At 61.0% G+C, this 57,671-nt stretch carries 47 protein-coding genes and 1 pseudogene (1 of these 48 cut by a window edge); 41 read left to right on the top strand and 7 right to left on the bottom strand.

Annotation, left to right across the window (positions count from 1 at the left end; genetic code table 11):
• The first annotated feature begins 715 nt into the window (after positions 1-715).
• Positions 716-1,768, top strand: a complete 1,053-nt coding sequence (locus ACSOSP_RS32730) for an ABC transporter substrate-binding protein (protein WP_455314813.1) — start codon at positions 716-718, stop codon at positions 1,766-1,768.
• A gap of 102 nt (positions 1,769-1,870) precedes the next feature.
• Here the strand turns inward: ACSOSP_RS32730 and ACSOSP_RS32725 are convergent, their stop codons facing one another.
• The 4 genes from ACSOSP_RS32725 to argH form a co-directional block, all read right to left on the bottom strand.
• The gene (locus tag ACSOSP_RS32725; protein ID WP_455314812.1) at positions 1,871-2,707 is read right to left on the bottom strand and encodes an ABC transporter substrate-binding protein; all 837 of its coding nucleotides are present in this window, start codon (positions 2,705-2,707) and stop codon (positions 1,871-1,873) included.
• 63 nt (positions 2,708-2,770) lie between these two features.
• On the bottom strand, positions 2,771-3,535 hold the full coding sequence (locus ACSOSP_RS32720) for an amino acid ABC transporter ATP-binding protein (RefSeq protein ID WP_455314811.1): 765 nt from the start codon (positions 3,533-3,535) through the stop codon (positions 2,771-2,773).
• A 28-nt stretch (positions 3,536-3,563) separates the two neighbouring features.
• Positions 3,564-4,448, bottom strand: coding sequence for an amino acid ABC transporter permease (locus ACSOSP_RS32715; protein ID WP_455314810.1), 885 nt, complete (start codon positions 4,446-4,448; stop codon positions 3,564-3,566).
• Complete coding sequence (gene argH / locus ACSOSP_RS32710; protein ID WP_455314809.1) at positions 4,442-5,875, bottom strand: argininosuccinate lyase; 1,434 nt, start codon at positions 5,873-5,875, stop codon at positions 4,442-4,444. The genes ACSOSP_RS32715 and argH overlap by 7 nt, the downstream gene beginning before the upstream one ends.
• 149 nt (positions 5,876-6,024) lie before the next feature.
• Here argH and ACSOSP_RS32705 point away from each other — a divergent pair, with 149 nt between their 5' ends.
• The 20 genes and pseudogenes from ACSOSP_RS32705 (at position 6,025) to ACSOSP_RS32610 (ending at position 32,848) form a co-directional block, all read left to right on the top strand.
• Positions 6,025-6,903 carry a LysR substrate-binding domain-containing protein gene (locus ACSOSP_RS32705; RefSeq protein ID WP_455314808.1) on the top strand — a complete coding sequence of 293 codons (879 nt, stop codon included), beginning with the start codon at positions 6,025-6,027 and terminating at the stop codon, positions 6,901-6,903.
• Between the two features lie 348 nt (positions 6,904-7,251).
• Complete coding sequence (locus ACSOSP_RS32700) at positions 7,252-10,482, top strand: efflux RND transporter permease subunit (protein ID WP_455314807.1); 3,231 nt, start codon at positions 7,252-7,254, stop codon at positions 10,480-10,482.
• Between the two features lie 15 nt (positions 10,483-10,497).
• A complete protein-coding gene (locus ACSOSP_RS32695; RefSeq protein WP_455314806.1) occupies positions 10,498-11,721 on the top strand; it encodes an efflux RND transporter periplasmic adaptor subunit in 1,224 nt (407 codons plus the stop codon).
• 65 nt (positions 11,722-11,786) lie between these two features.
• Positions 11,787-13,229, top strand: coding sequence for an efflux transporter outer membrane subunit (locus ACSOSP_RS32690; RefSeq protein WP_455315399.1), 1,443 nt, complete (start codon positions 11,787-11,789; stop codon positions 13,227-13,229).
• 115 nt (positions 13,230-13,344) lie between these two features.
• A complete protein-coding gene (locus ACSOSP_RS32685) occupies positions 13,345-14,031 on the top strand; it encodes a heavy metal response regulator transcription factor (RefSeq protein WP_031363551.1) in 687 nt (228 codons plus the stop codon).
• On the top strand, positions 14,028-15,512 hold the full coding sequence (locus ACSOSP_RS32680) for a heavy metal sensor histidine kinase (RefSeq protein WP_455314805.1): 1,485 nt from the start codon (positions 14,028-14,030) through the stop codon (positions 15,510-15,512). Before ACSOSP_RS32685 ends, ACSOSP_RS32680 begins: the two co-directional genes overlap by 4 nt.
• A 556-nt stretch (positions 15,513-16,068) precedes the next feature.
• Positions 16,069-17,181: an extracellular solute-binding protein gene (locus ACSOSP_RS32675; protein WP_455315398.1), complete on the top strand. Its 1,113-nt coding sequence runs from the start codon at positions 16,069-16,071 to the stop codon at positions 17,179-17,181.
• Positions 17,182-17,285: 104 nt separating this feature from the next.
• On the top strand, positions 17,286-18,365 hold the full coding sequence (locus ACSOSP_RS32670; protein ID WP_455314804.1) for an ABC transporter ATP-binding protein: 1,080 nt from the start codon (positions 17,286-17,288) through the stop codon (positions 18,363-18,365).
• Positions 18,362-19,252 (top strand): ABC transporter permease, encoded by an 891-nt coding sequence (locus ACSOSP_RS32665; protein WP_455314803.1) that lies wholly within the window; start codon positions 18,362-18,364, stop codon positions 19,250-19,252. The genes ACSOSP_RS32670 and ACSOSP_RS32665 overlap by 4 nt, the downstream gene beginning before the upstream one ends.
• On the top strand, positions 19,252-20,187 hold the full coding sequence (locus tag ACSOSP_RS32660) for an ABC transporter permease (RefSeq protein ID WP_455314802.1): 936 nt from the start codon (positions 19,252-19,254) through the stop codon (positions 20,185-20,187). The genes ACSOSP_RS32665 and ACSOSP_RS32660 overlap by 1 nt, the downstream gene beginning before the upstream one ends.
• Positions 20,188-20,229: 42 nt before the next feature.
• Positions 20,230-21,783 (top strand): galactarate dehydratase, encoded by a 1,554-nt coding sequence (gene garD / locus ACSOSP_RS32655; RefSeq protein WP_455314801.1) that lies wholly within the window; start codon positions 20,230-20,232, stop codon positions 21,781-21,783.
• A 295-nt stretch (positions 21,784-22,078) separates the two neighbouring features.
• Positions 22,079-23,443 carry an amidase gene (locus tag ACSOSP_RS32650; RefSeq protein ID WP_455314800.1) on the top strand — a complete coding sequence of 455 codons (1,365 nt, stop codon included), beginning with the start codon at positions 22,079-22,081 and terminating at the stop codon, positions 23,441-23,443.
• A 32-nt stretch (positions 23,444-23,475) separates the two neighbouring features.
• Positions 23,476-24,939, top strand: coding sequence for a mechanosensitive ion channel domain-containing protein (locus ACSOSP_RS32645; RefSeq protein WP_455314799.1), 1,464 nt, complete (start codon positions 23,476-23,478; stop codon positions 24,937-24,939).
• A gap of 235 nt (positions 24,940-25,174) precedes the next feature.
• Positions 25,175-26,572, top strand: a pseudogene (locus ACSOSP_RS32640) (ATP-binding protein); the annotation flags it as partial.
• A 206-nt stretch (positions 26,573-26,778) separates the two neighbouring features.
• A complete protein-coding gene (locus tag ACSOSP_RS32635) occupies positions 26,779-27,417 on the top strand; it encodes a hydrolase (protein WP_455314798.1) in 639 nt (212 codons plus the stop codon).
• A 115-nt stretch (positions 27,418-27,532) separates the two neighbouring features.
• Positions 27,533-29,410, top strand: coding sequence for an amidohydrolase (locus ACSOSP_RS32630; RefSeq protein WP_455314797.1), 1,878 nt, complete (start codon positions 27,533-27,535; stop codon positions 29,408-29,410).
• Between the two features lie 85 nt (positions 29,411-29,495).
• Positions 29,496-30,137 carry an HD domain-containing protein gene (locus ACSOSP_RS32625; protein ID WP_455314796.1) on the top strand — a complete coding sequence of 214 codons (642 nt, stop codon included), beginning with the start codon at positions 29,496-29,498 and terminating at the stop codon, positions 30,135-30,137.
• A gap of 25 nt (positions 30,138-30,162) precedes the next feature.
• Complete coding sequence (locus ACSOSP_RS32620; RefSeq protein ID WP_455314795.1) at positions 30,163-30,405, top strand: DUF1427 family protein; 243 nt, start codon at positions 30,163-30,165, stop codon at positions 30,403-30,405.
• Positions 30,406-30,461: 56 nt separating this feature from the next.
• Positions 30,462-31,397: a glyoxalase gene (locus ACSOSP_RS32615; protein WP_455314794.1), complete on the top strand. Its 936-nt coding sequence runs from the start codon at positions 30,462-30,464 to the stop codon at positions 31,395-31,397.
• Complete coding sequence (locus ACSOSP_RS32610) at positions 31,394-32,848, top strand: alginate export family protein (protein WP_455314793.1); 1,455 nt, start codon at positions 31,394-31,396, stop codon at positions 32,846-32,848. The genes ACSOSP_RS32615 and ACSOSP_RS32610 overlap by 4 nt, the downstream gene beginning before the upstream one ends.
• A 1,095-nt stretch (positions 32,849-33,943) precedes the next feature.
• Here ACSOSP_RS32610 and ACSOSP_RS32605 read toward each other — a convergent pair.
• Entirely contained in the window at positions 33,944-34,849 is a 906-nt protein-coding gene (locus tag ACSOSP_RS32605) for a LysR family transcriptional regulator (RefSeq protein WP_455314792.1), read from the bottom strand.
• 288 nt (positions 34,850-35,137) lie between these two features.
• Between ACSOSP_RS32605 and ACSOSP_RS32600 the strand changes: the two genes are divergently transcribed.
• From ACSOSP_RS32600 to ACSOSP_RS32550, 11 genes are all read left to right on the top strand, one after another.
• Positions 35,138-36,103 (top strand): LysR family transcriptional regulator, encoded by a 966-nt coding sequence (locus ACSOSP_RS32600; protein WP_455314791.1) that lies wholly within the window; start codon positions 35,138-35,140, stop codon positions 36,101-36,103.
• A 175-nt stretch (positions 36,104-36,278) separates the two neighbouring features.
• On the top strand, positions 36,279-36,770 hold the full coding sequence (locus ACSOSP_RS32595) for a hydroxyquinol 1,2-dioxygenase (RefSeq protein ID WP_455314790.1): 492 nt from the start codon (positions 36,279-36,281) through the stop codon (positions 36,768-36,770).
• 65 nt (positions 36,771-36,835) lie between these two features.
• Complete coding sequence (locus tag ACSOSP_RS32590; RefSeq protein ID WP_455314789.1) at positions 36,836-37,831, top strand: hydroxyquinol 1,2-dioxygenase; 996 nt, start codon at positions 36,836-36,838, stop codon at positions 37,829-37,831.
• A 108-nt stretch (positions 37,832-37,939) separates the two neighbouring features.
• On the top strand, positions 37,940-39,409 hold the full coding sequence (locus ACSOSP_RS32585) for an aldehyde dehydrogenase family protein (protein ID WP_455314788.1): 1,470 nt from the start codon (positions 37,940-37,942) through the stop codon (positions 39,407-39,409).
• Positions 39,406-40,464 (top strand): maleylacetate reductase, encoded by a 1,059-nt coding sequence (locus ACSOSP_RS32580; RefSeq protein WP_455314787.1) that lies wholly within the window; start codon positions 39,406-39,408, stop codon positions 40,462-40,464. Before ACSOSP_RS32585 ends, ACSOSP_RS32580 begins: the two co-directional genes overlap by 4 nt.
• 63 nt (positions 40,465-40,527) lie before the next feature.
• The gene (locus tag ACSOSP_RS32575) at positions 40,528-41,817 is read left to right on the top strand and encodes an ABC transporter substrate-binding protein (protein WP_455314786.1); all 1,290 of its coding nucleotides are present in this window, start codon (positions 40,528-40,530) and stop codon (positions 41,815-41,817) included.
• Between the two features lie 13 nt (positions 41,818-41,830).
• Positions 41,831-42,553, top strand: a complete 723-nt coding sequence (locus ACSOSP_RS32570; RefSeq protein WP_455314785.1) for an ABC transporter ATP-binding protein — start codon at positions 41,831-41,833, stop codon at positions 42,551-42,553.
• A gap of 2 nt (positions 42,554-42,555) precedes the next feature.
• Entirely contained in the window at positions 42,556-43,263 is a 708-nt protein-coding gene (locus ACSOSP_RS32565; protein WP_455314784.1) for an ABC transporter ATP-binding protein, read from the top strand.
• Positions 43,260-44,126, top strand: a complete 867-nt coding sequence (locus ACSOSP_RS32560; protein WP_455314783.1) for a branched-chain amino acid ABC transporter permease — start codon at positions 43,260-43,262, stop codon at positions 44,124-44,126. The genes ACSOSP_RS32565 and ACSOSP_RS32560 overlap by 4 nt, the downstream gene beginning before the upstream one ends.
• A 22-nt stretch (positions 44,127-44,148) precedes the next feature.
• The gene (locus ACSOSP_RS32555; protein ID WP_455314782.1) at positions 44,149-45,225 is read left to right on the top strand and encodes a branched-chain amino acid ABC transporter permease; all 1,077 of its coding nucleotides are present in this window, start codon (positions 44,149-44,151) and stop codon (positions 45,223-45,225) included.
• A gap of 9 nt (positions 45,226-45,234) precedes the next feature.
• The gene (locus ACSOSP_RS32550; protein WP_455314781.1) at positions 45,235-45,564 is read left to right on the top strand and encodes a Rieske (2Fe-2S) protein; all 330 of its coding nucleotides are present in this window, start codon (positions 45,235-45,237) and stop codon (positions 45,562-45,564) included.
• A 12-nt stretch (positions 45,565-45,576) separates the two neighbouring features.
• Here ACSOSP_RS32550 and ACSOSP_RS32545 read toward each other — a convergent pair whose 3' ends face one another.
• Positions 45,577-46,986 (bottom strand): LLM class flavin-dependent oxidoreductase, encoded by a 1,410-nt coding sequence (locus ACSOSP_RS32545; protein WP_455314780.1) that lies wholly within the window; start codon positions 46,984-46,986, stop codon positions 45,577-45,579.
• 254 nt (positions 46,987-47,240) lie between these two features.
• Here ACSOSP_RS32545 and ACSOSP_RS32540 point away from each other — a divergent pair, with 254 nt between their 5' ends.
• From ACSOSP_RS32540 to ACSOSP_RS32520, 5 genes are all read left to right on the top strand, one after another.
• Complete coding sequence (locus ACSOSP_RS32540) at positions 47,241-47,366, top strand: hypothetical protein (RefSeq protein ID WP_455314779.1); 126 nt, start codon at positions 47,241-47,243, stop codon at positions 47,364-47,366.
• Complete coding sequence (locus tag ACSOSP_RS32535; protein ID WP_455314778.1) at positions 47,360-48,835, top strand: sugar ABC transporter ATP-binding protein; 1,476 nt, start codon at positions 47,360-47,362, stop codon at positions 48,833-48,835. Before ACSOSP_RS32540 ends, ACSOSP_RS32535 begins: the two co-directional genes overlap by 7 nt.
• 3 nt (positions 48,836-48,838) lie before the next feature.
• Entirely contained in the window at positions 48,839-49,873 is a 1,035-nt protein-coding gene (locus tag ACSOSP_RS32530; protein ID WP_455314777.1) for an ABC transporter permease, read from the top strand.
• Between the two features lie 1,147 nt (positions 49,874-51,020).
• Entirely contained in the window at positions 51,021-52,280 is a 1,260-nt protein-coding gene (locus ACSOSP_RS32525) for an SfnB family sulfur acquisition oxidoreductase (RefSeq protein WP_455314776.1), read from the top strand.
• A 128-nt stretch (positions 52,281-52,408) separates the two neighbouring features.
• A complete protein-coding gene (locus tag ACSOSP_RS32520) occupies positions 52,409-53,452 on the top strand; it encodes a substrate-binding domain-containing protein (protein ID WP_455314775.1) in 1,044 nt (347 codons plus the stop codon).
• A gap of 181 nt (positions 53,453-53,633) precedes the next feature.
• On the opposite strand, the gene ACSOSP_RS32515 is transcribed toward ACSOSP_RS32520, so the two are convergent.
• Entirely contained in the window at positions 53,634-53,903 is a 270-nt protein-coding gene (locus ACSOSP_RS32515; RefSeq protein ID WP_455314774.1) for a GlsB/YeaQ/YmgE family stress response membrane protein, read from the bottom strand.
• A 402-nt stretch (positions 53,904-54,305) separates the two neighbouring features.
• Between ACSOSP_RS32515 and ACSOSP_RS32510 the strand changes: the two genes are divergently transcribed.
• From ACSOSP_RS32510 to ACSOSP_RS32495, 4 genes are all read left to right on the top strand, one after another.
• Positions 54,306-55,058 (top strand): SDR family NAD(P)-dependent oxidoreductase, encoded by a 753-nt coding sequence (locus ACSOSP_RS32510; RefSeq protein ID WP_455314773.1) that lies wholly within the window; start codon positions 54,306-54,308, stop codon positions 55,056-55,058.
• Positions 55,059-55,126: 68 nt separating this feature from the next.
• Positions 55,127-56,446, top strand: coding sequence for an MFS transporter (locus tag ACSOSP_RS32505; protein ID WP_455314772.1), 1,320 nt, complete (start codon positions 55,127-55,129; stop codon positions 56,444-56,446).
• A gap of 27 nt (positions 56,447-56,473) precedes the next feature.
• Entirely contained in the window at positions 56,474-57,652 is a 1,179-nt protein-coding gene (rhmD, locus tag ACSOSP_RS32500; RefSeq protein WP_455314771.1) for an L-rhamnonate dehydratase, read from the top strand.
• Positions 57,653-57,668: 16 nt separating this feature from the next.
• Positions 57,669-57,671, top strand: partial view of an SDR family NAD(P)-dependent oxidoreductase gene (locus tag ACSOSP_RS32495; protein ID WP_455314770.1) — the 5' end (the start) only. The gene runs 780 nt beyond the window's last position; 3 of the gene's 783 nt are visible here — the first part of the coding sequence; its start codon is at positions 57,669-57,671; its stop codon lies beyond the right edge, outside the window.

The following is a 57,671-nucleotide window of genomic DNA, read 5'->3' as shown; positions in this document are numbered from 1 at the left end:
GCCGCTTGGTCTGCGTGATTGTCGGGGTTACATTCGTTGGGTACGGCCTCGCATCTTCGCGGCCTCGTTTCGAGGAGGGTTGGCGACGTGGTTCGGCATGCGTACAAGTTCGAAGGATGGTTGTTCGCGGATAGCGCGGGGTGCCCCTTTTGCAGGTTCAGTCACTGGTGGCGAAGCGTGTGGGTATCGGTGTTCGGAGAAGGAGGGTTTCACACATCCGTCGCTCTGGCGAGCACCGTGCTTTTGGGGTGCCAAAAACGTGGAAACTGCACGCTAGGTCAACTTATGAGCCCTCGTTTTGAAAGCGCTTTCTTTGCTTCGTTTCTTTGTCGCTTTGGACAAAGAAATGACGCGCCGCCACGCGCAGTGGCTAATAGTGATAAAGAAATGAGCCAACGCAAGCAGACCACTAACCCTGAAAGCAGCAACCCGGCAATGAATCCGACCGCTAACGCAGGAACCTGGCAACCCGGCACCGACCCCGACCGCTAACGCAGGAACCTAGCAACCCGGCAATGACCCCGACCGCTAACGCAGGAACCTAGCAACCCGGCACCGACCCCGACCGCTAACGCAGGAACCTGGCACCCCGGCACTGACCCCGACCGCTAACCCTAAAACCCAACACCCCCGGCAAAAACCCCCGAGCCACATCGACCAGAAAATATTTCAAAGAAGTACGAACGAAACCACCCTGTCTGAAGGAGATCATTAAATGAAAGCGTTTCATACAGTAGCCATCGTGGGCATGGCCGCCCTGTGCGCCGCAGCCCTCTCCACGCCCGCGCAAGCCGAAGACAAAACCATCTACATCGGCATGAACGGCGGCGCGATGGAAAAGGCCTACACGAGCGAAGTCCTGCCTGAATTCGAAAAGGCCAACAACGTCAAAGTGGTCGTAGTCCCCGGCACATCCTCCGACATCCTCGCAAAACTCCTGGCGAACAAAGCCAAACCACAAATCCACGTAGTATTCCTCGACGATGGCGTGATGGCGCGCGCAGTCAGCATGGGCGTCTGCCAAAAACTCGACGATAGCCCCGAACTCAAGCAACTCTACCCGTTCGCGCGCATGAAGGACGACATCGGCGCGGGCGTACAGCTCGGCATGACCGGCATCGCCTACAACACGAAACTCTTCACGGCAAACGGTTGGGCGCCACCAACATCATGGCTCGATTTCGCCGATCCGAAATACAAGGACAAAGTCGTATTCCAGTCGGCATCGAGCAGCACGTTCGGCCTGCACGGCTTCCTCATGATCAACCGGCTCGAAGGCGGCTCGGAAAAGAACGTCGAACCGGGCTTCACGAAATGGCAAAGCACCGTGGGCCGCAACGTGATCGAATACATCCCCAACTCGGCCAAGATCTCGGAGATGGTGCAAACCGGCCAAGCCGGCCTGTTCCCGCTCACGCCGACAGCAGTGGGTGACCTGCAGGCGAAGGGCATTCCCGTGGCCTACGTGAACCCGAAGGAAGGGCCGGTGCTGTTGCTCGTCGATGAATGCGTGGTGGCGAACAACCCCGATCCGGCGCTTGCGCAAAAACTCGCGCAGTTCATGATATCGGCGTCGGCACAAAGCAAGGCAGCGAGCGCCGGCCGCCAGATCCCGACGAACCGCCAGGCGACAATGCCCGACTCGATGCAAAAGCAACTGGGTAACCTCGACGACCTCGTGAAGAAGGTCAACGTGGTGGACTGGGACGTGATCAACGCAAACCGCCCGCAATGGGACGCGCGCTGGAATCGTCAGGTCGAACGGTAATCAGAAGCTGAATTGAAAAACGGGCGTTGTCGGGGAGTACCCCGACAACGCCCGTTTCCGTTTGCGAGCGAAGCGCCAATCAATCGAATAACGTTCGCCTTCTCACTCCTGCGAATTGATGATGACCTTCGACACCGCATGATCCTGCAAGCCCCATTTCTTCAGGATGTTTGCATAGGTGCCATCGGCGATCAGCTTGCCGAATGCCTGGCTTATTGCATCGTTCAAAGCCGGGCTGTTCTTCGACATGCCAATAGCCGAGTATTGCGACAGGAACGGCTGGCCGATCGGCGCGTAGGCGTCTTTCTCAAGGGTGTTCTGATACGGCAGCGTTTCGCCGCCTTGCACGGCGGCGTCGATGCGGCCCTGACGCAACTGCAGGCGGGCATCGGCTGAACCATCCGTACCCACGACTTGCACAGCCGGTTTCCCCGCCTTCACGCAGTGCTCGTCGCTCCACGTCTTGATGTCGTCGGGCCACGACGTGCGACGGCTCGCGCCCACGTGCTTGCCGCACACGGCTTCGATCGACTTGAAATCGCCGGCATGTGCCTTTAGCGTATAAAACTGCGGCCCGGACTTGATGTAGTCGAGAAAGTTGATCGCCTCGCGGCGCGTCGGCAAGTCCGTCATGCCCGACAGGATCACATCCACGCGATGCGTGGTCAGCGCGTTCATCATCTGGTCGAAGTTGGTCTCTTCCCACTTCAGTTTCACGCCCATCTTCGCGGCCAGCGCGACGCCGAGGTCGACGTCGAAGCCGGTCAGTTCATCGGTTGCCGGGTCCTTGTATTCGAACGGCGGATAGTTCGGCACGATAGCGGCCGTGAGCGTGCCGTTGCCCGCGACGGGCGTCTGCGCATGCGCCAACGGCGAGGCAATCGAAACAGCGCTGAACGCGAGGGTAACAAGGGTTCGCCGGAACAAGGAATCGATCATGAAAGTCGCCTGAACGTGAGGTTGACGGAAGGTTGAAAAGCCAATGTGAAAGCCGTTACCACGCTAGGAAAGCACGGCCGAAATGAATTCTTGGGTACGCGGTTGTTGCGGTCGCGACAGCACCTGGTCAGGCGTGCCGCTTTCGACCACCTGCCCCTGATCCATGAAGACCACGCGGTTCGCCACTTCGCGCGCGAAGCCGAGCTCGTGCGTGACGACGATCATCGTCATGCCGCTCTTGGCGAGGTCGCGCATCACGCTCAATACTTCGCCGACCAGCTCCGGGTCGAGGGCGGAGGTGGGTTCGTCGAAGAGCATGAGCTGAGGATGCATGGCAAGCGCGCGCGCAATGGCGACGCGTTGCTGCTGGCCGCCCGACAACTCGACCGGAAACGCGTCGCACTTGTGACCGAGCCCGACACGCGTCAGCAGCGCTCGCGCTTCTTCAACTGCCTCAGCCTTTTTCTTCTTCAATACCTGGACCGGCCCTTCGATCACATTTTCCAGCGCCGTCATGTGCGGGAAAAGATTGAAGCGCTGGAACACCATGCCGGTCGCAAGACGTTGCCGCGCCATCTGCTTTTCTGAGAGCGGATAAAGCTTGTTCTCGACGCGCCGGTATCCGACCAGTTCGCCGTTCACCCACAGCGCGCCGCCGTTGATGCTTTCCAGTTGGTTGATACAGCGCAGGAAGGTGCTCTTGCCCGAACCCGATGGCCCGATGATGCACAGCACTTCGCCTTTCGCGACGTCGAGGTTGATGCCGTGCAGCGCCTGGAATTCGCCATAGGACTTGCGCAGGTCGACCGCTTTGACTAGTGGATTCATGGTTGCCTGGGTTCGGGGTTAAGAAGCGCTACCGCTTCGCGGATGGGCGGCCCGCGCCGCGCGCGAAGCGCCGTTCGACCCGCGACTGCAGCAAGGACAGCACCGTGACAATGACCAGATACCAGACGGCCGCGACCATCAGCAATTCGATCACGCGCGCATTCGCGTAGTAGATGTTCTCGGCGCTGTGCAGCATTTCCGCGTACTGGATCACGCTTGCCAGCGAGGTCAGTTTCACCATGCCGATCAGTTCGTTGCCAATAGGCGGCACGATCACGCGCATGGCCTGCGGCAGGATCACGCGTCGCAGTGCCTGGAGTTTCGGCATGCCGATCGACTTCGCGGCTTCGTACTGGCCTGTATCGACGGAAAGCAGTCCCGCGCGCACGACCTCCGACGTATAGGCGCCCTGATTGATGCCGAGGCCGAGCAGGGCGGCGAGGAACGGCGTCATGATGTCGACGGTACGAAACTCGAACAGGCCGGGAATGCCCATGACCGGAAACACCAGCGCGAGGTTGAACCACAACAACAATTGCAGGATCACCGGCGTGCCGCGAAACAACCACACGTAGCCGTGCGCGACGGCTTGCACGACCGGGTTGGTCGAGAGCCGCATGATCGCCACGATCACGCCAAGCACGATGCCCAGCGCCATCGCAAGGATCGTCATGACGATGGTATTGCCGAGGCCGCGCAGGATCGACTTGGCTGTGAGGAAACGGCCGACGACGGTCCAGTCGATCTGCCCGCGCGCGAACGCCACGACGACGTAAGCCACGATCGCGAGGATCGCCACCGAGGCGAGATAACGCCCGTAGTAGCGCCGCGGCACGTGCTCGAAGTGCGAGATGTCGGCGAAACTTTCGGCATTGCCGGACGCCGATGGCCGGTCGTTCGATGCGCTCAGCATGAAGGTCCCTTGTAGTCGGCCGCCCACGCGACCTGTTCTTCAATAGCGCTGCGCAAGCGCGCGATTTGTTCCGCCACGCGCGCCGGCGCGGTGCCCCCATGACCGCTGCGCGCCGCGACGGCGGCGTCCAGCGTGACGTGATCGAGTACGCCGGGTTCAAGCCGGACATCCACCGCTGCAAGCGTTGCCACCGACACCTCGCCCAGTTCAATGCCCTGCTGTTCGCAGGCCCGCACCAGCGCGCCGGTGATTTCGTGCGCTTCGCTGAACGGCACGCCGCGCAGCGCGAGCCAGTCCGCGACTTCGGTGGCGAGCGTAAACCCGAGCGGCGCCTGACGGCGCATTTCATCCACGTTCACGTGCATGGTACGGATCATACCGGCCATTGCAGGCAGCACGAGCTCGAGGGTATCGATACTGTCGAACGCGGCAATCTTGTCCTCCGCGAGATCGCGGTTATAGGCCAGCGGCAGCGACTTGAGCGTGGCAAGCAAGCCGCTCAAATTGCCGATCAAGCGGCCTGCTTTGCCGCGGGTCAGCTCGGCGATATCCGAGTTCTTCTTCTGCGGCATGATCGAGCTGCCGGTTGCATAAGCATCGTCGAGTTCGACCCAGCGAAACTGCCGCGACGTCCACAGGATCACTTCTTCGGAGAGCCGCGACAGGTTGACCGCCAGCATGCTCGTGATGAACGTGAACTCGGCAACGTGGTCGCGCGAGGCGACGGCGTCGATAGAGTTTTCGCACGGACCGTCGTAGCCGAGTTCCTGCGCGGACAGGTCGGCCCTCAAGCAGATCGCGGACCCTGCCAGTGCCGCCGCGCCCAGCGGCGAACGCGCGCTGCGACGATCCCAATCGACCAGCCGGTCGACATCGCGATAAATGGATTGCGCGTGGGCGAGCAACTGATGGGCGAACACGATCGGCTGTGCCGGTTGCAAATGCGTGAAGCCGGCGGTGACGGTCTGCACATGCGCCTCGGCCTGTTCAACCAGCGCGTGCTGCAATTCGATCACCGCCATTGCCAGCTTGCGAGCCTTGTCGCGCAGATATAAACGCAGGTCGTTCGCCGCCTGATCGTTGCGTGAACGGCCCGCGCGCAGCTTCCCGCCGATCGCTTTGAGCCGCTGCGTCAGTTCGCGCTCGAGGAAGGTGTGGACGTCCTCGTCGGCGAGGATTGGGGCGAGCTCGCCCGCAACGAACTCGGTCTCTATTTGCTGCATTGCGTCGAGCAGTTGTTGAAGCTCGCCGGCGGTGAGGATGCCGGCTCGCTTCAGTTCGTTCGCATGGGCGCGCGAACCGGCCAGATCGTAGGGCGCAAGACGGAAGAAGCTCGGGTCCGAGCGGGACAGGTTTTCCAGCGCCAGCGACGGCCCGGATTTGAAGCGGCCGCCCCAGAGGCGTTCGGTTGTGTCGGTCGTGTTCATGTGCGTGCCTAAGGATGCGTTTCAGAATGACGCTAAGAATGACTCTAAGCTTACTCAAACAAGTTTTTTGCTTGTAGAGAGAATTAAATTCGCTTTAAATCAAATTTTTCTCAGCATCTCCCGTTCGTCCACTTTCTACAGACTTGCCCATGCGCCATCGGCTGCCCCCGCTCAATCCGCTGCGTGCGTTCGAAGCAACGGCACGCCATGGGACGGTCGCGAGCGCGGCCGAGGAGCTCAACGTCACGGCAAGCGCGGTCAGCCATCAGGTGCGCGTGCTGGAGAGCACCCTGGGTGTGGCGTTGTTCATCCGTTCGAAGGCGCGAGTGAAACTGACACCTGCCGGCGAGGCGCTGCTGCAGCCGGTCAAGAACGCGTTCGACATGATCGCAACAGCAGTGGTCAGGCTCGAGTCGCCCGTCATCGCGGGGGATCTGGTGGTGTCCGCCCCCATGTTGTTCACCTCGCGCTGGCTCGCGCGGCACATAGGTGATTTCCTTGAACACTTCCCCGCAGTCAACTTAAAACTGATCCCATCCAACGACGACAAGGAGATCTATTCATCCGATGTCGATCTCTGCGTCCGATACGGCGCGGGCCGCTGGCGTGATCGCGACGTCAGGCTCATCACGCATCCAGTCCTGTTCCCCGTCGTGAGCCCGGCGTTGATGAACGGCCCGCGCGCGCTTCGCACGGTGCAGGACCTGGCGAACCGGACCTTGTTCTGCGAGTACGCCGAGTCGTGGATGCGATGGCTGGCCGAGGCGTCGGCGGACAAGCTTGAGGGTTTGCGCATTCTTGAAATTGGCATTGCGCATGTAGGTATCGAAGCCGCGGTGCGGGGACAAGGCGTAGCATTAGGCGATAGCTTTTCTGTGCGCGACGATCTCGCCGATGGCACGCTCGTTCGTCCGTTTCGACTCACCGTGCCGGCCAAGCATGCGTATTACTGGGTGTGCCGGCATGAGCTGACGGAGGCGCCGTTAGTGGCCGCATTCATGTCGTGGGTGGACTCGAAACTGACGTGAAGCCTTCTATTTTTTTCGGATATGAAAAGCAGCGCGGGTGCGCTCCGTTTGCAGTTCAACCGCGCGAAAACGTTTGCCTTCGAAAAATCTGAGGAAAGGCGAGTTTCCTGACATTTCTGCCATTTTGGCGCCATGTACGCGTTGGCACCTGCCCGTTAAGATCGGGGCGTGAGTTGTCTATCGGTGCCCTGTTGGCTGCATGAAAGGCCGCATGGCTTCGGGCCGCACTCGATCCGGCTCGCCGTATGCCAGACCTCGCCCAAGCGGCCTTGCCTGAAAGGCCCTGCTTAGGCGTCGTCGCATTCCAGCGGTTCATTTTCCTTTCCTGCTTTTTTCGAGCGCGTCTCAATGTGGATCGTCAACGTTGCGCTAAAGCGGCCCTACACGTTTATCGTGATGGCCATCCTGATCCTGTTAGCAACGCCGTTTGCGCTCCTGACAACGCCGGTCGACGTGCTGCCGGAAATCAACATTCCTGTCGTCAGCATCATCTGGACTTACACGGGCCTGTCGGCCGAGGACGTGGCCAACCGCATCACGCAGGTCAATGAACGCAGCCTGACCACGACCGTCAACGACATTGAACATATAGAGTCGCAGTCGCTGCCGGGCATCGCCATCCTGAAGGTCTTCCTGCAACCGACCGCGAACATCCAGACAGCCATCGCCCAAACGGTGGCCGTCGAGCAGGCGCAGTTAAAGCAGATGCCGCCGGGCGCCACGCCGCCGCTCGTGATCAGTTATTCGGCCTCCAGTATTCCGGTGATCCAGCTGGGACTCTCCAGTCCCACGCTCTCCGAGCAGGACCTGAACGACACCGCCCTGAACTTCCTGCGCCCGCAACTGGTGACCATTCCCGGGGCGGCCGTGCCGTATCCGTATGGTGGTAAAAGCCGGCTGGTGTCGGTCGATCTGGATACACGCGCGTTGCTGGCGAAGGGCCTGACGCCGTCGGACGTGGTGAGCGCCTTCAACGCGCAGAACCTGATCCTGCCCACCGGCACGGCCAAGATCGGCATGAAGGAATACACGATCAACATGAATGGTTCGCCCGCCACCATTGCGGCGCTGAACGACATTCCGGTGCGCACGCTCAATGGTGCGACCACTTACCTGAGAGAGGTCGCCCACGTGCGCGACGGCTTCTCTCCGCAGACGAATATCGTGCGCCAGGACGGACACCGCGGCGTGCTGATCTCGGTGCTTAAAAACGGCAGTGCGTCGACGTTATCCATCGTCAATTCGCTCTATGCGCTGTTACCGAATGCCCGGGCGTCGTTGCCGCAGGACCTGAAGATCACGCCGCTGTTCGATCAGTCCGTGTTCGTGAAAGCTGCCGTGCAGGGCGTGATTCGCGAAGCGCTGATCGCCGCCGCGCTGACAGCCGCGATGATCCTGCTGTTCCTCGGTAACTGGCGCAGCACCTGCATCATCGCGGTCTCCATTCCGCTGTCGATCCTCTCGTCATTGCTCGTGCTGCATGCGCTCGGGCAGACCATCAACATCATGACGCTGGGCGGGCTCGCGCTCGCGGTGGGTATTCTGGTGGACGATGCAACGGTGACCATCGAGAACATCGAGCGGCACTTGCACATGGGCACGGACCTGCATGAGGCCATTCTTGAAGGGGCCGGCGAAATCGCGGTTCCCGCGCTTGTCTCTACGCTGTGTATCTGCATTGTGTTCGTGCCGATGTTCTTCCTGACGGGCGTGGCGAAATTCCTGTTCGTGCCGCTCGCCGAAGCCGTGGTGTTCGCCATGCTGGCGTCGTACATCCTGTCGCGTACGCTCGTGCCGACACTCGCCATGCTGCTGATGGGCCACGCGCACAAGCCGAAAAACGGCTCGAAGCCGAACCTGTTCATGCGCCTGTATCACCGTTTCGATGCCGGGTTCGAGCGCATGCGCGCCACTTACATCGTGATCCTTAGCACGTTGCTCGTGCGGCGCCGGGTGTTCGCCGTGGCGTTCCTGGGCTTTTGCTTGCTCTCGGTAGGGCTGGTGTTCGCGCTGGGGGAAGACTTCTTCCCGACGGTCGATTCCGGCGACATCCGCTTGCACATGCGTGCGCCGACCGGCACGCGGATCGAAGAAACCGCGCGGCTCGCGGACCAAGTGGAGAAAGTGGTGCGGGAGATCGTGCCGGCCGATCAACTCACCACGCTCCTCGATAACCTCGGCTTGCCGTATAGCGGCATCAACTTGTCATATAGCAACGCGGGCACGATCGGCACGCTCGACGGTGAAATCCAGGTGGCGCTGACGGCGGACCACGAGCCCACGCAGAAGTTTGTCGACAAGTTGCGCGCCGTGTTGCCGCAGCGTTTTCCTGGTGTTGAATTTTTCTTCCAGCCCGCGGACATCGTTACGCAGATCCTTAACTTCGGTCTCCCGGCTGCAGTCGACGTGCAAATTTCCGGCGCGGACCAGCAGGGTAATTTCGCGGTCGCGGCGAAACTGATGAAGGCGATCCGCCAGATTCCCGGCACCGTGGACACGCACATCCAGCAGAAGCTCGACGAACCGACGCTCAACCTGCAGATGGACCGCACCCGGCTGCAGCAGCTCAACCTGACGGCCAGCAACGTCGCGCAGAACGTGCTGATCTCGCTGTCGGGCAGCTCGCAGACCGCGCCGGGTTTCTGGTTCAACAACAGGAATGGCGTCGAGTATTCGGTCGCGGTGCAAACGCCGCAGTATCAGGTTTCATCCATCGACGAACTGTTGCGCACGCCGGTTTCCGGCAGCGCCACCGGCCCCACGCAACTGCTCGGCAACCTGGTGCAGGTCACGCCGAAAAGCCAGTTCGCGGTGGTCACGCACTACAACATCCGCCCGGTCATCGACGTGTTCGTGAGCGTGGAAGGGCGCGACCTCGGCAGTATCGCGAGGCAGGTCGACAAGCTCGTGGACCAGTCACGCGCGAGCCTGCCGCGCGGCAGCCAGATCACCGTACGCGGGCAGGTCGCGACCATGCGTTCGTCGTTCTTCGGCCTGGGTGTGGGTGTGGCCATGGCGATCGTGCTGGTGTACCTGCTGATCGTGGTGAATTTCCAGTCGTGGGTCGACCCGCTGATCATCGTCAGCGCGTTGCCGGCGGCATTGGCCGGGATTGTCTGGATGCTGTTCCTCACCGGCACGCACCTGAGCGTTCCGGCGCTCACCGGCGCCATCATGACGATGGGCGTCGCGACCGCGAACAGTATCCTGATGGTGTCCTTCGCGCGCCAGCGGCTGCAAGCCGGCGCGCCGCCGCTGACCGCCGCGCTGGAAGCCGGCGCGAGCCGTATCCGGCCGGTGCTGATGACGGCGTTCGCCATGATCATCGGCATGATTCCGATGGCGCTCGGACTCGGCGAAGGCGCTGAACAAAATGCGCCGCTCGGGCGTGCGGTGATCGGCGGATTGCTGTTTGCTACTGTATCCACACTGTTTTTCGTGCCGCTCGTGTTTGCGGGTATTCACAGCCGGCTGGCCCGGCGGCGTGATCGTTCGGCGGGTGACCGCGACGATCATGGTGGCGGCCACCCTGGTCAGGATAGCCCGGGCCTCGGCGCCGGCGAGCATGCTCCAAGTTAAATATGGCTGACTGATATGACTGAAAAAACTCATGCTTCGCTGGCGATTCCCGCAAGGAATACCGAGGACGGGCACGCATTGCCGCCCCGTGGCCGTGAATGGAAGCGCGCGAAGATCGCCGTCATCGTGGTGCTGGTCCTGCTCGTGCTGGGCGCGGGCCGCACGGTGGTGTCGGATGTCATGCAAAGCCACTCGGTGGCGGCGACTTCCCAGCAAAACGCGAAGGTGTATGTGAATGTCATCCTGCCCAAGCAAGCGGCGGGCGGCGGCGACACCTTGCTGCCGGGCACGTTGCGCGGCTACGTGGAGTCGCCCATCTACGCGCGCTCCACGGGTTATCTGCTGCACTGGTATGCGGATATTGGCGCGCGGGTCAAGCAAGGGCAGTTGCTCGCCGACCTGGATACGCCCGAGATCGATCAGGAACTGAAGCAGGCAGCGGCGCAACGCGAGCAGACCGCGTCCAGCCTTGTGCTCGCGAAGAGTTCGTTCCAGCGCTGGCAGCAACTGCGTCAGCGCGATGCCGTGTCGCAGCAGGAACTCGATGAGCGCGAGAGCACGTATAACCAGGACGTCGCGAATCTCGCCGCCGCCGATGCCAACCTGCAGCGCCTGAAACAGCTCGAATCGTTCAAGCGTATCGTCGCGCCGTTCGCAGGCGTGGTGACGCAGCGCAACGTGGATGTGGGCGATTTGATCGATGCCGGCAGCGGCGCCAGCCGTGCGCTCTTCGCGCTGGCGCAGTCCGACCCGCTGCGAGTCTATGTGCAGCTGCCGCAGGCTTACGCGCAGAACGTGAAGCAGGGGCAGGATGTCGTTGTCACGCAGGCGGAATTGCCGGGCCAGCAGTTCCACGGAACGATCGCCAATATCTCCGGCGCAATCGATGTCCCGACCCGCTCGCTGCAGATCGAAGTGCGGCTGCCCAATCCGGACAGCAAGCTGAGGCCGGGCGCGTATGTACAGGTGGCGCTGCCGGCTGCCGTGCGGGCGCCCTTGCTGGTGCCGGGCAACGCGCTGCTGTTCCGCTCTGAAGGACCGCGGGTGGCGGTGGTCGACCAGGACGGCAAGGTCAACCTGCGCAAGATCGTGATTGCGCAGGACCTGGGGCAGTCGCTCGAAATTGAAAGCGGCATTGAAGCAAGTGACAAGATCATCATCAATCCGAGCGATTCCATTGCGGACGGCGACCACGTCCTGATCGCGCCGCAACAACCCGTCAAGAAGGGGACGTCGTGAAGCGCGCGCGCCAATGGCCTATCCGGAGGGCACGTCTGAAGGCTTTGATCGCCAGCACGACGGTGATGGCGTCGGGTGCCGCTTTGCTATCCGCCTGCACGGTCGGGCCGGACTACAAGCAGCCGCAAGCCGAGACCCCGCCCGCGTGGCATACCGACTCCTATTGGCGTGTCGCCGAGCCGTCGCACGCGCCGATAGCCCCGCAATGGTGGACGAGTTTCAACGATGAATCGCTGAATGGCTTCGAGCAGCAAGCGCTCGCGCAGAACCAGACGCTCGCGGCCGCGAGCGCGCATTACGCGCAGGCGCGTGCGACGCTTGCCAACAACAAGGCGCAACAGGTGCCCGAGGTCGATCTTGGCGCCAACGGGTCGCGCTTCCGGATATCGAAGAACCGGCCGCTGACCAACTACGCCACGCCGACCCAGTCGACGGTGCAGAACAACATCCAGCTCGGTCCGACCATCAACTACGACACCGACCTGTTTGGCCGGATTCGCCGTGAAGTCGAGGGCGCGACCGCGTCCGCCGAACAATCGCGCGACGATCTCGCCAACGCGCGGCTCGTGCTGACCACGGACCTGGCGAGCGACTACTTTTCGATGCGCGAACTCGATGCCGAGATCGACGTGCTGAACCGGTCAGTCGTCTTGCAGCAGAAGGCGCTGGATTACGTGACCACCGAGCATGACCTCGGTTCGGTGTCCGGACTTGACGTGCTGCAGCAGAAATCCGAACTCGACTCCACGCGGGTGCAGGCTCGCCTGCTGCTCAACCAGCGCGCCCAGTTCGAGCATGCGATTGCCGCACTGATCGGCGTGCCCGCACCGCAGTTCGCCATCGCGCCGAAGGTGATCGATACCGCCGTCCCCGCGATACCGCTCGGACTGCCGAGCGATCTGCTGCAGCGGCGCCCCGACATTGCATCGGCTGAACGTGCGATGGCCGCGGCGAACGCGCAGATCGGGGTGGCGAAAGCCGCGTTTTTCCCGAGCCTGTCGCTGACACCGGGCATCGGCTGGGAAAGCACGCAGTTCGCCAGCCTGCTGAGCGCGCCCACGCTGATGTGGACGCTGGGCGCCACGCTCTCGCAAGTCGTCTTCGATGGCGGCCGGCGTGCCGCCAACGTCGACTTTGCGAGCGCGGGTTATCAGGCGGCCGAGGCCAACTATCGGCAGACGGTGCTCAATGCGTTCCAGCAGGTGCAGGACGGCGTGACCGGGTTGTCGGTGCTCGATGCGGCGTCGAAGGAGTCGCAGGAGGCCGTGACGGACGCGCAGCGTTTGCTCTCGCTCGCGAACGATCGTTATTCGGGCGGCCTGGTTGCCTTCCTCGACGTGATCACCGCCCAGCAGTCGCTGCTGACCAGCCAGCGTCAGGATGTGCAGATTCATGGCCAGCAATGGACGCTGTCGGTGTCGCTGGTGAAGGCGCTGGGGGGCGGGTGGGACGTCAACGCGGCAGCACCGGAGAAAACTGCGGCGGCCACGATCAACCCGCCAAACTGATTTGACACGCGAGTGACGTGAACCCGCTGGGTTGCGCAGACCGGGTATCGCCACTCGCCGCAGGCTGAGAGAAAACGTTTTCCTATAATGGGAGGACGTACATAAGAAGGCGCGCATGAAACTGCTCATCGTGGAAGACGAACACAAGGTGGTTGACTATCTGCGCTCCGGCTTGACGGAGCAGGGGTGGATAGTCGACGTAGCCCTTGACGGCGAGGAAGGCACGCATCTCGCGATCGAATTCGACTACGACGTGATCGTGCTCGACGTGATGCTGCCCAAACGCGACGGTTTCAGCGTGCTGAAGTCGCTGCGCGCGCACAAGGCCACGCCCGTCATCATGCTGACCGCGCGCGACCAGATCAACGACCGGGTGCGCGGCCTGCGCGAAGGGGCCGACGACTACCTGACCAAGCCGTTCTCCTTCCTGGAACTGGTCGAGCGGCTGCATGCGCTCGCGCGGCGTACCCGCGTGCAGGAGTCGACGCTGATCTCGCTGGGCGACCTGTACGTCGACCTGATCGGGCGGCGCGCCACGCGTGACGGCGTGCGGCTCGACCTGACGGCCAAGGAATTCCAGTTGCTGAGCGTGCTGGCGCGGCGCCAGGGCGATATCCTGTCGAAGACGGCCATCACCGAACTCGTCTGGGACGTCAATTTCGACAGTCATACGAATGTGGTGGAAACAGCGATCAAGCGCCTGCGGGCCAAGCTGGACGGCCCGTTTCCGACCAAGCTGCTGCACACGGTGCGCGGCATGGGCTACGTGCTGGAGGTCCGCGAAGAAGCGGGAACATCATGAATCGATCCATCGCCCGGCGTCTGGCTTTCATGTTCGCGGCCGTCGCGCTGTTTGTCTTCACGCTGGTCGGAAGCGGTCTCTTTCTCGTGTTGCGTACGCAACTCGAACAGCATTTGCGTGAGTCGCTTGACGATCGCACGCAGATCGCGCGGATCATCGTCTATCACGCGGTCACGCCTGAAAAATGGAAAATGGCGCGCGAAAAGCTCACCGACATGACGCCGCGCGACGGCGTCACGCTGTATTCGGTGTGGAGCGCCGATTCGTCCTACCACTTCGGCAAGCCGGTCACCGGACAGGTCATGGACCGCTGGTCGGGCGGCTACGAACGGGTGCGGACCGGTCCCGGCAGCGAAAACGACATGTTGACCAACACGGTCGAGCTGCCCGCTTATGGCGCGCGGCCGGCGGTGATGCTGCAGGTCGCGGCCGGTTATTCGGCCAACGCGCGGACCATGCGCGCATTCGGCTTTGCGCTTGCCGCCTTGTCCGCCCTGGGCAGTCTCGGCGTGCTGCTGCTGAGTTATTCGGTCACCCGGATCGGGCTTGCGCCGCTCACGCGGCTGACCCGGGACGCGTCGGCGGTGAGTCCGAACAATCGCTCGCAGCGGCTGAATACGCGGTCACTGCCGCTGGAACTCAACGATCTCGCCAATTCGTTCAACGGGGCGCTTGAGCGTCTTGACGGCGCTTACGGGCGGCTCGAGTCGTTCAATGCGGATGTCGCGCACGAGCTGCGCACGCCCGTCACCATCCTGATCGGGCAGACCGAGGTGGCGCTGACCCGCAACCGTTCCGTCGATGATTTGCGTCACACCCTGCAGTCGAACCTGGAAGAGTTCGAGCGCATGCGGGCGATCATCAACGACATGCTTTTCCTCGCCCGAGCCGATCAGGGCGAGCGCGCGACGGGGTTGGTGGATACATCGCTTGCTGCGGAAGTCGCCCATACGCTGGAATTTTTGGAGATTCCGCTTGAGGAAGCCCACGTGCGCGCCGTCTCCACCGGCGACGCGCTGGTGCGGGTGAACAAGTCGCTGTTCGGCCGCGCGTGCATCAATCTCCTGATGAACGCGATCCAGCATTGCGGGCAAGGATCGATCATCAAGGTGTCGATTACGCGTGAAGGCGACCAGGTGCGCGTCGCCGTCGCGAATCCGGGGGAGCCCATTGAGTCCGGCGTGCTCGACCATCTGTTCGACCGGTTTTATCGTGCCGAGGTCTCGCGGACGAATAGCCGCGAGAATCATGGACTCGGCCTGGCGATCGTCAAGGCGACCGCGGAAATGCATGGCGGCAAGGTGTCTGTCACCAGCGTCGGCGGGATCAATACCTTTGCGTTTTCGGTTGCTGCGTCAGGCAGCGGGCAGGCGAGTGCGCCGGGAGCGCCGGCCGTCAACGGGCCAGCCGATGCGCCGTCGGGTGGGCCGGCCGATGTACCGTCCAATGCACCGATGCATCCGGCCTCGGCAAGTCACTGAGATTGACCTGGCAGCAAGGCTTGCCCGGCGCCTCGCGCGCCGGGGAGCGGCCCTTTCGGGCAATAATTCCCTTCATTGGTTTTTTCCGTGTTACTCAATGCGTGTTTGTTCGTTCACCCAAAAGATAGGTTGTCGTACAACAAAGCCGATAACATTCATGTTTTTATCGATGTCATGCTGCCTCCGGATCGAACCAATCGCACGCTGGTTCAAATCATGGGAATGACCATCCATAAGGGATTGAGCGATATCTGTCCGACGTTTCCCCGCAGCCCGAATCCGTCGCGATTAAGGGTTTACGGTGATAGAAAACGCACCCCGTCACAGTTATGTTCTCATACGACAACATACATCGATAAACGCACCGGGAAAGTGACCTTTGGCTGCGGTTCATTTGTGTCGCGTGGCGGCATCGGACTTGATCGATCCGCAATAAAATCCATACGAAGAGCGAGGGGACGAAATGATTCTGACCGGCCGTTTGTCGGCGAAGCTGGGGGTACTGCGCATGGCGTTGAGCGCCGTGGCGGCGGTGACCGCAGTCACCGCGGTGTCCATGGTCACCGCACCTGCCGCGCACGCGGCGGACCCGGTGTCGATCAACATCGTGGACGTTGCGGGCAACCTGCAACTGACGCAGAAGGCGTTCGAGGCCTTCAAGGAAAAGTACCCGCAGCTCGTCTCCAACATCACGTTCACGAACGCACCCGCGCCGCAGTTGCCCGGCAAGATCAAGGCGATGCAGGCAGCCGGCCGCTCGGATATCGATCTCGTGCTGACTGGTACGGACGCGCTTGCCGCGGGTATCGAACAAAAGCTCTGGATGAAACTGCTGCCCGATCAGGCTGCGGCGTTCCCCGGCGTACTCGATAAATACGCCCCGGGTCCGCGCAAGATGCAGGACGTGGCGCAAGGCTACGGCATTGAAGTGACCTATATGCCAGCGGGCCCGTTGATCGAATACAACCCGGCCAAGGTGACCGATCCGCCGAAAACGCCTGAGCAACTGCTCGCGTGGTGCAAGGCGCATCCGGACAAGCTGATCTATGCGCGTCCGGCCAATTCCGGTCCCGGCCGCACGTTCCTGATGGGTTTGCCGTACGTACTCGGCGACAAGAATCCGCAAGACCCGATCAACGGCTGGGACAAGACCTGGGCGTTCCTCAAGCAACTGAACGATTGCATTCCGTATTACCCGGGCGGTACGTCGGCGGTGATGAAGGAACTCGGCGAAGGCTCGCGCGACATGACGGTGACCGTGACCGGCTGGGATATCAACCCGCGCGCGCTCGGCCTCGTGCCGGCTGAATACAAGGTCCAGTCCTTCGACAACATGACGTGGGTCAACGACGCGCATTACATGGTGATCCCGAACGGCGTGCCGAAGGAAAAGCTCGACGTGCTCTACAAGATGATGAACTTCATGCTTGAACCCGCACAGCAGGCCATGACCTTCGACGACGGTTATTTCTATCCGGGTCCGGCAGTGAAGGGCGTGACGATTGATCAAGCCCCGGCGAAGAGCCAGGACGTCATCAAGAAGTACGGCCGGCCGGAATACGCGAAGCTGCTTGCCGATCGTCCGCACGTGGTGCCGTTGAACGCCGCAGCAATGGTCGCCGCGTTCCAGAAGTGGGACCGCGAGATCGGCTCGCAGAAATCGAAGTAATCGAAGGTGTTTCGGATGCCGAAGTAGTTATAAAGACCGTGCGATAGCTTGATCAAGGTTTCAAGCCCGTCGCACGGTGTCGTTCTTAGTCTCAGGAACCTGCCATGAAGCATCAGTTTGATGAGTTGCGTCTTGATTCGGTCAGCCGCAGTTTCATGAACGCCGAAGGTCAGGCGGTCGCGGCGCTCCGTGGTCTTGCCCTGAACATCCAGCGCGGCGAATTCATCGCGTTGCTCGGGCCGTCCGGCTGCGGCAAGTCGACCGCGCTCAATTGCATCGCCGGCTTGCAACCGCTGACCGGCGGCCGGATCTGGCTCGATGACCAGCGTATCGACGTCCTGCCGCCGGAAAAACGCGGCTTCGGCATGGTGTTCCAGAACTACGCGCTGTTCCCGCATATGTCCGTGCTCGACAACGTGGGTTTCGGCCTCAAGATGCGCGGCATGGCGAAGAGCGAAGCCGCGCGTCGCGCGTATGAAGCGCTGCAGATGGTGCAGCTCGTCGGTCAGGAGAAGAAGCTGCCGGGGCAATTGTCGGGCGGCCAGCAGCAGCGCGTGGCCATCGCCCGCGCGATCGTGATCGAACCGGCGCTCGTGCTGATGGACGAACCGCTGTCGAATCTCGACACCAAACTGCGCATTGAAATGCGCGCCGAGATCCGGCGCATTCACAGCCAACTGGGACGCGCAACGATCTACGTGACCCACGACCAGGACGAAGCGCTCTCGATGGCCGACCGCATCGTCGTGATGCGTGAGGGGACGGTGCAGCAGGTCGCATCGCCGAAGGAAATCTATGAACGGCCCGGCAACCTGCATGTCGCGCGCTTCATGGGGTATCGGAACGTGGCGCAATTTACGCTCGAAGGCATGCAGGGCGAAGGCGTGGCCGTGAGCGCGGATGGCGTGCGGCTGATCGGCATGCCGATGGCCGGTTTTGATAGCAAGCGCGTGAGCGTCGCCATGCGTCCCGAAGACCTGGAACGTGCCGCGCCAGGCGCCGAGAACGCATTCGATGCAGAGGTGCTGACGGTGGAATACGGTGGCCACGATTCGCTGATCCGCGTGAAGGCTGCGTTCGGCAATCTGTGGGCGCGCGTGACGGGCGACGTGGCGGTGGGTGAACGCATTTGCCTGCGGGCTCCGCCATCGCGCACGCTGGTGTACGACGGGGAAACGCCATGAGCTCGCCGACCCTGCCGAACGCTCCGCTTGCCTCCGCAGTTCCGCGCGACGCCAAAGCGTGGCTGGTTTCTCCCGCGCTGATCTTCATCCTCGCGCTGTTTGTCTATCCGTTCGTGTACGGTCTCGTGCTCTCGTTCCAGCCGATGAACGGCGGCTCCGCGTTCGCCAACTACATCGCGTTTTTCACCGATACCGCGATGTGGCCCACCATCATCGTGACCCTGAAGCTGGCGGTGCCGGCGACGATCATCAACGTGGGTCTGTCGGTTCCGGTCGCGTTCGCTTTACGCCGGAATTCGCCGTATCAGAAGTTCGTCACCACGTTGCTGGTGATCCCGGTGACGCTCGGAACCGTGTTGATCGCTGACGGCATGCTGACCTATTTCGGTCCGAACGGCTGGTTCTCGCAAGCGGTGCATGGACTGCATTTATATGGCGACGAAGTGCGTCTCACGCATAACTATTGGGGTGTGCTGATATCGCTGATCGTGTCGGGGTTTCCGTTTGCCTTTCTGCTGACGCTCTCGTATGTAACTGGCATCGACCCGACGCTTGCGCGTGCCGCGGCCACGTTGGGCGCCAGTCCCTGGGAGCAGTTTCGGCAGATCTACCTGCCGCTGCTGATGCCCGGGCTGACCATGGCCGCGTGTTTGTCGTTCGTGCAGGCGTTCTCGGTGTTTCCGTCTGCGGTGCTGCTTGGTGCGCCTGCCGGACCCACGCGTGTGATCTCGATAGCCGCGGCCGAAGCCGCCTTCGAAAGCTACGATTATTCCCTCGCCTCCGCCATAGCGATGGTAATGGGCTTCGTCCAGTTGCTGGTGGTGGCAGGCATGCTGAGCACGCGCCGCTTCTTCTACACGGGTCCGGTGACCGGAGGTAAAGGCTGATGGCGACCGATAATCATGCACCTGCCTGGACGGCTTCCACTCATGCATCGGCTCCTCGCGACAGCCGCAACGACGGCGCACAACCGGCCAAGCCGATGAAGCCGCGCGTAAGCCTTGGCGACCGGCTCTGGAAGATGTTCGTCTGGGGCGCGATGGCGTTTTTCCTGTTCAACGTCCTGTTGCTGATTGCGACCGTCGCCGTCAACTCGGTGGCGACGCGCTGGTTCGGCACGCTGCTGCCGGCGGGATTCACGCTGCACTGGTACGCGCAGGCATGGAGCGACTTTCAGCTTGCGAGCGTTTTGTGGGTGACAGTCGAGGTCGTTGGCGCGGTGGTGCTCCTGTCGATTGCACTGGGCGTGCCGGCCGCCTATGCGCTTGCCCGCGTGCAATTTCGCGGCAAGCGTTTCGCGATGCTCGTGTTCCTGCTGCCGCTCATGGTCCCGCCCGTCACCTACGGCATCCCGATGGCAACCGTCATGTACAAGGTCGGACTGGCCGGGACGTTGAGCGGCGTGATCCTGGCGAACCTGGTGCCCGCGTTGCCGTTCGTCATTCTCGTGATGACGCCGTTCATCGAACAGATCGATCCGAATCTCGAAGCGGCCGCGCGTATCTTCGGGGCGAACACGGCGAAGTACTTCCGCTATGTGCTCCTGCCGCTGCTGATGCCCGGCATGCTGGCTGCGGGCTTGCTCGTGCTCGTTCGTACTATCGGCATGTTCGAACTGACGTTCTTCACCGCCGGGCCGACCACGCAGACGCTGGTGGTCGCGCTGTATTACGCGGTCTTTTCGACAGGCGTGCGTGCGCCTCAATCCATCGATGCAATGGCGATGATCTACATGGCGATCACGCTGGTTTGGGTATTGATCGCGCTGCAGTTCGTCAGCCCGACGCAACTCGTTTCACGCGTCAAGGAACAGCGTCAGTGATCGGCGAGTAGTCGCAATTAGTCATCTTAAGGTTCGATTGAAATGGAACAGTCTCCTCTCTACATTCGTGTTCATCCGCTCGACAATGTCGCGATTGTCGTCAACGACGGCGGCTTGCCCGAAGGCGCGGTGTTCGCCGATGGCCTCGCGTTGCGCGAGCGTGTACCGCAAGGCCATAAAGTGGCGCTCGCCGATCTGGCCGAGAACGAAGCCGTGGTGCGCTATAACGTGGTGATCGGCTACGCGTTGAAGGACTTGCCCAAGGGAAGCTGGATCAACGAACACGTGATCCGTATGCCGGAGCCGCCGGGCCTGGAAGATCTGCCGATCGCCACGCGTGCGGCGCCCGAGATGCCGGCGCTGGAAGGGTTCACGTTCGAAGGGTATCGCAACGCCGACGGGACCGTCGGATCGCGCAACATTCTTGCGGTCACCACGACCGTGCAATGCGTGTCGGGTGTGGTCGAGCATGCGGTTGCGCGGATCAAGGCGGAACTGTTGCCGCGTTATCCGAACGTCGATGATGTCGTCGGGCTCGAACATACCTACGGTTGCGGTGTTGCCATCGACGCCCCCGATGCCATGGTGCCTATTCGCACCGTGCGCAACATCAGCCTGAATCCGAACTTTGGCGGCGAAGTGATGATCGTGAGCCTCGGGTGCGAAAAGCTGCAGCCTGAGCGCCTGATGCCCGTCGGCACGATTGCGATTGCGACGGCAGCGGACGATTCGAATGGCGACGTTGTCGTGCTGCAGGACAATGCGCACGTCGGGTTCCAGTCGATGATCGATTCCATCATGCGGACTGCCAAGCATCATCTCGAACGGCTGAACCGGCGGCGGCGCGAAACGTGTCCTGCCGCCGATCTTGTGATCGGCGTGCAGTGCGGCGGCAGCGATGCGTTCTCCGGACTCACGGCGAATCCCGCAGTCGGTTTTGCGACCGATCTGCTGGTGCGTGCGGGCGCGACGGTGATGTTTTCCGAAGTGACCGAAGTCCGGGATGGCGTCGACCAGTTGACGAGCCGCGCCGCCAACGCCGAGGTTGCGCAGGCGATCATCCGCGAGATGCAGTGGTACGACACGTACCTGAAGCGTGGCGGCGCGGACCGCAGCGCCAACACGACGCCGGGAAACAAGAAAGGCGGGTTGTCGAATATTGTCGAGAAGGCGATGGGTTCGATCATCAAGTCCGGCAACTCGGCTATCTCGGGCGTGTTGTCGCCCGGCGAGAAAGTGAAGCAGAAGGGTCTGATCTTCGCGGCAACGCCTGCGAGCGATTTCATCTGCGGCACGCTGCAGGTTGCCGCCGGTATCAACCTGCACGTGTTCACCACAGGGCGAGGCACGCCGTACAGCCTCGCGGAAGTCCCTGTCATCAAGGTTGCGACACGCTCCGATCTGGCACGTCGCTGGCATGACTTGATGGACATCGATGCCGGTCGCATTGCAACCGGCGACGCGACGATTGAAGACGTGGGTTGGGAATTGTTCCGCTTGATGCTGGACGTGGCGAGCGGACGCAAGGAGACGTGTGCGGAGCACTTGAAGCTGCATAATGCGCTTACTTTGTTTAATCCGGCGCCGGTGACCTGATCAATTGGTTGTTGTGAACGTCCATGCAGTTGATGACTTGACCGCTGCCAGCCGATAGATAAGTTGGCTGGCAGCGGCGATCTCTTACCCCTCGCTTTATCATCCTTCGTTTCATCTCCTCAGCGGCAATCATGCCGGTGTTTCCGTGCCTGTTGCTGTGACTTACGTTTGAGTCCCATTGAGTTACTCAAGATCCTGGGGGCGCCGGAATCGGATACGTGACAGGATTTCGATGCGGCATACTTACGCATTAGCGCGCCCAGGCCACGGACTACATACCGGGATTATTCACGAGATGACTGAACCAGCAAACGCACTTAGCCTGCTCGACATCCGCAGTGCTGTCCAGAGCGGTGCTCTGACGATCCGGCAGAGCATTGAATCCGCCGATAAGGCCGCCCGGCAAAGTCAACCGTGGTTGCGCGCATTCAGTTATCTGCCGGACGCGCCGGTGGTCAATCAAGCCGGCACGGAGTTGCCGCTCGCGGGTATTGCCATCGGCATAAAAGATCTCATCGACACGGCGGACATGCCGACCGAGTACAACTCGCCGGCATACGCGGGCCGCAGGCCCGAGACCGATGCAGTACTGGTGGCGAGCTTGCGGCAAGCAGGTGGATCCATTGCAGGCAAGACAGTTACAACGGAGTTTGCCTGGCGCCAGCCGGGTCCGACGGTCAATCCATGGAATGAAAAGCATACGCCCGGCGGCTCGTCCAGCGGCTCTGCCGCGGCCGTGTCGGCGGGGATTGTTCCTCTTGCATTCGGGACCCAGACGTTTGGTTCCGTTATTCGCCCCGCGGCGTATTGCGGTGTCGTAGGGTTCAAACCGACGTATGGGAGCATTGCCAGAACCGGTGTGTTGCCGCTGGCGCCATCGCTGGATCATATCGGCATGTTCACTGGCAATGTCGCAGATGCGGCATACGCCTTTAAAGTGGTATCGGGTTCCGACGATCAGGACTTTCACTCTTCGCACGTCCGTAGCAAAAACCAAAGCCAGGGCAACGACGGCGGGGCGTTCATCCGCATCGGCATGCTGCGCAGGCAAGTCGGCAGCGCGATGGAACCGGCTCAGGACAGCGCGTTGGCCCGGCTGGCGGCACAACTGGAAGCCGATGGAGCGGAGGTCGTCACGGTCGATTTGCCGGTTGAACTGCTGGACATCGGACCGCTGGTATCGGCCATATTGGCGGTAGAAGCGGCGGTGGTGCATGGTCCGCTTCTGGATCGCTCGCCCGGCCTGGTCAGCTTGGTCATGAAGTCGTTGATCAATGAAGGCCGCGGCGTATCGGGCATCGACTATGCACGAGCGAGGGCTGCGCAGGTGCGGCTGGCTCATCTCTTTGACCGCTGGCTGCATGAAGAGATGCGTCTTGACGTGCTTCTCGTCGCCCCGGCTAAAGGGGAAGCGCCAGTCGGACTCGACTATACCGGCGACGCTTCGTTGTGCGCTCCATGGACCTTCCTGGGTGTTCCCGCTATCACGCTGCCGATCGCCCTTGGGCCCGCCGGTCTTCCGCTGGGCGCTCAACTGGTCGGCGCGGCGCAGCACGACGAGCGTTTGCTCGCAGTAGCCGCGTGGGTGGAAGCGCGAGCGGGCTGGCAGGCTGTGATGCTGCGGGCAAACACCGGTCCTCGCCCGTTCGTGGCGCGGTAACGCTGAAGGTCCTCCATGTCGGGAGCAGTCTTGTGAAAGATCCACTGGTTCTTGGCTTCGTGCTGGTCATGGTGAACGTCGTGCTCTGGCGCGCAGCGTTTCCACGCAACGACACCCTTCGCTTGCTCCTCAGACTGGTGATCTTCGCGCTGCTGAGTGCGCTGCTGATGTTCGGATCAACGCTAAGTCCCTTCACACCGGCGCCATGGCCTGAGTCCCCGGGCCGCCATCTTGCGGCCCAGATCCTTGAGGTTTCGTGGTGGCTCCTCGGTGCGCGTCTTCTTACGATGTCACTGGACGCCGCGTTCCAATCACGCCAGTGGCACAAGGACCGCCTTTTCCAGGACGTACTCGGTGCGCTGGTTTTTCTTGCCGCTGTCGTCGCCTCGCTTGCATTCGTGCTGGGTTTGCCGGTGACGGGACTGGTTGCCACCTCCGGTGCGCTGGCAATCGTGGTGGGTCTCGCCATCCAAAGTACGCTTAGCGATGTGTTCGCCGGGATCGTGCTGAACTCGACCGAGCCGTATCACATTGGGGACTGGGTTTCAGTGGACGGCGTGGACGGCAAGGTACTCGAGATGAACTGGCGGGCGACTCACCTGCTCACTTCACAGGGCAATGTTGTCATCGTCCCGAACAGTCTGGCGGCCAAGGCCAAGATCACCAACAGCAGCCGTCCCGTTGCGCTTCACGGCGTGTCCGTCGCGCTCCAGATTTCGCCGGAAGAACGCCCGGCGACTGTCCTTGCCGCGCTGGAGCGCGCGGTAGCGGGAAGCAATATGATTCTGCAAACACCCGCACCCTATACGCTTGTCAAGAAAGCCTCGATCAACTCGATCGAATACGAGGTCACGGTTTATATCGACGACATGGGCAAGTCCGTGGTCGTGACGAACCAGCTTTACGATCTTTGCCATCGTCATCTCGCAGCCGCGGGTATCGACCTCTGGCCACTGAGCGCTCCACGGCCGCCACGCCACGACGCGGCCGACAGCCGGCAACGGCTCCTGTCACATGTCGATCTCTTCCGTGCCTTGAAGGCTGAAGAGATCGAAGCGCTGTCCGGCAGACTGTCCCGTCACGAATACGAAACGAATCAGGAGGTGGTCGCGTCAGAGGAGGTGATGGACTACCTGATGATCGTCGAGTCGGGTGTCATGTCGGTGATCGTGAAGGGACCCTCCGGCCCGGTCGAAACCGCGCGCCTCGGACCTGGAGATTCCATTGGTGAAGCGGGCGTGCTGGCGGGTTTGCCGGTTCAGGCGCAAGTCACGGCTTTGACGCGGGCGGTGCTTTATCGGCTGGATAAGGTGGACCTCACGCCGCTGCTCAAGAGCCGGCCGGAAATAGGCCAGCAGATGTGCCAGCTGCTTTCGGAACAGCAGGACACCCTGCGCAAGCTGAACACCGAGATACCCGTGACGGTGAATACCGAACGCACGCTGCTGGACTGGCTGCGCGAAGGCATGCACAAGCTGCATGAACTGACCTCTTAAAGAATTCACGCCCAGCAAGCCGACTATAAGCGCCGGTTCCATCGACATGCGGACAACGCTTGCCGGCATAAGACCCTCGTGCGCTTTGCGAAGCGCAAATACATCAAGATTTTCGATTGATGGAATCGAAATTTTTCAATCTTTGATTCGTGTCCGTGCCTTAAGATTTGCCATCTGAACCGCTTATCACCGTGACCCGTTTTTTCAAACGTCACCCTTCGGAATCGAGCGTGCGATGGTCCGGATCGGGCAACTTCTCATCTCCCTCGAAAGCAGGGAAATCCTGCTTGACGGCGTGTCGCTGCGCATTGGCAGCCGCGCGTTCGAGATTCTCGAGCTGCTGATCCGTGCACAAGGAACGCTGGTCTCGAAGGACGAGATCATGCGTCACGTGTGGCCCGAGACGGTGGTCGAGGAAAACAATCTGCAGGTTCATATTGCCGCCTTGCGCAAGGCGCTCGGTGCAGATCGCGATCTGATCAAGACGGTGCCAGGACGCGGTTATCGGTTGATGCAGGCGCATGAAGAGGCACCCTTGCAGCATGAAGCCACTGCGGGTTTGTTGCCATGCGCTTCGATCATGCTTCCTGCGGGCGTATCGGCTTTGATCGGCCGGCAAACCCTGGTCGCGCAAGTGCTGGGCGCACTGAATGCCGGGCGCGTTGTCACACTGGTTGGCGCGGGCGGTATTGGCAAGACGCGGGTTGCGCTGGAAGTTGCAGGTCAGGCCACCATGCGTTTTCCGGACGGCGTGGTGTTCGTGCCGCTTGCCTCGGTGTCGAATCCGCGTTTCACTCTGGAGGCGCTGGCCGGTGCGCTCGGTATGAAATTGCCTGCGAGCGGTTTGTCGTCCGATCTGATCGCGGCCGAGATAGCCGGCCGCCGTGTGCTGATTGTTCTCGACAATTGCGAGCATGTGATCGACGCGGCCGCTGAAATGGCCTGTGCCATGACGGCCGTCAACCCCGCGTTATGCGTGCTCGCGACCAGCCGCGAGGCACTTCGCATCCAGGACGAGGCGCTGTTTCACGTGCCGCCGCTCGACGTGCCCCCCGATGCAAGCGTGGGCGATGAGATCCTTCAAACAAGTGCGGTGCAGCTATTCATTGCTCGCGCCCGCACGATCGATCCGTGCTTTTCTTCCGATGAACGCAGCATCGTTCTCACGGGCCTTGTATGCCGAAGACTCGACGGCATACCGCTTGCGATCGAACTGGCGGCGGCGCGTGCGGCCGTGCTTGGCATTGAAGTGCTGGTGGACCATCTCGACGAGTGTTTTCGCATCCTGACGGGTGGCTTCAGGGGTGTGTTGCCACGCCATCAGACGTTGAAGGCGATGCTCGACTGGAGCTATCGTCTTCTCGACGATACCGAGCGTACGTTGCTGCGTTGGCTCGGTGTCTTCCTGAACGGATTTTCCTTCGACGCAGCCTGCCACATGGGGGCCGCCCACGGCTTTTCGCAGACCGAGATCCTCGATGCGCTTGGCGGCCTCGTCTCGAAGTCGCTCGTGATTCACGATAGCGGAGCGGTTCCTTCGCGCTATCGGCTGCTTGCAACTACGCGGGCCTACGCGTTGCAGCAACTCGAAGACAACGGTGAGCGCAAGGCTGCCGCGCTGGCACATTTGACCTTGCGCGCGCCGGCGCATCAACGCACGAGCGGCTCGATCCTTTAAGAAGGATTCAGGTCGGCCTCAGGACTTTAAGCCTCCCTCTCTGTAGCCTCGAACCGGAATCGAGATGCGGCATACGCCTGCCGTTTTCGGTTATCGACATCTTCCACGGTGGCGTGCGTCGCCGTGCCGATTCAGTCTGAGGCCAGACCAAGGAGCATTCCATGCCGCATGAATTACTCACCCCCGACACTTGTGCTCTCGCGTTGATCGACTACCAGCCGCAGATGTTCTTTGGAACGCATTCGCATGACCGCACGACCATCGTGCACAACGTCCAGGTCCTCGCGAAAGCCGCCAAGCTGTTCAACGTTCCCACGATCCTCACGACGATCGCCGCGCAGACGTTCAGCGGCGAATTCATCCCTGAACCCCAGGCCGTCTTTCCTGAACAAAAGCCGATCGACCGTACCTCGATGAACTCCTGGGAAGACGCGAACTTCCGCAAGGCGATTGAAGCGACCGGGCGCAAGAAGATCGTGATCGCCGGTCTGTGGACGGAAGTCTGCGTGACGTTTCCGACCGTGCAGATGCTGGCCGCAGGCTACGAGATCTATGTCCCGACGGACGCGTGCGGAGACATCACGGAAGAAGCGCATGAGCGCGCCGTGCAACGCATCATCCAGGCGGGCGCTGTGCCCATGACCTCATTGCAGTTCATGTGCGAGCTGCAACGTGACTGGGCGCGCGGCGAGACGTATGACGGCTGCATGGATATCTTCAAGGCGCATAGCGCCTACGGTATCGGCGTGCGTTACGCGAAGCAGATCCTCGGTGAGCATGCGAGCGAAGCGGGCGGCTGAAAGTCCGACAGGGCTTAAAGAACAAGCACGTCAACTTGCGGCCGCGAACGGTGGTTTCCCTTTCTTGGTGAACCACGTTCGCCGCCGTCGCACACCCTAAAGCATGAGGACGACGATGACAGCGCCAACCCCTGCCGCTGCGTCCGCGGACGCCATTTTTTTCAACGGCAAGATTGCTACCCAGGATGAGAAGCGATCTTTCGTGACGGCACTCGCGGTCAAGGACGGAAAAATTCTCGCCACCGGCACCGACGCTCACGCGATGCAGTTCGCCCACGCCGGCACTCAACGTGTCGACCTGAAAGGGCGCACAGTCATCCCGGGACTTAACGACTCGCATCTGCACGTGATCCGGGGCGGCCTGAACTTCAATATGGAATTGCGCTGGGACGGCGTGCCGTCGCTTGGCGATGCGCTCGACATGCTGCGCCGGCAGGTCGCGCGTACGCCTGCACCGCAATGGGTGCGCGTGATCGGCGGCTGGAACGAGCTGCAGTTCGCGGAGCGGCGCGGGCCGACGCTCGAAGAGATCAACGCCATTGCGCCGGACACGCCCGTGTTCATCCTGCATCTCTATGACAGCGCACTGTTGAACGCGGCCGCGCTGCGTGCAGTGGGCTATAGCAAGGACACGCCTGATCCGCCGGGCGGTGAAATCCAGCGCGACAAGCGCGGCAATCCGACTGGCATGCTGATCGCCCGCCCCAACGCGGGTCTGCTGTACGCGACGCTCGCGAAGGGACCCAAGCTTGCCTACGACGACCAGGTGAATTCGACGCGGCATTTCATGCGCGAACTCAATCGCCTTGGCGTCACAAGCGCGATCGATGCGGGCGGCGGCTACCAGGCTTATCCCGACGACTACGCCGTGATCATGGCGCTGGCCAAGCGTGGTGAACTGACGTTGCGCATTGCCTATAACCTCTTCACGCAGAATGCGAAGAAGGAGATCGAGGACTTCGCGCGCTGGGTGAAGATGACCAAGCCAGGCGAGGGCGATGACTTCCTGCGGTTGAATGGCGCGGGTGAGATGCTGGTCTTTTCCGCGGCTGATTTCGAGGATTTTCTCGAGCCGCGTCCCGACCTGCCGGAGACGCTCGAGCCGGAACTGGAAGCGGTCGTGCGGCTGCTTGTGCAGAACCGCTGGCCGTTCCGTCTGCATGCAACGTACGACGAGTCTGTCGAGCGCTTCCTGAACGTCTTCGAGCGCGTCAACCAGGACACGCCGTTCAATGGCCTGCGCTGGTTCTTCGACCATTGCGAAACCATTTCACAGCGCAACATCGACCGCATTGCGGCGCTTGGCGGCGGCATTGCCATTCAGCACCGCATGGCGTTCCAGGGCGAGTATTTCGTCCATCGCTATGGAGCGCAGGCGGCCGCCAGGACTCCGCCGATTCAGCAGATGCTGGCGGCAGGCCTGCCGGTAGGCGCCGGTACCGACGCCACGCGCGTGGCAAGTTACAACCCGTTCGTGTCGCTGTACTGGATGGTGTCGGGCTGCACGGTCGGCGGCATGCAGATGTACGCACCGCAGGACCGCCTGGACCGCATGGAAGCGTTGCGCCGCTATACGGTGGGCAGCAGCTGGTTCTCGGGCGAAGAGGACCGTAAGGGCGCGCTGGTGCCCGGGCAGTTCGCGGACTTCGCGGCGCTCACCGACGACTATTTCACGGTCGATGAAACGCGCATCAAGTACTTGTCGTCAGTGCTGACCGTGGTCAACGGCAAGGTGGTTCATGCGGACGCGGAGTTCAGCACGCTCGGACCGCCGCCGTTGCCGGTCAGTCCTTCCTGGTCGCCGGTAGCGGAGTTCGGAGGTTATAGCCGATACCAGCCCGCTACGATTCTCCAGCAAGCGTGCACCGACAGTTGCGTGAACCTGTGCGGCATTCATGCTCACGGTCACATGTGGGCATGGCGCAAACAGGTACCCGTCAGCGATGCAAACGGGTTCTGGGGTGCGCTTGGCTGCAGTTGCTTTGCGTTCTGAAGCGTCGTGGAGAATTGAGGACGATTCAGGTCGCTTGAGGGCGCATGAGCAGAGGGTTCGTGCAGGCTGGCCGAAGGAGGTGGCGATGGCGAAGCGCATCGCGGGAATCGCGATTCCTGACAGCGAGATGGCGCGTGCGGCGGTTGCCGCCGCACGCGCTATCGAGCCGGATATTCTTTATCGCCATTCATCGCGGGTGTTCCTGTTCGCGGCGCTGATCGGCGTTCGCAGGCAGCTCGTCTTCAACGCCGAGTTGCTGTACGTGGCTGCGCTTTTTCATGACATCGGCTTGACCACGCTTTATCGTGATTCGCAAGTGCGCTTCGAAGTGGACAGCGCCAATGCGGTAAGGGATTTTCTTGGGCGTTACGGCATACCCAATGACGATATCGCCGATGTCTGGAATGCGATCGCATTGCACACCACGTTCGGCATTTGTTCGCATATGTCCGCGTTGACCGGGCTGGTTGCGGCCGGTGTCGAAACGGATCTGCTCGGCATGCATTTCGACGAGGTCGGTCACGTTCAGCGCAACGCGGTGCTGGTCGAATATCCGCGCGGCACGGGCTTCAAGCAACAGATCATCGACGTGTTCGCGCAGGCGATGGCGAACCGTCCCGCAACCACATTCGGTACGGTCAACGCCGACGTGCTCGAACGCTGCGACCCGAACTATCGGCGCATGAATTTCTGTGGGCTGATCCTCGGCTCCGACTGGAAAGAGTAGTTTGCTTTAGACAAGAGACTTGACGATGCCCTATCTTATTTCGCTTGCGGCAGGCTTCGTGGTCGGCCTGCTGTATTGCCTGGTGCGCGTGCAGTCACCCGCGCCGCCGTTGATCGCGCTCGCAGGATTGCTGGGTATCGTGCTCGGGGAGCATACGATACCCGTGGTGCGCGCGCATCTGTTCCCGGACAGCGTGCAGGTTCAGCATGAGGCGCCGGTAGCGGCGAAAGCGTCGCCGTCCGCCGACCCGGGAAATGGTGGCAAGTGAATCGAGCGCATCGCTATCTAACCTCCCTTTATATCGAATCGAAACAGGAGCTTTTCATGTCGCGCAATTCCGTCTCCCGGCTTGCCGCCGCGGTTACCTTCGCCTGCGTGTTGCTCGGCACGGCGAGCGCGCCCGGTGTTGTCCAGGCTGCAGCCGAACTCAAGCCGGTGTCGGCGGGCACGAACGTATCCGTCGGACCTCAGTACGATACGACCCACGTGTATGTGTCGAATGAAGATATCGATGCGTTCGTCAATAGCTTCCTCGCGACCTTCGGCGGCAAGGCTTCGCCGCGTGCGGTCTTCACCGTGACGCCGACGCCGAGCAAGACCGCATCGCAATACGTGCAGACGCCGGTCGGCATGCTCTCCGTGTTTGCGTTCCAGACGCCGATCCCTTATCCCTTCGGCGACGAGCGCACCGGCTATCTCGTGACCGATATGGACCACGCCGTGCGCGCGGCCCATGCCGCGGGTGCGGATGTGATTGTCGAGCCGTTCGACGACCCTATCGGCAAGGACGCGCTGATCCGCTGGCCTGGTGGCTTGAACATGCAGTTGTACTGGCATACGAAAGCGCCTTCATATGGGCCGCTTGAGTCGGTGCCGGACAATCGCGTGTACATGTCCCGCTCTGCCGTCGATAACTTCGTGCGCCGGTTCGTGCGGTTCTCGCAAGGCAAGGTTATGTCAGACGACCGGCATGCGGATGCCGGCGTGATCGGTCGTCCGGGTGAGACCATGCGCTGCATCCGGATTGAATCGGGTTTCGGCAAGATGATGGTGTTCGTGACCGATGGCAAGCTGCCGTTTCCGTTCGGGCGCGAGACGACCGGCTACCAGGTGACCGACCTCGCGGCGACGCTGGCGAAGGCCGAGGCGGCAGGCGCCAAGGTATTGTTTGCGCCGTACCAGACTGACAAGGGCAAGACATCGATCGTCGAATTTCCGGGTGGGTACATCGCCGAGATCCACGACACGGCCGCTCAATGAGGCAGACACGCCGATTGCTGGCGCTCTCGGGCTTTACGCTGGCAGTAGGTGCGAGCGGCGCGGCAATGGACGCACGCGCTGCGCCGGATGCGGCAGACGCACCACCACCCGCGCCCACGCCAGTGACGACCTGCGACGTTAGACGTCCCACTGTCTTGTTCAATCGATGGCAAGAGGACTGGTCGGTGCTCGCGAATCCGTGCGTGCCGCGCGAGCCGCTGGACGGCCTCAAGTACGTGCCGCTGGGTGGCGATCCGGCGTCGTACCTCTCGCTCGGTGCGAACCTGCGCGAGCGGCTGGAGATCAACAATGCCGCGTTGTTCGGCGTCGGTGCGAACCATGCCGATACCTACCTGCTGCAACGCGCTGAAGTACATGCCGACATCCGTCTTGGCGACCATCTGCAGATCTTCACGCAGATCGAAGATGCCCAGCCTTACGGGAAGGACTCGGTGTCGCCGGTCGACAAGAACCCGCTCGATCTCGAGCAGGCGTTCATCACCTACGTTGGCGCGCTGGGCGGCGGCACGTTCAAGTTCAGACTGGGACGTCAGGAGATGGCGTTCGATTTGCAGCGCTTCATTTCCGTGCGTGATGGCCCGAATGTCCGGCAAGCATTCGACGGGCTCTGGACCGATTGGGAGATTCAGCGCTGGCGTTTCATCGCCTATGCTACGCAGCCGGTGCAGAATCGTGATGTCAGCGACTTTGACGACGTCTCGAACCGGCACCTCACGTTCAGCGGCGTGCGTTTCGAGCGTCAGGACGTGGGACCGGGCGACCTGTCCGGATACTACTCGCGCTATAACCGCGACAACGCGCATTTTATTGATGCTGCGGGCGATGAGCGCCGGGACGTGTTCGACTTGCGTTACACGGGTAAGGGCGGGCAGGTGGACTGGGATGTGGAGACCATGCTGCAAAGCGGGCATGTTGGCAACAGCACGATCGGTGCGTGGGCGCTGGGGTCGCTGGCAGGTTATACCTTCAGCGGTGTTCCCTGGACGCCGCGTGCGGGCATCCAGGTCGACGCCGCATCGGGCGATCGTCACCCGGGCGATGGCCGGATCGGGACGTTCAACCCGTTGTTCCCCAATGGCTACTATTTTACGCTGGCGGGTTACACCGGCTACAGCAACCTGATTCACGTCAAGCCGAGCATTACGCTGAAGCCTGCGAGCAACTTGTCGTTGCTGGCAGCCGTTGGCTTCCAGTGGCGCGCGACCACGGCGGACGCCGTGTATGCACAAGGATCGGTGCCGGTGCCGGGGACGGCCGGTCATGGCAGTCTATGGACGGGCATGTACGTGCAATTGCGTGCGGACTGGACCATCGCGGCGAATCTGATCGGCTCGGTCGAAGCGGTGCATTTCCAGGTCGGCGATGCTATACGCGCGGTGGGTGGCCGCAATGCCGATTATATTGGTGTGGAGCTTAAGTATGGGTGGTAGGGGAGGGGTTAGGGCCGGGTTGGTCGGATCTAGCGTTAGCGGTTGGAGTCAATGCCGGGGTGCTAGGTTCCTGCGGTAGCGATCTGAGTCAGTGCCGGGTTGCTGCTTTCGGCGTTAGTGGTCTGCCTGAGTTGGCTCATTTCTTTATCACTATTAGCCACTGCGCGTGGCGGCGCGTCATTTCTTTGTCCAAAGCGACAAAGAAACGAAGCAAAGAAAGCGCTTTCAAAACGCGGGCTCGTAAGTTGACCCAGCGTGCAGTTTCCACGTTTTTGGCACCCCAAAAGCACGGTGCTCGCAAGAGCGACGGATGTGTGAAACCCTCCTTCTCCGAACACGGATACCCACACGCTTCGCCACCAGTGACTGAACCTGCCCAAGGGGCACCCCGCGCTATCCGCGAAAAACCATTCACCGAATTTGTACGCATACCGAACCACGTCGCCAACCCACCTCGAAACGAGGCCGCGAAGATGCGTGAGGCCGTACCTAACAAATGTAACCCCACCAGTCGCGCCGACCAAGCAGCTAACCCATGAAGACCTGAAGCGGCGAATACGCGTGGGGCCGTGCGGGTTTCTTGGCAAGCGTGCTTGCCCGAGAGCGTACGGGGCGAAGCGTGTGCGTGTAAGAATTCGCGAGAAGGAGGGGTTCACACATCCGTGGTTCTGGTGAGCACCGTGCTTTTGGGGTGCCAAAAATGTGGAGGCTGCACGCTAGGTCAACTTATGGGCCCGCGTTTTGAAAGCGCTTTCTTTGGTTCGTTTCTTTGTCGCTTTGGACAAAGAAATGACGCGCCGCCACGCGCAGTGGCTAACAGTGATAAAGAAATTAGGCAACCTAAGCAGACCACTAACCTTGAAAGCAGCAACCCCGCACTGACTCCGACAGCTAACGCAGGACCCTAGCAACCCGGCATTGACTCCTACCGCTAACGCAAGAACCTAGCGACCCGGCATCAACCCCGACCGCTAACACAGGAACCTAGCAACCCGGCATCAACCCCGACCACTAACGCAATAACCTGCCAACCCACCTCCATCCCCGCCACCCCCCAACCCTCAAAAGACCGTCCACCGGCGCGAGCAAAAACCCTTACCGCGCTATGAAGCGGTCGATCAAATCCGGCTGATCCAGTTGCTCGACCCACCAGCGCAACGCCCGACCTGTCTCATCGTCGCGCCACGCGAGATGGCAGTCCGTGACTTCGCGCATGCCGGTCACGCGCTTGGCCACGAGCTTGCCTTCGGCGATCGGTTTCTCGGCAAGACATTCGGGAATGGTGCCCACGGCCACCCCCTCGCATTGCGCGGCGAGCTTGGCGCTGAGCGTAGGCAGCGCGATGAATTCCTGCGTAGTCCCGGTGGCGACCGAGCGCGGCCTCAACTCTCGCGACGTATCGCTGATCACCGCACCGCGATAACGCGCGACGGTATCTATTCCAAGCGGCTCGGGAAGGTTCGCCAGCGGGTGATCCGGCGCGACCACAAACACGTGCCGCAGCGATCCGAGCGGCCGTGTCACGAGATGAGGCAGGTGCGGCGGCTCGCCAGCCGCGCCGACCACGAGATCCGCGCGCCGCGTGACCAGCGCGTCCCAGGTGCCGCCGAGCACTTCTCTCGACAGACGTAGCCGCGTATCCATCTTCAGGTCGTAGAACGCTTGTACATAGGGCCAGAAGGCATCGAGCGGCAGGATCTCGTCGATGCAGATTCGCAGCTCCGCCTCCCAGCCTTCCTGAATGCGTTGCGCGCGCTGTTCCAATTGCTCCGCGGCAAGCAGCAAGCGCCTGCCGTCCTCGACCACGACACGTCCCGCATGCGTGAGCCTGGCGCGCCTGCCGGTGCGATCGAACAGCGCGACATCGAGATCGCTTTCGAGCTTCTGCACGAGGTAGCTGAGCGACGACGGCACCCGGTGCAGCAATTCGGCCGCTTCGGCGAACGTGCCGGTGCGGTCGATTGCATCCAGCGCTTCAAGGACTTCGAATGACAGCTTCATTGCAGCTTTCCCTTTCGTAATTTCGTAATTTCGTAATTTCGTAATTTCGTAATCTTGTAGTCTTGTGACCTGGCCGAGGATGCGCTTCACGCGTTATCCGGTGTGTCCCGATTGTCGATTTGCATCGATCGTTTTTTAACTGTGCATATAACTCAAGTGCGGCTTCGCATGCGCACTCTTAAGATCAATTCAGGTCGCATCCACCAGTCAGCCCACCGCGGCACCCGGCCTAAAGAACTAGAATCCCCCTACACAATAGCGGTTCATACAAAACGATCAGGAGACAGCGTGGACCTTTTCATATCGATGGAAGCGTTCGTGCGCGCCGCCGAAGCGCAGAGCTTCGCGAACGCGGCACGTCAGCTCGGTGTTGCAAAGTCGGTCGTCACGTCGCGCGTCAAGCAGCTTGAAGAGCATTTCAACGTCGCGCTCTTCCATCGCTCCACGCGTGCGGTGCGCCTGTCTGAAGTGGGTGAGTCTTATTATCGCGACTGCGCCCAACTCGTCAATAAAGTCCACGAACTGTCCGGCCGTACCAGCGCCGAAACGCACTCGCTCAGCGGGACGCTCAACGTTCACGTGCTGCCGGGTTTCGCGCTGGGTCATTTTTCGCACGCGCTGATTGCTTTTCGCGAGGCGCATCCTCGTATCGAATTCGTGGTGACGGTCAACGATCGCGTGATCGATCCCGTGCAGGAAGGGTTTGACCTGGCGTTGCAGATCTACCCGCCCGCGTCGAACCTGCTGGTCGAACGCAAGCTCTTTCCAGTGCGGGGCGTGCTCTGCGCGGCCCCCGGTTACCTGAAGGAGGAGCCCGTCATAGAAACGCCGCTCGACCTCGTGCGGCACGATTTCGCGCGTTATTCGTATTACCCGTGGGGCGACAACTGGCCCCTCATGAAGGGCAACGAATGTTTCGAGATCGCACTCAATCCGGTGCTTAAGACAAACAGCGTGCACCTGCTCCTCGAATTCGCTCGCGCCGGTGCCGGCGTTGCCTATCTGCCGACGATGGTGGCCGCCGCCGACCTGCTCGAACGACGTCTCGTACGCGTGCTCCCCGAGTATGCTGCACCGCCGCTATGGCTCTCGGCGGTCTATCCGGCGTCCCACCGGTCGACCACGAAAGTGAAAGCGTTTGTCGAGTTCCTGCGTGCGCGCTACCTGCGTGAACCGCAATGGGACCGGGCGCTGGGTATCTCGCCGCCCGATGACGATACCAAGAACGTCGGCGATGAACTCGGTGACGCATGAGCGGGGTAAGCGCCCCGCGGCCCGCTTCTCAGTACTTTCCCTAACGTCTTTTGCGAGCACGCATGGTTCGCCAAACGCGAACCTCAATCCATTGCCCCGGTGCGCGCGCGGCCCTAATCTTCGTTCCAAGGCAACGCGTTCATAACCGTCTTTCACGAAAGTAATGGAGACAGACATGCAAGAGACCTATCTCGGCAGCCTCGGCAACTACCGCAAGGGCTCCATCGAAATCATCAAGGGCAAACCCGGACATTACGCCATGTCCAATGTATTCGAGGTAGCTAGCCACGCGGCGCCCTACGAGAAAGTGGTGGTCGGGAAAAACCTCAAATACGTGATCGAGACGGTTCGTGCCGAAGGCGTTTCGCCGTGGTTCAGCGCGTCGCACGATGAGTTCGCGGTGGTGCTCGACGGCGAGATCGACGTGCATTTCATCAAGCCCTCAGACGGTCCGCTCGTCAACGCCGATACGGAAGGCAGCGTGCGTCTCGAAGGCGAACCTGCAGGCCAGCCGATGGGGTATGTGCGCCTGCGCCGTGGCCATCAGGCGCTGCTGCCTGCCGGTTCCGCTTATCGATTCGAAGCCCGCCAGACAGGCGTCCTGCTCGTCCAGACCATTCTTGGTTCGTGTTCGGTCGAGAAGTGGGCCGAGATATGTATCCAATGAGGCATTCAATGAGGCCGTGAGCCGCCTTATCGACATCGACCTGATCAATTTTCAAGGAACAAGCCATGGACCAGTCAGCAGGTTTTCAAAGTGTTACCGCGACCGACCCGGACAAGACGAGCGGATACCGTACCTTCACGCTAGGTGATTTCGAATTCAGCCGCGATGCTTATTTCGTCACGGTCAAATGGCCGTCGAAGGGGGAAACCCGTTCGCACCAGATGCATGCCGACGACTTCCTGCGCGCGATGATGCGTGACGTGGCGTGGGGATTTTTCTACGGCTGGGTCAACTTCGACGAAGTGATCGGCACGCGCAATCACTACGGCCGCGTGGACATGTATGCCGGTTCGTACAACGCGAGCTTCAAGGACGCGGGCGTCGACTACACGCAGCAATTCGAAACGCCGTTGATCATGGCGACCTTCAAGGCGATCCTGAGGGACTGGGTCAACGAAGGGTTTGATCCGTTCGCCGCTCCGGAAGAAACCGGTTCGGCATTCGGTATCAAGCATGGCGACAACATCGGCGCGATCGAGCGCACGCGCATTGCAACGAAACGCATGCCCGGCCTCGTGGGTGATTCGCCCTTGCGCGATGACCTCCCGGTCAACCGGCAGTTTGCTGACATCGTTCAGGACGAGCCGGAGATTCATGCCGAGCCTGGCTTCGAACATGAGCTGCATGCGTTCAGTCTTTTCAAATACCTCTCACGTTCGGACGTGACCTGGAATCCATCGGTCACCTCCGTCTGCAAGCAGAGTCTCTTTTGCCCGACCACCGAGGAATTCGTGCTGCCGGTCTTTCATGGCAACGATCGCGTGGAGTGGTTCCTGCAACTGTCCGACCAGATCATCTGGGACGTCGGCGACAAGGACACGGGCGAACCCCGCGCCCGCATCACGATGAACGCCGGCGACATCGCGGCCATGCCTGCCGATATTCGCCACAAGGGTTATTCGCAAAAGCGTTCCATGCTGCTCGTATGGGAGAACGCAACCCCCGATCTGCCCAAGCGTTACGAGAGCGGTGAACTCCCGCCGTATCCGGTACCGCTCTAAACCCCCGTTGCCTCTTCAAGTCCCTGACGACGCCGGTCCCGCCGGCGTCGCGGGCAGGGCTTTGTCTTAAGCTTTCATCTGTTCATCCGTTCATCAGGCAGGACCACCATGCAAACGCAACTGTTCATCAATGGCCGATTCGTTCCCGCCGAGAGCGGTGAAACGCTGGCTTCACTCAACCCGCACGACAACTCCGTGATCGCTCAAGTGTCGATGGCCGGTCCTGCGGATATCGACCGTGCCGTCGCCGCGGCGAAAGCTGCGTTTCCGAAGTGGAGCAACATGGCGGCGATGGATCGCGGCCGCCTGCTGCTCAAGCTGGCCGACGCCATTGAAGCGAATGCCGATGAACTGGCACGGCTCGAATCGCTGGACACGGGGCATCCGATTCGCGATACCCGCAATCTCGACGTGCCGCGCACGGCTGTCACGTTCCGTTATTTCGGCGGCATGGCGGACAAATTCGAAGGGACGGTGGTTCCGGTTGAAGCGGGCTTCCTGAACTATGTGACGCGCGAACCGGTCGGCGTGGTCGGGCAGGTGGTGCCATGGAATTTTCCGTTGATGTTCACCAGCTGGAAGATGGCGCCCGCGCTTGCCGCCGGCAACTGCGTGATCATGAAACCGGCCGAACTCACGCCGCTGTCCAGTCTCGCGATTGCCGAACTGATGGCCGAGGTAGGTTTCCCGCCAGGCGTGGTCAACATCGTGCCGGGTCTCGGTCAGGTGGCGGGGCAATATATTGCCGAACATCCGGAGATCAGCAAGGTGGCGTTCACCGGTTCGACCGCGGTCGGGCGCAAGGTCGTGCAGGCTTCGGCCGGCAATCTCAAGAAGGTGCAACTCGAACTGGGCGGCAAGGGTGCGAACGTCGTATTCGCCGATGCCGATCTCGACGCTGTCGTGCAAGGTTCTGCGTTCGGCATCTTTCATAACCAGGGGCAGGCTTGCATTGCGGCATCGCGGCTGATCGTGCATGAATCGGTGGCGGACGAACTGCTTGAGCGTTTTATCGCGCTGGCGCGTTCGATCAGGATCGGCGATCCGCTCGATCCGGCGACCGAGATGGGGCCGCTGACGTCGCGTCATCATCGTGACCGCGTGCTGTCTTACGTCGATGTCGCCCGCGAGCAGGGCGGTCGCATCCTGTCAGGCGGCAAAGCGCCGGATAACGCCGCGCTCGCCGACGGTTGTTATGTAGAGCCGACTATTGTTGCTGCAAAGCCTTCCGATCGCGTGTCGCAGGAAGAGGTATTCGGACCGTTCGTGACGGTGAGCACATTCGGGAGCGATGAAGAGGCCCTGGCGATTGCAAACGGCACTGAATACGGACTGGGCGCCGGCATGTGGACGCGCGACTTGCAACGCGCGCATCTCTTTGCGCGGCAGTTGAAAAGCGGCATGGTCTGGATCAATTGCTATAAGCGGGTGAGCCCGGCGTCACCGTTCGGTGGAGTGGGCTCGAGCGGCTATGGCCGCGAGATGGGCTTTGAAGTCATGCGCGAATACACGCAGCCGAAGTCGGTCTGGGTGAACGTCGACGCCAACATTCCGCCTTATTATCCGCGCCGATCATGAACCCGTTCATCTATCAGGGTTTGCCTTCACGCGTGGTGTTTGGTGCGGGCAGCATCCGCCATCTCGAGCGCGAGATCGATCTCCTGGGGGCTAAACGCGCCATCGTGCTGTCCACGCCGCAGCAGCGCGAGCAGGCTGAAGGGTTCGCCGCGCGGCTTGGTTCGCGGGCAGTTGGCGTGTTTTCGAAGGCAGTCATGCATGTGCCTGTCGAGACTGCGCAGGAGGCTCGCGATTACGCTACGAAGCTGGGCGCCGACTGCGCCGTGGCGATAGGCGGTGGCTCCACGACCGGGCTCGGCAAGGCGATTGCGCTGACTTCATCGCTGCCGATCATTGCCGTTCCAACCACGTATGCAGGCTCGGAAATGACGCCTGTCTATGGGCTCACCGAAGCCGGGTTGAAGAAGACCGGCCGCGACCTGCGTGTGTTGCCGAAGACTGTCATCTACGACCCCGAACTGACGGTGTCGCTGCCGGCCTCGCTGTCTGTCACAAGCGGCATCAACGCAATCGCGCACGCCGCGGAAGGGCTCTACGCACAAGATGCGAACCCGATCACCGGATTGATGGCGGAGGAGGGCATTCGTGCGCTGGGAGCGGGCATAGGTCGCGTTGTTTCCCGCCTTGACGATCTCGATGCCCGGGCCGATTGCCTCTACGGCGCATGGCTGTGCGGCGCCGTGCTCGGCAGCGTTGGCATGGCATTGCATCACAAGCTGTGCCACACGCTCGGCGGGACCTTCAATTTGCCGCACGCTGAGACGCACACCATCGTGTTGCCGCATGCGCTTGCGTACAACCGCGAAGCGGCACCGCTCGCGATGCAGCGGATCGCGCGTGCGCTTGGAGTGTCAGATGCAGCGCTTGGCGTATTCGATCTCGCGCGTGACAACGGCGCACCGACCGCATTGAAAGATATCGGCCTGAAGGAATCGGATATTGGCGTCGCGCTGGATATTGCATTGAAGAACCCTTACTGGAATCCGCGGCCCCTCGAACACGGCGCGTTGAGGGCTCTACTCGAAGCCGCTTACGAGGGCCGCCGCCCCGACTGACTACCCTGAGCCAGGCACGCAAGAAGGCCGGCACAGCACCATAAAAGACTGAAGGAGACAGACATGGACGATCATTCCATCAACGGCGCTCGCCGTCATTTCGTGAAGCTCGCGGCGGGCGGTACGCTTGTCGCGGCTTCTCCGCTGCTTGCGCGCATCGCGAACGCTGCCAGTTCGCGTACGCTCAAGATCGGTTACGTGTCGCCGCAAACCGGTCCGCTTGCACCGTTCGGCGAAGCTGACCGCTTTGTCATCGGACAGATGCAGGCAGCGCTTAAAGACGGCATCGCGATCAATGGCAAGCAGTATCCGGTCGCCATTTTGGTCAAGGACAGCCAGTCGAATCCGAACCGCGCCGGCGAGGTGGCGAACGACCTGATCCTGAAGGACAAGGTCGACATCATGCTGGTTTCGGGAACGCCGGAGACAGCCAATCCCGTGAGCGACGCGTGCGAGATCAACGAGATGCCGTGCGTCTCCACGGTCGTGCCGTGGCAACCGTGGTTCTTCGGCAGGAAGGGCGATCCCAAGAAGGGCTTTCGTTTTACGTACCACTTCTTCTGGGGTCTTGAAGATGTGATTGCCGTGTACACCGGCATGTGGCAATCGGTGCAGACGAACAAGTCGGTCGGCGGACTCTTTCCAAACGACGGTGACGGCAACGCATGGGGCGACGGCAAGCTCGGCTTTCCGCCCGTGCTTGCGCAAAAAGGTTTTACGCTGAAGGACCCTGGCCGCTTTCAGTCCATGACGCAGGACTTCTCGGCACAAATCGCAGCGTTCAAGCAAGGCGGTGCGCAGATCGTAACGGGCGTCGTGATTCCGCCTGACGCGAAGAACTTCCTGGTGCAGGCCCGTCAACAAGGATTCAAGCCGAAGGTCATCTCGATTGGAAAGGCGCTCCTGTTCCCGACTTCCATAGAAGCGCTGGGCGATCTTGGCGAGGGTCTCTCAACCGAAGTGTGGTGGTCCCCTTCGCATCCGTTCAAGTCGTCGCTGACAGGGCAGTCGGCACGCCAGTTAGCCGACGCGTACGAGAAGGGGACATCGAAACAATGGACCCAGCCTATTGGCTTCGCGCACGCGCTGTTCGAGATCGCGGTCGACGCGCTCAAGCGAACCAAGGACGTTGACTCGAACGAAGCGATTCGCGATGCGGTGGCATCGACGAAACTCGATACCGTCGTCGGTCACGTCGCATGGGGCAGCGGGCCGGTGAAGAACGTCGCGAAGACGCCGCTGGTTGGCGGTCAATGGATCAAGGGGCAGACACATCGCTTCGACCTTGCCATCGTGAACAACCAGCTTGCGCCGAATGTGCCGCTGTCCGGCCCGCTCAAGTTGATCGGCTAGAGGGGAGGCGAGCATGAGTTGCGTTCTCAGATTGACGGGCGTGTCGAAGAGCTACGGTGCGCTGAAGGTCACCGACAACATCAGCTTCGCGATCGAGCAAGGCGAGACCTATGGGATCCTCGGACCGAACGGCGCGGGCAAGACTACCCTCTTCAACCTCATCAGCGGCGACGTGCGGCCGGACGCCGGCACGATCGAATTCGACGGAGCCGATATCGGCAAGCTGGCGCCGTATCGCCGGTGTGTGGCAGGTATCGGGCGCTCGTATCAGGTGCCCCGGCCTTTCAGCGGTATGACGGTATTCGAGAACCTGCTGGTTGGCGCCACCTTTGGCGGTGAGCTGAAAGAACGCGAAGCGGCTGACGTCTGCATCGATGTACTTGAGCGCACCGGTCTCAAGCGCCGTGCAGACCAGTTGGCCGGCACGCTGACGCTATTGGACCGCAAGCGCCTCGAACTCGCACGCGCACTCGCGACCCGGCCGAAACTGCTGCTGCTCGATGAAATAGCGGGCGGCCTGACGGAGGGAGAGACGCACGAGCTCGTCGATGAGATCCGCAGCGTCAAAGAGCAGCGCGTGACGATCGTATGGATCGAGCATGTGGTGCATGCGCTGCTCGCCGTCGCCGACCGCTTGCTGGTCATCCACTTCGGCCGGCATCTTGCAGAGGGCAAGCCGGCCGCCGTGATGGACGACCCCGAAGTCAGGCGCGTGTATCTTGGCCTGGAGGGTTGATCATGGCTGCCATTCTTGAAACTCGCGGCCTGACCGCTTTTTACGGCGATTTCCAGGCCCTTTTCGGCATCGATATCACGGTCGAGCGCGGCGAAGTGATTGCGTTGATTGGTTCGAACGGTGCGGGGAAGTCCACCTTCCTGAAGGCGCTGGCTGGACTACTGGCAGTGCCCGCGCAACAGATTGCCTACAAGGGCGAGGCGGTCGGCGGCATGGCGGCTGCACGCATTGTCGGAAAGGGGATAGCACTTGTGCCTGAAGGGCGGCGGCTGTTCGCGAGTCTGTCCGTCGAGGAAAACCTGTTGCTCGGCGCTTATTCTTCGCGGCCCGGCCGCTGGACCCTTGACACGGTCTATGCGCTTTTCCCCATCCTGAAGGAGCGACGCACCCATCCGGCGACCGCGTTGTCCGGCGGGCAGCAGCAGATGGTGGCGCTCGGCCGTGCATTGATGAGTAATCCGGATCTTCTCATGTGTGACGAGCTTTCCCTCGGCCTCGCACCGGTCGTGATCAGGGAAATCTATGCCGCGTTGCCGTCGATCGTTGCGGACGGCATGAGCGCGATCATCGTCGAGCAGGACGTGCAACTGGCGCGGCGCGTGTCGAAGCGATTTTATTGCTTTCAGGAAGGTCGCGTATCGCTGGCGGGCGCGTCGGCAGATGTGTCCGACGAAGCAATTACGCGTGCCTATTTCGGAGCGGTGTCATGAGTTCAATCGTCAATATCGTCTTGCAGGGCGTGCTGCTCGGCGCGCTCTATGCGCTCTTCGCAATGGGCCAGTCGCTGGTGTTTGGTGTCATGCGCCTGACCAACACCGCGCATGGCGACTTCATCGTGCTGCTGGTATTCATCCTGTTTGTGCTGACAAACCTGGCTCATATGCCGCTGTTGGTTGCCGTGCCGGTCTTGATCGGGATTGCATTTTGCGCGGGATATGCGCTGCAATACACCATACTCAATCGGGTCAGCGGCCGTGACCCCTTGCCATCGCTCGTCGTCACCTTCGGTCTTTCGATCGTGATCCAGAATGTGCTGCAGGAAGTGTTTTCCGCGGACCCGCGCGCGCTCGGGACCGGTGGCTTCGAGTCAATGAGCATCACGTTACCGGGTGGCATAGCGCTCGGACTCCTGCCGCTCCTGACGCTTGCCGTCACGGTAGCGGCCACGCTCGGGCTGCAGTGGCTCTTTGGCCGCACGCCGCTCGGCCGGGTCTTTCGCGCGACTTCCGACGACCGCGAGATCGTGCAACTGATGGGCGTCTCGCCGCGCAAGACGTTCGCCCTTGCAATGGGCATCGCGTTCGTGCTGATCGCGCTTGCCGCCACGCTTTATGCGATGCGTACAGCCGTTTCTCCGTCCGATGGCCCCGCGCTGCTGCTCTATGCGTTCGAGGCGGTCATCATCGGCGGGATGGGTTCGTTCTGGGGGACGTTCCTCGGCGGAATCGCACTCGGCGTTGCCCAGCAAATCGGCTTTTACATCGACCCAGGATGGGGTATCTGGCTGGGACACGTGCTGTTCCTGGCGCTGTTGACGATCCGGCCGCAAGGCCTGTTGCCCAAGACCGCGTGATGAGCGCCAGGAGCTTAGTCAAATGAGCAATCACATGAACGTCTCTGAACGACATTTCGAAATCCGGCGGGCAACGCGTGCGAGCAGGATGGCCGTGCTCGTGCTGTTGATCGTCGCCGTGCTGGTCGCGAGTTTTCCTTATTGGGCTGGCCGCGACACCCTGCGCGACTTCACGCAGATTGCTGCGTACCTGGTCTTCGCCATGATGTGGAACCTGCTCGCGGGTTACGGCGGCATGGTGTCGATCGGACAACAGGCGTATTTCGGTATCGGCGGATACGCCATGCTGATACTCGCGAACTACGGTGGCTTGTCGCCTTTCGCCGCGGTGCCGGTTGCGGGTGCGATAGCCGTGTTGATCGCAGCGCCAGTCTCGCTGGTCGCGTTCCGGCTGGAGGGCGGGTACTTCGCCATAGGCACATGGGTGATTGCCGAGGTCTTCCGCCTGAGCATCGCGAACCTCTCGTGGCTCGGGGGAGGGTCGGGTACGAGCCTGACCGCGCTACAGGACGTTCCGAGGTCGTTGCGCGAGTCGCTGACGTTATGGCTGGCGCTGGCGATTGTGGTAGCCGCCATCGGCTTGCTGTATGTCTTCCTGCGCTCGAAACGGGGTCTCGCGCTCACTGCCATGCGCGACAACGCGGTGGCGGCGAACAGTCAGGGAGTCGACGTAAAGCGTGCTCGCTTAGGCGTGTATCTCGTGTCGTCGGGCGGCGCCGCGCTCGCGGGCGGGCTCTATTTCGTGAGCAACCTGCGGATCTCACCTGATGCCGCGTTCTCCGTGAACTGGACCGCCTTCGCGATTTTCATCGTGATGATCGGTGGCTTGGGGACGCTTGAAGGGCCGATCATCGGCACGCTGATATTTTTTCTGTTGAACAAGTTCCTGTCGGATTTCGGGACCTGGTATCTGATCGGGCTGGGCACGCTTGCGATTGTCGTCACGATGTTTTTTCCTCAAGGGCTGTGGGGTTATGTATCGCGACGGTTCGGGCTGCAGCTTTTCCCCGTCGGCCGGCGTGTTGTGTTCCTTGACCCAGGGACCCGAGTTCTACCCGCGCGCAAGGAATCGGCAGACCCACAGCACGCAGCGCATTGAGGTAACGCCATGAACGACAGAGCGTGCAATGACGTGCCTCTTTGTATTATCGACGACGTGCCGGACGGTGGCGGTCTTGAAGCAGGGACCGAGGTCGTGGTGCTGCGCAGAGGGAATAACGCGTGGGCTTACCGCAATGTATGCCCGCACTTTTCCATACCGTTGAACTATGAGCCGAACACGTTTTGCGCCTACGGTGGCGAGCTTCTTATGTGCGCTCATCACAGCGCGATGTTCCGGTTTGAGGACGGCGTGTGTGTCGATGGCCCGTGCCTTGGCGCACGCCTGACCCCCGTGCCCATCCGCATCGAGGGCAGGAGAATATTTGCCGATGAATAGGCCCGGTGGTCGCTATTCCTGCAAGCTGACTAGAGATTTAGCCGCTTCGTCGCGCTTGAATGCCTCGATGTCCCTATACCTCGCACCGGGATGCCCGGCCGGCAACAAGCGGCCCTTGCCGAAGAGCTTTTCGCGCAGCGTGCCGGGCGTATATTCCTTGCGATAAACGCCGCGCCGCTGCAACTCCGGCACCAGGTATCCAACGATATCCTCGAAGGTTTCGTGAGCGACCGCATAGGCAAGATTGAAGCCGTCGACGCCGGTTTCCTCCACCCAGGTTTGCAGAATATCGGCAACGGTTGCCGCGGAACCGACGAACACCGGTCCCATGCCGCCGATGCCACCCCATGCCGCGAGTTCGTCGATGGTCCAGGACTTCGCACCGCCCGCCAGATGTTCGATGGCGGAGACGATTGCGTTGGTTTCCACTTTCTTGACCAGATCGGTCGGCGCGTACTGACCGAAGTCGACGCCTGTCCAACCCGACATGAATACGAGCGAGCCGTCGTACGAGGTGTAGCGGCGGTACTCCTCGAACTTCGCTTGAGCCTTGGCATCGGTCTCATCCACGATGACCGTGACGAGGTTGTAGATCAGCAGTTCATTCGGGTCCCGTCCGCCAAGTGCTGCTTGTTCGCGAACGTCAGCAACATAAGCCTTTAACACCTCCTTCGTCGGGGCGGCGACGAATACGCATTCGGCGTGCTGGGCGGCGAACGCCTTGCCTGCACCCGACGCGCCGGCCTGATAGAGCACGGGTGTGCGTTGGGGCGAGGGTTCGCAAAGATGGTAGCCGGGCACGTCGAAGTATTTGCCGTGGTGACCAATCTCATGGACCTTCTCGGGATGCGTAAAGACGCGATTGTGACGATCCCGGACCACGGCGTCTTCTTCCCAGCTTCCTTCAAAAAGCTTGTACAGCACTTCAATATATTCGGCTGCCACTTCATAGCGATTCGCGTGCTTGCGCAAGCCGCCTTCACTGATATTCTTCGCGCCGCTTTCCAGATAAGACGTGACAATGTTCCATCCCACGCGGCCTTTGGTGAGGTGATCGGCAGTTGAAAGCCGGCGTGCAAAGGTATAAGGATGCTCGAAAGTCGTCGACGCCGTAATGCCTATTCCCAGATGCTCGGTCACCATGGCGATAGGCGCCGCAAGCTGCAGGGGATCGTTGACAGGGATCTGCGCGGCCTGATGGATCGCGTGATAGTTGCTGCCTTTATAGACGTCGTAATAACCGATCACGTCGGCTATGAAGATACCGTCGAAGAAACCCTTCTCGAGAATCTTTGCAAGATCCGTCCAGTACTCGAGATCCTTGTATTGCGATGACCGGTCGCGTGGATGAGACCACAGACCCGGTGACTGATGGCCGACGCAGTTCATCTCGAACGCATTGAAATGGATGGTTTTGCTCATGGCCGCCGGCTTCTCGATTTTCACTTAACAACCGGACAATCTAGTCGCCGAATCGACGTCGCGCTCTAACGATTTCAGCTTTGCATATGCGCGTGGCTGTAAAGGCTGGCGCTTTCATCTGGTGCATGTTGGAGTCCAAGGGGCCTTGCCAGCACGTGGTTCATATCGAAAGAAAAACTCGTTCTTTGCGTTGCGCAATAGCTATGCGTATAAAGCTCCTCTGCCGTGGAACCTGCTAGCCAAGGAGGCGCATCTTGAGCACCGTCGACATTCAAACCGCCTTGCCTGCGTCATTGCCGGCTGGATCGGCCAGCGACGTATCGCGCCTGATTATCGACGACGAAGACGCGCCGGTGCCACGGCCGGCTTTCCAATGCTAGCCGCGCGGTCGGTATCGAAACGCTTCGGCCCGACCGTCGCGCTCGATCGATTCGATCTCACCGTTGCCGCGGGCGAGGTCGTAGCGTTGATGGGCGCTAACGGGGCGGGGAAGTCCACGATCGTCAAGATACTGAGCGGTGTTTATCCCGGCGATGGAGGCTCGCTTGAACTGGACGGCAAGCCTTACGCACCGGCCTCACCGCAGGAAGCGAAGGCGCTGGGCGTAGCGACAATGCATCAGTCGATCGCCGAGTCGGTCGTGCCCACGCTTTCGGTCGCGGACAACCTCTTGCTCGATCGTTTCAACAATGCGGCCACGCCATGGTTTGCCGGGCCCGCTGCGCGCCTCGATGAAGCGCGTGCCATTGCTGCGCTGGTTGGCCTCGACGTCGACCTGCGGGCGCCGCTGTTCACGCTGCCGCTTGCGACGAGGCAGCTTGTCACGCTGGCCCGGGCGCTGGCGGCCAAACCGGCAGTCCTGATACTCGATGAACCGACGGCAAGCCTCTCGGCGGCCGAAGCCGAGCGCCTCTTTACTGCGCTCGACAGGTTGCGCGAGCGTGGTGTCGCCATGCTGCTGGTCTCGCATCGGCTAGCTGATCTGAAGCGCATGGCGGACAGGGTGGTTATCGTGCGCGACGGCCGGCTAGTGGCCAAACTGAAGAGTCCGATCGATTTCGACGATGCCACTGAAACGATGATTGGCCGCGCATTGCCGCGATTGTCGAAGAGCCGCGAACGAAAGACAGTGCGTTCGACGGCCGACCAAGGCCTTCAGGTCCGAGGCCTGAAATTGTTCCCGGGTAAGGATAGCCCCGCGCTCGACTTCGACGCTGCCCGTGGCGAGATCGTTGCGTTTGCGGGGCCCTTGGGAGGGAGTAAATCGCGGCTAGCCCGAACGCTGTCTGGTATCGAACGGGTGGTGGCCGGCACGATGACGCTCGATGGTCAGCCATGGCGGCCGCGCTCCGCTGCCGATGCAATTCGCCGTGGTGTCTTCCATGTAGGCGAGGACCGCTGGAGCTCATCACTCTTTCCGGACAGCGTTCCGTTTGCGTCGATTGAAGGCACATTGAGCTTCCCGTTCCTGTCGAACTGGTTCAGGGGCGGCTGGATCAACAGATCGCGCGAACGTCGCGAGGCAGCGTCTGCCATCGAATGCTTTTCCATTCGATGCAACGGTCCAGCGGATCGTGTGATCAACCTCTCCGGCGGCAATCAGCAAAAAGTCGTACTCGCGCGCTCGCATGCGGAACCCGCCCGCATGCTGTTGCTTGACGAGCCGTTCCAGGGTGTCGACGCCGGTGCTCGCGCGGACATTGCCGATGTATTGCGAGCGAATGCAGCGGGGCGGGTGACGCTGGTGTTCGTGAGCGCCATCGAGGAGGCGTTCGAAGTCGCGGACCGTGTGGTGCACTTCGATCGTTCGATCATTGAAACAGACATTGAAGATCTTGCCGGAGCCTGACGCATGAAACTTGGCGCTTCTACCGAAGCAAGCTCCGTGGTTCGAACGGAGTTCCGACACACCAGCATCAGGACGAAGCTGGAACGCAGCGGCATCTTATTGCTGCTGGTTGTGATGGGCGTGGTATTCACATGGCGTGAGCCGGCCTTCCTGAGCGTGGACAATCTGTTCAGCATCTTGCAGGCTGCGTCGATTGTCGCGCTTCTGGCTGTGGGCGTCAGCATTACGCTGGCTGTGGGCGGCTTCGATTTATCGGTTGGCAGTACGGCCGCGACGGCGCAGATGGCCGCGAGCTACGTGCTGGTGGTGTGGCACGGCAACACGCTTGCCGCTGTTGCGGCGTGCCTGGTGTTAGGTGTCGGTGCGGGACTTTTTAATGGCTTGCTGATCACGCGTCTACGCGTCCCGGACCAGCTCGCGACGCTTGGAACCTTGTTCCTGCTGGCGGGCCTGCAACTGATTCCAACGGGTGGGCGATCGCTTGCGACCGGCACCATCCTGCCGGACGGAACGGAGGCTACGGGCGCGTTTCCGGCGGCCTTCCTGGCGTTGGGCCGGGCGCGCTGGCTGGATGTCGTACCGGTGCCGGTCATCGTGCTGGCGGTGGTGACGCTGGTCGCGGTGCTTGTGATGGAATTTACGCGATGGGGTCGGGTGCTCTATGCGACGGGCGGTAACGAGACAGCCGCGCGGCTCGCGGGTGCGCCGACGGGGCGTTATCGTGTGGCGGCGTATGTTGCCTCGGGCGTGATTGCTTCGCTCGGTGGTGCGTTGATTGCCGCGCGCGTCGGGCGTGGCGATGTGGGCGCCGGGAATTCGCTGCTTTTGGATGCGGTTGCCGCCGCGCTGATCGGTTATGCGGTTTGGGGGGCGAAGCGTCCTAATGTGTTGGGCTCGGCGGTTGGGGCGGTGTTTGTCGGTGTGTTGCTCAATGGGTTGACTATGCTCAATGCGCCGTACTACATGCAGGATTTCATCAAGGGGGCATTGCTTGTCGGGGCGCTTGCGTTTACTTTCAGCATTGGACGGGGGCGGTGAGGGCAGTTGGGGTTTTGGCGGGGTGGTGGGCGGGGGTGGTGCCGGGGTGCTAGGTTCTGGCGTTAGCGGTCGGGGTTGATGCCGGGTTGCCAGGTTCCTGCGTTAGCGGTCTGAGTCATTGCCGGGTTGCTGCTTTTTAGGTTAGTGATTTACTTAGGTTAGCTGATTTCTTTATCACTATTAGCCACTGCGCGTGGCGGCGCGTCATTTCTTTGTCCAAAGCGACAAAGAAACGAAGCAAAGAAAGCGCTTTCAAAACGCGGGCTCATAAGTTGACCCAGCGTGCAGTTTTCACGTTTTTGGCACCCCAAAAGCACGGTGCTCGCAAGAGCGACGGATGTGTGAAACCCTCCTTCTCCGAACACGGATACCCACACGCTTCGCCACCAGTGACTGAACCTGCCCAAGGAACACCCCGCGCTATCCGCGAAAAACCACCCTCCAAATAAGTACGCGCGACGGACCTCTTGGGCAACCCTCCCCGAAACGAGGCCGTGAAGATGCGCGAGACCTACCCAACGAATGTAACCACGCCACCGCGCTGACCAAGCAGCTAACCCACGAATAGCCGTAGCAGCAAATACGCGTCCGTCCGTACGGGTTTCCTTGGCAAGCGTGCTTGCCCGAGAGCGTACGGGGCGAAGCGTGTTCGTGTCAGGATTCGCGAGAAGGAGGGGTTCAAACATCCGTCGCTCTGGCGAGCACCGTGCTTTTGGGGTGCCAAAAACGCGAAAACTGCACGCTAGGTCAACTTATGGGCCCGCGTTTTGAAAGCGCTTTCTTTGCTTCGTTTCTTTGTCGCTTTGGACAAAGAAATGACGCGCCGCCACGCGCAGTGGCTAATAGTGATAAAGAAATCAGCTAACCTAAGTAAATCACTAACCTAAAAAGCAGCAACCCGGCATTGACCCAAACCGCTAACGCAAGAACCTGGCTACCCGGCACCGACCCAGACCGCTAACGCCAAAACCTGAACCCCAACCGCACCCCCGACCAAACCAAAAACCCGCCCACCCAAACAAAAACCTTATAAGCAATGAAGCTAAGCGTAGAAGCGATCCCTTGAAGTCCTTAGCGTTATCGTTCGGTTTGAACCCGCCCACGGCGCTGCTAGATTGACGTGGATCCGACACATAAAAGGGTAAGCATGTCAGCCATTCCGCAAACTGCAGCGACGCGTCCTGCATCAGTCCACTCAAGCGGATCATCAGAGAAAGCACCCGCGCATATCATCCGCGACGACGCCGAAGCCATCGCACGCGCCCACGAAGTGGCCGCTCGCCTTATCGAACAGGCCAGCGATCGCGACCGCGAACGTCGCTTGCCACACGAAGAAATCGACTGGTTTTCGCAAGCGGGCTTATGGGCGATCACCGTACCCAAAGAGTACGGCGGTGCCGGCGTGTCATATGTGACAGTGACCGAGGTCATCAAGATCATCGCCGCAGCCGATCCGTCACTGGCACAGTTGCCCCAGAACCATCTGGGTCTCGTCGACGTCATCGCACTAACGGGAACCCCGGAGCAGAAGCAGTTCTTCTTCGGCGAAATATTGCAGGGCAAGCGTTTCGGCAACGGCTTCTCGGAGAAGGGCACAAAGCACGTCCTCGACCTGAAGACACGAGTCACGGCCGAGGGTGGCGAGTATGTCGTCCATGGCACGAAGTTCTATTCGACCGGCGCGCTGTTCGCGCACTACGTGCCGATCCTGGGTCTCGACGACGAACGCCGTGGCTGGCTCGCCTACATTCCAGCGGGTACCGCGGGCTTGCAGGTTATCGATGACTGGTCAGGCTTCGGTCAGCGCACCACCGCGAGCGGTACGGTTATCGCGGACCAGGTACGCGTTGCGGCTTCCCACGTATTTCCGGCCTTTCGCGTATCGGACGTGCCGACGCTCAATGGCCCGATTTCCCAGATCATCCAGGCAGCAATCGATGCGGGTATCGGGCGCGCGGCGATAGACGACACGCTGAAGTTCGTCCGCGAGCGCTCGCGTCCATGGATCGACAGCGGCGTCGAGCGCGCCAGCGACGATCCGCTCGTGGTACGCGAGGTGGGTCATCTTCACATTCAGTTGCACGCGGCCGAGGCGTTGCTTGAGCGTGCGGCGCGTACGCTCGACGCCATTGCAACGCAAGCGCATGCGCCAAGCGAAGATGATATTGCCCGCGCGTCGGTGGCGGTCGGCGAAGCGAAGGTATTGACCACCGAGATCGCATTGCTTGCCAGTGAAAAGCTGTTCGAACTGGCGGGTACACAGTCGACGCTTGCCGCGCATAACCTCGACCGTCACTGGCGCAACGCGCGCACGCATACGCTGCACGACCCGGTGCGCTGGAAGTATCACCTTGTGGGCAACTATTACTTGAATGGCATCAAGCCGACGCGCCACCCGTGGAACTAGAACGGGTTCGTCGATAAACAGGGCGGTTGCGAATAATCATCGAAGTCGTATGGCGGCGCCTTGCCGCTGCGCGCTTTCAGTCGAACGTTGTCCCCGCGCTTACTCCACAGAAACGGAAACTATCCTTCATGCTTAAACCTATCGGCCGTCTGTTCGTCGCCGCATTGCTTGCCGGCAGCATCTCCGCCTATGCAGCAGGCGGTTTGCCCAATGCACCCGCCCCCTTCAATAAAGGCGGCGTCAAGATCGCGTTGGTCAATTATCTTTCGACTGGCGATTTCTTCCAGGCTTATGAAGCGGGTGCGCAAAAGCAGGCCAAGGCGCTGGGCATCGACTTGCGCATTTATGAGGGACGTCAGGATGCCGCCCAGCAGCGTGACCAGATTCAGCAAGCAATCAATCTGGGTGTTTCCGCGATCATCGTGAATCACGGTTTGCCTGAGTCTCTAAAGGACGTGGTGCAGGTGGCGCTGGATAAAGGCATCAAGGTGGTCGCGTTTGACGTCGACCTCGGGAACCCGAAAGTGCCGCAGATCGAGCAAAGCGATCACGACCTCGCGACTTTGTTGCTCGATCAGGCAGTGAAAGATAACGGCGATGCGTTCTCCGCCGCGTACGTCTATGTGCCGGGCTTCGCTCCGCTCGACCGGCGCGACGCGGTCTGGAAGGCCTTCAAGACCGCACATCCGAAGATCAAGGAGGAGGCGCGCTTCGGCACGGTCGATAACCCGATTGCACAGTCGGTGGCCAACCAGGCCGCGGCGGCTTATCGGGCGCATCCCGACGTGCGTGTGGTGTTCGCGCCTTACGACGAGTTCGCCCGAGGTGCGAAGCTGGCGGCCGACGAGGCCGGCATCGCTTCGAAGCTCCGGATTTATAGCGCCGATATATCGACGGCCGATATAGAGGCGATCCGGGCGCCCGGGAGTTCGTGGGTCGCCACTGCCGCGACGAATCCGGCCGTAGTGGGAGAGGTCTCGGTGCGAGCGGCGGCGCTGCTGGTGGCGGGCCAGGACCCGGGGCACAGGATCGCAATAAAGCCTGCGTTGATCACGCGCGACGACCTGGTCAAGAACGATATCCACACGATTGCGGACCTTGAGTCCCGGTTCGTGGATTTCAGGCAGGCAGATGTAGCCAAGGCAGGCTGGATCCCGGAGCTTCGCGATTGATAAAGAGTGTAGATAAGGCATCCTGATTCAATCAGGATGCCTTATCGGCCTGCAAAGCTTGCGAAACTGGCGCAGAAAAAATCCCGCACAGGCGAACCGCCCTGTGCGGGATTTTTTCAATTTGACGAACTGCGCTTGTGGGCGTTCGCGTCAACCAAAGTCCTGCCAAATGTGTCCGCGGCTAAGCCGTTCGCCCTCGGCTGAAGAGCCGCACGATGAACAGCAGGATCACGGCGCCAATCAACGCGGTGAGCAGCGACCCAATGATGCCGCCGCCAAGATGTATGCCGAGCACGCCGCCGAGCCACCCGCCGATAAACGCGCCGACAATGCCGACAATGATGTCCACAATAATTCCGAAGCCGCCTCCATCAACGATTCGGCCGGCGAGCGCGCCGGCAATTCCGCCAATGATCAGCCAGAAGATGATTCCGTGCGAGACAGGTTCCATAGCGTTTCTCCGTCAGGTTAAATGCGTGTAGCAAGCTACCTGCATGGTGAGGACAATTCTTACGGGGACATCCCGGGTTAGACGATGTTCATGTTCCCCCTGAATCGATAAGCCTCTCGGTCCGAGCAAGCAGCGTGCCCGCAAGTGGCAATGCGGCAAGAACGACCGATTCACCAAGCTTGGCGCTTAAGCGCTGCAGGCGTCATAGGGCTAAACCCGAACCCGAATGGTCCCTCTATAAGCTTGTGATCCACTTTTGCTATCGGACCATCGAATAGTCGGATTGTTTGGCTATGAGAGCGCCCCTATAGTTCGTTCATCAGCGGCTTTAAGCAGGCGCCGAACGGAATGCGAAACAGGGCGCCGAAGCAACGCAATCATCTAAAGACAAAAGGAGACACGATGAACCAGATCGATCTGGCCGGACGGACCGTGGTGATCACCGGTGGCGCACGCGGTATTGGCTATGCAGTGGCGCAGCGCGCGCTCGCCTCCGGCGCTGAAGTTGCACTGTGGGATATCGACGCCGAACGCCTTGAGCGCGCCCGCGGCGAACTGGCGAAGGCCGGCAAGGTCAGCGTCGCCGTGGTCGAACTGACGGAAGAGGCATCGGTTGAACAAGCCACACAGCAGACGCTGCAAGCGCATCGAAAGATTGATGTGCTGATCAACTGCGCGGGCATCACCGGCGGCAACGGCACGACCTGGGAGCTGGCGCCGGACGTATGGCGCCGTGTGATCGACGTGAACCTGATCGGCCCGTATCTCACCTGCCGCGCCGTCGTGCCGCATATGCTGAAGGAAGGTTACGGCCGGATCGTGAATATTGCGTCGGTGGCGGGCAAGGAAGGCAATCCGAATGCATCCCACTATAGCGCCTCGAAAGCCGGCCTGATCGGGCTGACGAAGTCACTCGGCAAGGAGCTCGCCACGCGCGGCATCCTGGTCAATGCCGTGACGCCGGCTGCCGCGAAGACAGAGATTTTCGATTCCATGTCGCAGCAGCATATCGACTACATGCTCTCCAAGATTCCGATGAACCGCTTTCTCCTGCCGGAAGAAGCCGCCTCGCTGATCCTGTGGCTCAGTTCGGAAGATTGCGCGTTCAGCACGGCGTCCGTGTTCGATCTGTCCGGTGGCCGCGCGACCTACTGAAGCCGCTCGCGGCCGCCCCGGGTGTCGCCATGAGCACGTCCGTCACATAAAAATATCTGGAGACACGCATGAGCGATACCGCTAGTGCGGAGGAAGCGGTCATTGGCCGCGTGATGCGGCGACTGCTGCCGTTCCTGTTGCTGATGTACATGCTGGCGTTTCTCGATCGCGCAAACATCGGCTTCGCGCAGAAAGCGCTGCAGCACGATACGGGTCTTTCGAATGCGGCCTTTGCTTTCGGAGCAGGCGTGTTCTTCGTCGGCTATGCGCTCTTCGAAGTACCGAGCAACTTGCTGCTGCATCGCGTGGGAGCAAAGCTCTGGATGTGCCGGATCATGGTGACATGGGGGCTTGTTTCCGCAGCCATGGCGTTCGCGCATACGGCCACCATGTTCTATGTGTTGCGCTTCGCGCTGGGTGTGGCTGAGGCAGGTTTTTTCCCGGGCATCGTGTATTACCTCACGCGCTGGTTTCCTCAATCGGCGCGAGCGAGGGCGCTAGGCGTGTTCTATTTCGGCGCGCCGCTCGCATTCATTTTCGGCAGCCCATTGTCCGGCGCGTTGCTCGACCTGCATGGCGCATTCGGTTTTGCGGGCTGGCAGTGGCTCTTCCTGGTGGAAGGCGTTCTGGCCTCCATAGTCGGCGTATGGGCATTCTGGTATCTCGACAACGATCCATCCAAGGCACGCTGGTTAAACGCCGTTCAACGTGAGCTGCTGCTCTCGCGACTCTCCCACGATGCACAGACAGCGTCCGCGCACGGACCTCGCAGCGTGCTTGCCGCATTGATCGATCCGCGGGTGCTGACCCTGTCAGCCGTGTATTTTTTAATCCAGATGTCCGTGTATGGCGTGATCTTTTATCTGCCGCAACAGGTGGCTGCATTGCTTGGCGCGAACGTGGGTGCGAAGGTCGGTTTCGTCACGGCCATCCCCTGGTTGTGTGCGGTGCTGGTTACGTGGGTGGTGCCGCGGTATGCGGATCGTCATGGCCAGCATCGACGGCTCGCCGTGCTGATGCTGATCGTGGCCGGTGCGGGCATCGCGGTATCGGGACTCGCAGGTCAACCCGTGATCTCGCTGATCGCGTTGTGTTTCGCGGCGAGCGGCCTGATTGCAGCACAACCGCTGTTCTGGACCTTTCCCACCCATTACCTGACTGGCGCCGCTGCGGCCGGCGCCATCGCGCTGATCAATTCGCTCGGCAGCCTCGGCGGTTTCGTCGCGCCCATGGTGCGCACGGCCGCGGAACGTTCCTATGCATCGACTAGCGCGGGTCTCGTCCTGCTAGGACTCGTTGCCGTGCTCGCCGCCATCGCGATCATCGTGTTCGTGCGTCCTGCGCAGACACCCGCTTATATCCACGACAAGCGCGCCAAAGCGTCCTGAACAGTAGAACCTTAACGGAGTCCAATCATGTCCATGCCCACCATCCGCCACGTTCGCGCGTTCACCGTTCGCGGCGGCGGCGCCGACTATCACGACCAGGGCGCCGATCACTGGATCGACGACCATATCTCCACGCCTATGGGACGTTACCCCGAGTATCGCGCGAGCCGTCAGTCGTTCGGCATCAACGTGCTCGGTTCGCTCGTTGTCGAGATTGAAGCAAGCGATGGCACAGTCGGCTTCGCGGTCACTACCGGCGGTGAGATAGGGGCGTTTATCGTGGAGAAACATCTGGCGCGGTTTCTCGAAGGCCAACGAGTGACCGACATCGAGAAGATGTGGGATCAGATGTATTTCGCCACGCTCTATTACGGGCGCAAAGGCATCGTGCTGAACGCTATTTCCGGTGTCGATCTTGCATTGTGGGATCTGCTCGCGAAGGTTCGCAAGGAGCCGGTGTTTCATCTTTTAGGTGGACCTGTACGCGACGAACTGCAATTCTATGCAACCGGCGCGCGCCCTGACCTGGCGAAGGAGATGGGTTTTATCGGCGGCAAGATGCCGTTGCAGCACGGACCCGCTGAAGGCGAGGAAGGGCTCGCGAAGAACATTGCGAAGCTTGCCGATATGCGCTCGAAAGTAGGCGATGATTTCTGGCTGATGTTCGACTGCTGGATGAGCCTCGACCTGAACTACGCAACGCGCCTCGCGCACGCGGCGAAGGAATACGGCCTGAAGTGGCTCGAAGAAGCGTTGCCGCCCGATGACTATTGGGGTTACGCCGAACTGCGGCGCTCGGTGCCGCGCGGCATGATGGTGACCACCGGTGAACATGAAGCTACGCGCTGGGGTTTTCGGATGTTGTTTGAAATGGGCTGCGCGGATCTGGTTCAGCCGGATGTGGGATGGTGCGGCGGCATCACGGAACTGATCAAGATCTCCGCGCTCGCCGATGCTCACAACGTGCTGGTCGTGCCGCATGGTTCATCGGTCTATAGCTATCACTTCGTGGTGACGCGGCACAACTCGCCGTTCGCGGAGTTCCTGATGATGGCGCCCAAAGCCGACGAAGTCGTGCCCATGTTCAATCCGCTGCTGCTCGATGAACCCGTGCCCGTGAACGGCCGGATGAAGGTGCCGGAGACGCCGGGTTTCGGTGTGCGGCTCAATCCCGAATGCACCCTTGTGCGTCCTTATACACATTGAAAACGCTGAGGTTATCGTG

Source organism: Caballeronia sp. KNU42, from assembly GCF_053760385.1.
Note: the sequence above shows the minus strand (reverse complement) of the source record. Positions and strands in the feature narration are given on the sequence as shown.

Coding starts and splice junctions, on each gene's coding strand:
- ACSOSP_RS32635 (WP_455314798.1), top strand. CDS start 26,779: ATGCCGCATGAATTACTCACCCCCGACACTTGTGCTCTCGCGTTGATC.
- ACSOSP_RS32580 (WP_455314787.1), top strand. CDS start 39,406: ATGAACCCGTTCATCTATCAGGGTTTGCCTTCACGCGTGGTGTTTGGT.
- ACSOSP_RS32545 (WP_455314780.1), bottom strand. CDS start 46,986: ATGAGCAAAACCATCCATTTCAATGCGTTCGAGATGAACTGCGTCGGC.
- ACSOSP_RS32705 (WP_455314808.1), top strand. CDS start 6,025: ATGCGCCATCGGCTGCCCCCGCTCAATCCGCTGCGTGCGTTCGAAGCA.
- ACSOSP_RS32660 (WP_455314802.1), top strand. CDS start 19,252: ATGGCGACCGATAATCATGCACCTGCCTGGACGGCTTCCACTCATGCA.
- ACSOSP_RS32535 (WP_455314778.1), top strand. CDS start 47,360: ATGCTAGCCGCGCGGTCGGTATCGAAACGCTTCGGCCCGACCGTCGCG.
- ACSOSP_RS32520 (WP_455314775.1), top strand. CDS start 52,409: ATGCTTAAACCTATCGGCCGTCTGTTCGTCGCCGCATTGCTTGCCGGC.
- ACSOSP_RS32595 (WP_455314790.1), top strand. CDS start 36,279: ATGCAAGAGACCTATCTCGGCAGCCTCGGCAACTACCGCAAGGGCTCC.
- ACSOSP_RS32730 (WP_455314813.1), top strand. CDS start 716: ATGAAAGCGTTTCATACAGTAGCCATCGTGGGCATGGCCGCCCTGTGC.
- ACSOSP_RS32605 (WP_455314792.1), bottom strand. CDS start 34,849: ATGAAGCTGTCATTCGAAGTCCTTGAAGCGCTGGATGCAATCGACCGC.
- ACSOSP_RS32625 (WP_455314796.1), top strand. CDS start 29,496: ATGGCGAAGCGCATCGCGGGAATCGCGATTCCTGACAGCGAGATGGCG.
- ACSOSP_RS32560 (WP_455314783.1), top strand. CDS start 43,260: ATGAGTTCAATCGTCAATATCGTCTTGCAGGGCGTGCTGCTCGGCGCG.
- ACSOSP_RS32555 (WP_455314782.1), top strand. CDS start 44,149: ATGAGCAATCACATGAACGTCTCTGAACGACATTTCGAAATCCGGCGG.
- ACSOSP_RS32585 (WP_455314788.1), top strand. CDS start 37,940: ATGCAAACGCAACTGTTCATCAATGGCCGATTCGTTCCCGCCGAGAGC.
- ACSOSP_RS32550 (WP_455314781.1), top strand. CDS start 45,235: ATGAACGACAGAGCGTGCAATGACGTGCCTCTTTGTATTATCGACGAC.
- ACSOSP_RS32630 (WP_455314797.1), top strand. CDS start 27,533: ATGACAGCGCCAACCCCTGCCGCTGCGTCCGCGGACGCCATTTTTTTC.
- ACSOSP_RS32515 (WP_455314774.1), bottom strand. CDS start 53,903: ATGGAACCTGTCTCGCACGGAATCATCTTCTGGCTGATCATTGGCGGA.
- ACSOSP_RS32530 (WP_455314777.1), top strand. CDS start 48,839: ATGAAACTTGGCGCTTCTACCGAAGCAAGCTCCGTGGTTCGAACGGAG.
- ACSOSP_RS32695 (WP_455314806.1), top strand. CDS start 10,498: ATGACTGAAAAAACTCATGCTTCGCTGGCGATTCCCGCAAGGAATACC.
- ACSOSP_RS32675 (WP_455315398.1), top strand. CDS start 16,069: ATGGTCACCGCACCTGCCGCGCACGCGGCGGACCCGGTGTCGATCAAC.
- argH (WP_455314809.1), bottom strand. CDS start 5,875: ATGAACACGACCGACACAACCGAACGCCTCTGGGGCGGCCGCTTCAAA.
- garD (WP_455314801.1), top strand. CDS start 20,230: ATGGAACAGTCTCCTCTCTACATTCGTGTTCATCCGCTCGACAATGTC.
- ACSOSP_RS32685 (WP_031363551.1), top strand. CDS start 13,345: ATGAAACTGCTCATCGTGGAAGACGAACACAAGGTGGTTGACTATCTG.
- ACSOSP_RS32575 (WP_455314786.1), top strand. CDS start 40,528: ATGGACGATCATTCCATCAACGGCGCTCGCCGTCATTTCGTGAAGCTC.
- ACSOSP_RS32590 (WP_455314789.1), top strand. CDS start 36,836: ATGGACCAGTCAGCAGGTTTTCAAAGTGTTACCGCGACCGACCCGGAC.
- ACSOSP_RS32610 (WP_455314793.1), top strand. CDS start 31,394: ATGAGGCAGACACGCCGATTGCTGGCGCTCTCGGGCTTTACGCTGGCA.
- rhmD (WP_455314771.1), top strand. CDS start 56,474: ATGTCCATGCCCACCATCCGCCACGTTCGCGCGTTCACCGTTCGCGGC.
- ACSOSP_RS32650 (WP_455314800.1), top strand. CDS start 22,079: ATGACTGAACCAGCAAACGCACTTAGCCTGCTCGACATCCGCAGTGCT.
- ACSOSP_RS32505 (WP_455314772.1), top strand. CDS start 55,127: ATGAGCGATACCGCTAGTGCGGAGGAAGCGGTCATTGGCCGCGTGATG.
- ACSOSP_RS32725 (WP_455314812.1), bottom strand. CDS start 2,707: ATGATCGATTCCTTGTTCCGGCGAACCCTTGTTACCCTCGCGTTCAGC.
- ACSOSP_RS32715 (WP_455314810.1), bottom strand. CDS start 4,448: ATGCTGAGCGCATCGAACGACCGGCCATCGGCGTCCGGCAATGCCGAA.
- ACSOSP_RS32565 (WP_455314784.1), top strand. CDS start 42,556: ATGGCTGCCATTCTTGAAACTCGCGGCCTGACCGCTTTTTACGGCGAT.
- ACSOSP_RS32510 (WP_455314773.1), top strand. CDS start 54,306: ATGAACCAGATCGATCTGGCCGGACGGACCGTGGTGATCACCGGTGGC.
- ACSOSP_RS32570 (WP_455314785.1), top strand. CDS start 41,831: ATGAGTTGCGTTCTCAGATTGACGGGCGTGTCGAAGAGCTACGGTGCG.
- ACSOSP_RS32620 (WP_455314795.1), top strand. CDS start 30,163: ATGCCCTATCTTATTTCGCTTGCGGCAGGCTTCGTGGTCGGCCTGCTG.
- ACSOSP_RS32670 (WP_455314804.1), top strand. CDS start 17,286: ATGAAGCATCAGTTTGATGAGTTGCGTCTTGATTCGGTCAGCCGCAGT.
- ACSOSP_RS32690 (WP_455315399.1), top strand. CDS start 11,787: ATGGCGTCGGGTGCCGCTTTGCTATCCGCCTGCACGGTCGGGCCGGAC.
- ACSOSP_RS32700 (WP_455314807.1), top strand. CDS start 7,252: ATGTGGATCGTCAACGTTGCGCTAAAGCGGCCCTACACGTTTATCGTG.
- ACSOSP_RS32525 (WP_455314776.1), top strand. CDS start 51,021: ATGTCAGCCATTCCGCAAACTGCAGCGACGCGTCCTGCATCAGTCCAC.
- ACSOSP_RS32720 (WP_455314811.1), bottom strand. CDS start 3,535: ATGAATCCACTAGTCAAAGCGGTCGACCTGCGCAAGTCCTATGGCGAA.
- ACSOSP_RS32665 (WP_455314803.1), top strand. CDS start 18,362: ATGAGCTCGCCGACCCTGCCGAACGCTCCGCTTGCCTCCGCAGTTCCG.
- ACSOSP_RS32615 (WP_455314794.1), top strand. CDS start 30,462: ATGTCGCGCAATTCCGTCTCCCGGCTTGCCGCCGCGGTTACCTTCGCC.
- ACSOSP_RS32680 (WP_455314805.1), top strand. CDS start 14,028: ATGAATCGATCCATCGCCCGGCGTCTGGCTTTCATGTTCGCGGCCGTC.